Here is a 54,209-nt window from a genome sequence, read left to right as displayed (position 1 = left end):
CTCGGCGAATTTCTCCACGTCCCTCTGGATCGCGGCGAAGCCTTCGTCGCCCTCGTAGGCGGCGCCATAGACACCGGCCAGCGTCTTCACCTCGGCGCGGTGACGGCCGAACACCTTTTCCATAGCCATGCTGATTTCCCCAACGGTTGCACGGGCGCGCGCGGCCTCGACCGCAGCCTCCAGCAGATTGCCTCCCTCTTCGGCGCGCCGGGTCAGTTCGGCCAGCGCGGCGTCGCAGGCGGCCTGATCGCGGGTGGCGCGGATGCTGTCCAACCGGGCGATCTGGCTTTCGCGAACCTTGACGTTGTCGACGTCGAGGATGTCGATCGGGTCTTCCTTGTCCTTGCGGTACTTGTTGACCCCGACGATCACCTCTTCACCACGGTCGATCATCGCCTGACGGCGCGCGGCGGTTTCCTCGATCCTGAGCTTCGGCATGCCGGAGGCCACGGCCTTGGTCATGCCGCCCATCTCCTCGACCTCCTGGATCAGCTTCCAGGCCTCGTCGGCGAGCTGCGCAGTCAGGCTTTCGACGTAATAGGAGCCGGCCAGCGGATCGACCACATGGGTGATGCCGGTCTCTTCCTGCAGGATCAGCTGGGTGTTGCGCGCGATCCGGGCCGAGAAATCGGTCGGCAGGGCGATCGCCTCGTCGAGCGCGTTGGTGTGCAGCGACTGGGTGCCACCCAACACGGCCGAGAGCGCCTCGTAAGCGGTGCGGACCACGTTGTTATAGGGGTCCTGTTCCTGCAGCGACACGCCGGAGGTCTGGCAGTGGGTGCGCAGCATCTTCGAGCGTTCGTTCTTGGCGCCGAATTCGGTCATGATGCGGTGCCAGAGCAGCCGCGCGGCGCGCAGCTTGGCGGCCTCCATGAAGAAGTTCATGCCGATGGCGAAGAAGAACGACAGACGGCCGGCGAACTTGTCGACATCCATGCCGGCGTTCATCGCCGCGCGGACGTATTCGCGCCCGTCGGCCAGGGTATAGGCCAGCTCCTGCACCAGGTTCGCGCCGGCCTCCTGCATGTGATAGCCGGAGATCGAGATCGAGTTGAACTTGGGCATCTCGTTCGAGGTGTATTCGATGATGTCCGAGATGATCCGCATCGAGGGTTCGGGCGGATAGATATAGGTGTTGCGGACCATGAACTCCTTCAGAATGTCGTTCTGAATGGTGCCCGCCAGCAGCGCCTTGTCGTGGCCCTGCTCCTCGCCGGTGACGATGAAGTTTGCCAGGATCGGGATCACCGCGCCGTTCATCGTCATCGACACCGACACCTTGTCGAGCGGGATGCCGTCGAACAGGATCTTCATGTCCTCGACCGAGTCGATCGCGACGCCGGCCTTGCCGACGTCGCCGACAACGCGCGGGTGATCGCTGTCATAGCCGCGGTGGGTGGCCAGGTCGAAGGCGACCGAGACGCCCTGCTGACCGGCGGCCAGGTTGCGGCGATAGAAGGCGTTCGATTCCTCCGCGGTCGAGAAGCCCGCGTATTGCCGGATGGTCCAGGGACGGCCGGCGTACATGGTGGCCTTCACCCCGCGGGTGAAGGGCGCGAACCCCGGCAGCGTGCCCATATGCGGCAGGCTCGCGGTGTCCTCCTCGGTATAAAGCGGCTTGACCTCGATGCCTTCCAGCGTGGTCCAGTCCAGCGTCTCGACCGGCTTGCCGCGCAGCTCTTTCTCAGCCAGCGCCCGCCAGTCGTCCAATTTCTTCGTCATCGCGTCTTCCTCTTGTCAATTCCAGGGACGACGGGGGCACGCCCGACGCCCGTTTTCTGTCCGGATCCTCCGCCAGCCGGGCGAGCCCGCCAGCGCCGCCGGTGATCCACATCAGATCATCGGCATAAATTTCCCTGAGCGCCGCCGCCTGGCTTTCGCTGAACGGCTGCCAGCGTTCGTTCCCCGACGGCAGCAGCGCCGCCTCGGCCGGCGGCAGCCAGGCGCGCAGTTCGGCCATCCGGGGGGTGGCGTTCAGCCAGCCGCGCGCATGGGTGCGCGGCGCCGGCTCGCCGGTCAGCGCCTCGAGCTGCGCCTCGGGGCGGCCGCCGAAGGTTTCATAGGGCAATACGATCAGATCGGCGTCCGGCAGGGCACAGGCCACCTCCTCGATCACATCGCGCCAGCCACGCCGGTTGGCTGCCAGCCGCGCCAACATCCCCGCCGCCGGCAGGCCGGCCCCACGGGTGATCGCCTGCGACAGCGCCGCCGCCCAATAGGCGTCGAGCGCGCGGATGTTCAGCGCCAGGGTGATCTTGTAGCCGTCGAAGGCCGGCGCCAGCCGCGCCAGCCGTTCGCCCAAGCCGCAATAGAGATCGCCCATCCTGAGGTTGGCGCGCAGCGATCCCATGATCGCGGCGTCGCTGACGATCAGCCGAGTGGTGCCGGCCGCCTCGCACTGGGCCAGGTTCATGCGAATCCGCCCCACCCCGCGGTGGATCGCATCGGCGCTGGGGCGCCCACCGGCTCCCGGCAGCACGCCCCAGAACACCCCGGCCCGGGTGCGGCGCGGCCCCCAGACCTGCAGCGCATCTCGTTTCAAGCGGGCGGAATTACACCACATGTAGTCTTGAAATGTCGTCGTCGCGCAAAGATGCGCGCCAAGATGTAAAATAACGTCCATCGCCTTGATCCTTCGTCTGGCGGCCGCCCCAGCCGGCCGTCTTGCGGGAAATGGGATCACTGTCATGCCCAACCCCTGACGAAGCGATTAACGTTAAAATTTTTGCGGTTCGCGCGGCATTCGCCGGTCGCAATCCCCGGGAAGGCGTCTATATTCCCCCCGACAGGAGACCGCATGACCCGCATTCTTGCCTTTGTTCTTTCAGCACTAATTCCGTTTTCCGCCCTGGCGCAGGAGGCCGGAGCCACCGATGCGGCCGCCCCTGCCCTGATCCGGCCGGCGGCTGAAACAGCGCTGACCGAGTTCCTTTGGCTGAAACGGCCGGTGGTGATCTTCGCCGACACGCCGAACGATCCGCGGTACATCGACCAGATCGACATGCTGCGGGCCGAACTCGCCACCCTGGCAGAGCGCGACGTCGTGGTGCTGACCGACACCGACCCCAGCGGCCAGAGCCCGGCGCGGCAGAAGCTGCGCCCGCGCGGGTTCCAGGTGGTGCTGATCGACAAGGATGGCACGGTGGCGCTGCGTCGCCCCTCGCCGCAAAGCGTGCGCGAGATCACCCGCTCGATCGACAAGACGCCGCTGCGCCAGCGCGAGGTCGAGGAACGGCGCGGCCAACCCAGGGAATAGGCCCGGCAGGCACGGCCTGCCGCCCCGGCGCATCGCTGCGCCGGAGCCGAAAGCTGACGATCTGACGCCAGCCCCGTCATGGGTTATTCGAACTCCATGATCACTTCGTCCACCGCCAGGCTGTCGCCCGGGGCGGCGTTGATCTTGGCGACGATGCCCTTGCGCTCGGCGCGCAGGATGTTCTCCATCTTCATCGCCTCCACGGTGCAAAGCGCCTGACCTTCCTGCACCTCTTCGCCGACCTCGACGTTGACCTTCACGATCAGGCCGGGCATCGGGCAGAGCAGCAGTTTCGAAGTGTCGGGGGCCACCTTCTCAGGCATCAGCTTGACCAGCTCGGCCTGACGCGGGGTGCGCACATGCACCTTCAGATCGGCGCCACGGCTGCGGATGCGGAAGCCCTGGGTGATCTCGCCCACCTTCAGCACCAGCTTGCCGCCATCGACGTTGATCTCGGCCAGCTGATCGCCCGGGGTCCAGGCGCTGGAGACCCGATGCTCGGAGCCATCGGCAAAGGTCACGGTCGACCCCTGGTGATCCGCCGCGATCTTGACCGGAAAGTCCTCGCCCTGCAGGCTGACGACCCAATCCTCGCCGACATGGCGTTCGTGGTTGTCCATCCGGCCCGACACCCGGGTGCGGCGGATTTCGCCGACACGGTGCATAGCCGCGGCGCTGGCGGCGATCCGACGCAGCGCCAGTTCCGGCAGCGCCACCCCGTCGAAGCCTTCGGGATATTCTTCGGCGATGAAGGCGGTGGTCATCTCGCCGGCGACGAACTTCGGATGGTCCATCACCGCCGAGAGGAACGGCAGGTTGTGACCGATGCCTTCGACCTCGAAGGCGTCGAGCGCGTCACGCATCGCCTCGATCGCCTCGGCCCGGGTCGGCGCCCAAGTGCAGAGCTTGGCGATCATCGGGTCATAGTACATCGAGATCTCGCCGCCCTCGAAGACGCCGGTATCGTTGCGAACCGCGGTGGCTGCGGCGGGCGCATCCCCCTGCCATTTGCCGTTCTTCAGCAGCGGGCCGGCGGCATGCTCCAGCGGCGGACGATAGCGGGTCAGCCGACCGATCGACGGAAGGAAGTTGCGGTAGGGGTCTTCGGCGTAAAGCCGGTTCTCGATCGCCCAGCCGGTCAGCTTGACGTCGTCCTGGGTGAACGACAGCGGCTCGCCCCCCGCGATGCGGATCATCTGTTCCACCAGGTCGATGCCGGTGATCAGCTCGGTCACCGGATGTTCCACCTGCAGGCGGGTGTTCATTTCCAGGAAATAGAAGTTCTTCGCCCCGTCGACGATGAATTCCACCGTGCCGGCGCTGGCATAGCCCACGGCCTTGGCCAGGGCCACCGCCTGTTCGCCCATCGCCTTGCGGGTCGCCTCGTCCAGGAAGGGGCTCGGCGCCTCTTCGACCACCTTCTGGTTGCGGCGCTGGATCGAACATTCCCGCTCGCCCAGATAGACGCCATTGCCGTGCTGGTCGCACAGCACCTGGATTTCGATGTGGCGCGGCTGAGTCACGAATTTCTCGATGAAGATCCGGTCGTCGCCGAAGGAGTTCGCCGCCTCGTTCTTCGAGCTTTCAAAGCCTTCGCGGGCCTCCTGATCGTTCCAGGCGATCCGCATGCCCTTGCCGCCGCCGCCGGCCGAGGCCTTGATCATGACGGGATAGCCGATCTCGCCCGAGATCTTCACCGCCTCGTCGGCATCCGCGATCAGCCCCATGTAACCGGGGACGGTCGAAACGCCGGCTTCCTGCGCGATCTTCTTCGAGGTGATCTTGTCGCCCATCGCCTCGATCGACTTGACCGGGGGGCCGACGAAGACCACGCCCTCGGCCTCGAGCGCCTGGGCGAATTTCGGGTTCTCGGACAGGAATCCATAGCCCGGGTGCACCGCCTGGGCGCCGGTTTCCCGGATCGCGGCCATGATCTTGTCGATCACGATATAGGACTGGTTCGCCGGCGGCGGGCCGATGTGCACCGCCTCGTCCGCCATCTTCACATGCAGCGCATGCTTGTCGGCGTCGGAATAGACGGCCACCGTCTTGATCCCCATCTTGCGGGCGGTCTTGATGACCCGGCAGGCGATCTCGCCCCGGTTTGCGATCAGGATTTTATTGAACATTCCAGTCCCTTCCAGTGCGGGGCCGGCAGCCAAGCGGCCGGCCCGAAACAAAACAAAGGCCACCGGGGCGACGATGCGCCCCGATGGCCTCGGATAGCTGTCCGGCAGGCGTCGCCGCCCGCGGTGCATTCAGATCAGCAAAGACCGACGTCGTTGCACAGCGCACCACCCGCCGCGCCGATCGCAGCGCCGGTGAGTACGTTGTTGTGTGTCGCGCTGGCCGCGCCAGCGCCGATCGCGGCGCCCGCGATTGCCCGCTGCCCGTCATTTTGGAGACACCCTGCCAGCGCCAGAAGTGCGCAGGGCACGACGGCCAGTAACTTGAGTTTACGCATGCTGCTCTACCTGTCTTGTGGTTTTCGTGGCCAAGACTATCCGCCAGAGCGGAGGGGCAGGCAATTACCGGCAGTCGCGGCGCCGTGATCTCGGCAAACACCCGCCGAGATGCAACCTCAGGAAATGCGGACGAAAAAACGGACAGATCCCGGACAAAAGCCGGAGTCTGCCCGTGCATAGGTAAGGTTCGGAACAGATGAAACGGTACACAGTGGCGCACCGTCCCCGGCAGGCTGCCGCAAGCGCCGGGCAACGCCAAGAGCACGGCATCGCCCTGCCCGCTTTGGGCCGGTTCCTGCCGGTTTGCCCCTTGCGCCTGCGAAAAGCCGCCGATGGTCATCCGAAGATCTCCGGAAAGCTCTGCTCAGCCACATCGACGTCGATCCGCAGCAGCGCCTCGTAACTGACGGGATCGAAGGGATCTTCCGCGGCAACCACCTCGCGACCGAACAGCCAGCTCAGCCGGCCGGCGTCGAGATTGCCGCGTTCGAAAGGTTCATCGCCGAATTGATCCCACAGCGCCTGCATGAAGGCGGCGTCGGCGCGGCGGTCGCCCGGCCGGCGGTCGGGAAAACGCTCGCGCTGGGTCAACGGGGTGACCCCCTTGGGATTGGCGCGACGGATGACGAATTGATAATCGGTGCCGGGCAGTCGGCCCGGAAAGCCGCGATGCTTTAGCATGGCCGCTCCTCCTGAACGAGGCGCGCGGCCGGCAACGTCGGGACCGGCCGACGGGCCGGCCCCGCGCAAATCTCAGTATTTGCTCTTGAAAGTCGGCTCGACCGAAACCGGTGCGGGCTGGACCACGACATAGTCTTCTTCGGGTGCCTTGTTGCAGGCAGCCAGGCTGGCAACGAAGCCAACCATGGCGAGGAATAGGATGCTCTTCGACATCTGGTTCTCCTGTTTGCGGTCGTGAAACCGACAGAGCGGAACTGCCCTGCCCGCCACAGCCTCATAATGGCGGCCACTGTCCCGTGGCCCGCGCTGAGTCTATCGCAAAGCCGTGAGGAAGAACATCCATGCCCAAGCGTCCGAAGCCGCTGTGGCGGCAATGTCGCAGCCGGGAGGGAACCTGCGCTTTGACCCGCAATATCCTGTAGCATCGTCAAAATCCTTCCCAAATGCAGCGGATTTTCTCCGGCCTGTAGGCCTCGAAAACCTGGGTGGCGTCGGGGTCGCTTTCACCGAAGGGCACGACGCGGTCGGCCAGAGAAATCACCACCCGTTCCGGGGTGAGATCATGCGCCGCCAGATAAGGCAGGACAAAGTTCTCGCAGAGATCGTCGATATCCTCCGACACGGTTGCCGCCTTGCCAAGCTCGGGCGCCAGAAAGCGAAACCGCGCCCAGAGCGCACCGGGCGTGTCGTCCAGCCGGACCTCCTGCAACGAGACCTGCCGCCCGGAAGGCACCGCGATGCGAACGGCAGAAGGCTCCGCGCTGGCGGCGACGGCCAAGGGGAAAATACCGAAAAGGCTGATCAATGCGAATCCGCAGCCCCGACCCCGCCATTGCTGGCAAGCTCCTCCTGCCGGGGCTGCGTGCGCAACACGGAACCCCCGTCGCGCTGTCCGGTATCCGCTCAGCCAGATCATGACGTAGCTTCCCCCAGCTTGTCAAACGACGAAACTGCCCAGCACGAAATAAAATGTCTTTTGCCGGCCACCAGAAGACGAATCATTCCAACCCCACCGCCACCACTCTGGCCGGCGCGGGGCTTTGAAAGCAGGAATGTCGTCCCCGATTGGGTCATGTCTGATGTTTCCGGATTTGCGGATATCCCGCCGGAGGCCGATGTCCGGGCCTCCGGCGGGAATGGTTTCGATTGGAAAAGACGGCCGCTTAGAGCGGGATGTTGTCGTGCTTTTTCCAGGGGTTGCTGAGCTTCTTGTTGCGCAGCGAGGCAAAGGCGCGCGACACCCGGCGACGGGTCGACCGGGGCTGGATCACCTCGTCGATGAAGCCGCGTTCGGCCGCAACGAAGGGGTTGGCGAAGCGGTCCTCATAATCCTTGGTCCGCGCCGCGATCTTCTCGGCATCGCCCAGCTCCGAGCGATAGAGGATCTCGGTCGCCCCCTTGGCCCCCATCACCGCGATCTCGGCGGTGGGCCAGGCATAGTTGAAATCACCGCGCAGGTGTTTCGAGGCCATAACGTCATAGGCGCCGCCATAGGCCTTGCGGGTGATCACGGTGACCTTCGGAACGGTGGCCTCACCATAGGCGAACAGCAGCTTGGCGCCGTGCTTGATGACGCCGCCGTATTCCTGGCTGGTCCCCGGCAGGAAGCCCGGCACGTCGACGAAGGTCAGGATCGGGATTTCGAAGCAGTCGCAGAAGCGCACGAAACGCGCCGCCTTGCGGCTGGAGTCGATGTCGAGACAGCCGGCCAGCACCATCGGCTGGTTGGCCACCACACCCACGGTCTGGCCTTCCAGGCGGATGAAGCCGGTGATGATGTTCTTGGCGTAATCGGCCTGGATTTCATAGAAATCGCCCTCGTCCGCGACCTTCAGGATCAGCTCCTTCATGTCGTAGGGGGTATTGGCGTTTTCCGGCACCAGCGTGTCGAGGCTCATCTCCACCCGGCCCGGCTCGTCGAAGAAGGGGCGCACCGGCGGCTTTTCGCGGTTGTTGAGCGGCAGGAAATCGACCAGGCGGCGAATTTCGCTGAGCGCTTCGACGTCATTCTCGAAGGCGCCATCGGCGACCGAGGACTTCTTGGTATGGGTCGAGGCGCCGCCCAGCTCCTCGGCGGTGACGACTTCGTTGGTGACGGTCTTCACCACATCGGGGCCGGTCACGAACATATAGGAGGTGTCCTTCACCATGAAGATGAAGTCGGTCATCGCCGGGCTATAGACCGCGCCGCCGGCGCAGGGGCCCATGATGACCGAGATCTGCGGCACCACGCCCGAGGCCATGATATTGCGCTGGAACACATCGGCATAGCCGGCGAGCGAGGCGACGCCTTCCTGGATGCGGGCACCGCCAGAATCGTTGATGCCGATCACCGGGGCGCCGTTCTGCACCGCCATATCCATGATCTTGCAGATCTTCTGCGCATGGGTTTCCGACAGCGAACCGCCGAAGACGGTAAAGTCCTGGCTGAAGACATAGACCATGCGGCCGTTGATGGTGCCCCAGCCGGTGACCACGCCGTCGCCATAGGGGCGTTGTTCCTGCATGTCGAAATCGGTGCAGCGGTGCGACACGAACATGTCGAATTCTTCGAAGCTGCCGTCGTCCAGCAACAGGTCGATGCGTTCGCGCGCGGTCAGCTTGCCGCGCGCGTGCTGCGCGTCGATCCGCTTCTGCCCGCCGCCCAGCCGAGCGGCGGCACGGCGGTCTTCCAGCTCGGAAAGAATATCCTTCATGATGCGATCCCCTATAAGATTTCGTCGGACCATATAGCCGCCCGACCGGACACCAAAGCGAAATTGCGCAAATTTGCAAATGCCTGAAAATTTCGATCAGCTAACATGCAAATCCGCAAATTTTGCCTCCTATTCGGCTTTTCTTAGCGCAAAGACGCAGGATCTGTTAGATCTCTCCGCAACAAAATCTCAGTTCACACCGGGCTTGACGCAAGATGATTTCCAAGAGCGATATTCTGGCCGGGATGCAGTTTCCCCTGCTGAACCAGATGAACCCGATCAACACCACCGGTGCGGCGCGTCAGGTGATCACCTTTCAATACGCCGGCAACAGCCAGCCCGACGATCTCCCCACCGGCTCGACCTATACTGGCTGGACCGCCTTCACCGCCGGCGAGAAAGCCGCCTTCGAGGCGGCGCTGGCGCATATCGAGACCTTCCTGAACGTCGACTTCATCGAAGTCAGCGGCGCGGCCGACCCCGACATGAACGTGGGCAAGGTCACCCTGTCCGGCAGCACCACGGGTTATGGCGGCTACAGCGCCTCCTATGACCCGGTGGCGAAGGAGATCACCAGCTACGATAGCTATGTGGTCTATGACAACGCCCTGGACCTGAGCGATCAGGCCAATCTGCTGCTGCACGAGCTGGGCCACGCCCTGGGGCTGAAACACCCGTTTTCCGATCCGGTGCTGCCGGATGCCTACGACACCAACAAGTTCACGGTGATGTCCTATACCGACAACCCGGACAATGGCCTGCGCAGCGACGCGATGATGCTGTTCGACGTCTTCGCCGCGCAGGACATCTGGGGCGCAGCGCGGTACAACGCGGACAACACCCGCTATACCGGCCCGCGCACCGACACGGTGGATGTGATCTGGGACACCGCCGGACGCGACACGCTGGACGCCAGCGACCGCAGCACCCAGGTGGTGCTGACGCTCAAGCAGGGGGCCTTTTCCAGCTTTGATGCCACCGACGACGTGGTGATCGCCTTCGGCACCAGGATCGAGAACGCCATCGGCGGCAATGGCGACGATCTGATCCTCGGCAACAACGGGCGAAACACCCTCACCGGAGGCGGCGGCACCGACGTGCTGCGCGGCAATGGCGGCAATGATCTGCTGCGCGGCGGCACCGGGAGCGACACGCTGAAGGGCGGCGGCGGCGACGACAGCCTCAAGGGCGAGGCCGGGAAGGACAAGCTGTTCGGAGACAGCGGCAAGGACGTGCTCAGCGGCGGCTCCGGCAACGACAGCCTCAAGGGTGGCTCCGGCCGCGACACGCTGGACGGCGGGGGCGGCAATGATGCTCTGCTGGGTGGCGGCGGCGCCGACCGCTTCGTCTTCGCCGCAGGTGGCGACCGCGACCGGATCAAGGATTTCGCCGACGATCTCGACAGCCTCCGCCTGAAAGGCTTCGGCGACCTCGATACCGTGCTCGGCCACGCCAGCCAGATCGGCGCCGATGTGGTGTTCGATTTTGGTGGCGGCGATGTGCTGACTGTCCTAGACATGACAGTGGATGCGCTAGGCGACGATATAATCATCGCCTGACGCAGGCGAGGAACAATCAAGACGGCACTCCATGGCGCATTTGCAGGAGCCCGCCGGGCCCGGCACGCCCATGGCGGGGCCCCGCACTCCGCCTCATATCGGGACACTGATCCTGCTGTCGGGTCTTTCGGCCCTGGCGATGAACATCTTCCTGCCCAGCTTGCCGGGGATGACCGCCTATTTCGAAACCGATTACCGGCTGATGCAGCTTTCGGTGGCGCTCTACCTCGGGATCAACGCGGTGGTGCAGATCCTGATCGGCCCGATCGCCGACAACATCGGGCGGCGGCCGGTGATCCTCTGGGGGCTGGTGCTGTTCCTGATCGCCACCATCGGCTGCCTGTTCTCCCCCACCGCCGAGGTCTTCCTGCTGTTCCGCATGGGGCAAGCCGTGGTTGTCGTCGGCATGGTGCTGGGTCGCGCGGCGGTGCGCGACATCTATCCCTCCGATCAGGCGGCCAGCATGATCGGCTATGTCACCATGGGCATGGCGGTGGTTCCGATGCTGGGCCCGATCGCCGGCGGCTTTCTCGACGGGCTGTTCGGCTGGACCGCGAATTTCTGGCTGCTGGCGGTGCTGGGGCTGGCCACGCTGGTGCTGACCTATGTCGATTTCGGGGAAACCTCTCACAAGAGCGGCAAGACCCTGGTCGCACAGTTCCGCGAATATCCTGAGTTGCTGCGCTCCCCCCGGTTCTGGGGGTTCACGCTGGCGGCGTCGTTTTCGGCAGGCTGTTTCTATGCCTTTCTGGGCGGCGCGCCCTTCGTCGGAACCGAGGTTTACGGGCTGGAACCCTCGGTCCTCGGCATCTATTTCGGCGCCCCGGCGGTGGGCTATTTCCTGGGGAATTACCTCTCCGGTCGCTTTTCCGTGCGTGTCGGGCTGAACACCATGATCCTTTGGGGCGGCGTGATCTGCGCCACCGGGATCGGCGTGTCGATGGTGGTGATGGCCAGCGGTGCCGGCTCGGCGGAAAGCTTTTTCGGCTTCATGACCCTGGTGGGGCTGGGCAACGGCATGGTCCTGCCCAATGCCACCGCCGGCGCGCTGTCGGTGCGCCCGCATCTGGCCGCCACCGCCTCGGGCCTGAACGGGGCCACCATGCTGGCCGGCGGCGCCGGGCTGAGCGCGCTAGCCGGGGCGCTTCTGACGCCGGAAACCGGGGCCGGGCCATTGCTGATGATCATGTTCATCTGCGCCGTTCTCGGCATTGGCGCGATCCTTCTGGTGATCCTGCGGGAACGGCAACTGCGGCTTTGACACCCGCGCAAGCGCGCTTCCGGCGCCCTGGCGGGGCTTGCCCTCGACGCTTTGCAAACCTATCCTCTGCACAAAGCAAAGCCGCAAAGACCCACCCAGGGAGCCGCCATGGCCACGCAAAAGCTCTATGCTGGCGCCAAACTGCGCGAGATGCGCACGAGGCTCGGCCTGACCCAGAAGGATTTCGCCGGCAAGCTCGGCGTCTCCCTGCCCTATCTGAACCAGATGGAGAACAACAACCGCCCGGTCAGCACCACGGTGGTGCTGGCGCTGGCGCAGGAATTCGGGCTGGATGTCACCGAGCTGTCCACCGGCGACAGCGAACGGCTGGTCAGCGACATGCGCGAGGCGCTGGCCGACCCGGTCTTTGCCGATGTCGCCCCGCCGCTGGCCGATCTGCGGCTGACCGCCTCGAATGCGCCGGCGCTGGCCCGGGCGTTTCTGGCGCTGCACCGCAGCTATCGGCAGACGCATGAACGCCTGGCCTCGCTGGACGAGGCGCTGGGGCGCGAGGACGCGCGGATCGAGGCCAGCCCCTGGGAAGAGGTGCGCGATTTCTTCCACTATTGCGACAACTACATCGACGCGGTGGACCGCGCGGCCGAGAATTTCGCCCAGCAGGGCCGCGGCCCCGGCCATATGCGCGACACCGCGATGGCGGCGCTCGAAGGGATCGGCGTGCGGGTCGATCTGGCCGATATCGGGCCGATGCGCGACTATGACGCCGAGACCCGCGTACTGACCCTGTCGACCCGCGCCGCGCCGCAGACCCAGGCGTTCCAGATGCTGCTGCAACTGGCGCTGCTCCAGCAGGACAAGCTGCTGGAGGCGACATTGGATTTCGCCCGCTTCCGCAGCGAGGAGGCCCGCGCCATCGCCAAGATCGGCCTTGCCAATTATTTCGCCGGCGCCGCGCTGATGCCCTATGGCGCCTTCCTGAACGCCGCGCAGGAAACCCGCCACGATCTGGAGCTTCTGGGCGCCCGCTTCGGTGCCTCGATCGAACAGGTGGCGCATCGGCTTTCCACCCTGCAACGCCCCGGCGCCAAGGGCATTCCCTTCTTCTTCGCCCGGGTCGATCAGGCCGGCACCATCACCAAGCGGCACAGCGCCACCCGGCTGCAATTCGCCCGCTTCGGCGGCGCCTGCCCCCTGTGGAACGTGCATCGGGCGTTCGAGACGCCAAGCCGATTTTTGCTGCAACTGGCCGAAACGCCGGATGGGGTGCGCTATATCAACCTCGCTCGCGACGTATCCAAACCGGGCGGCAGCTTCGGCGCGCCAGTGCGCCGCTATGCCATCGCGCTGGGGTGCGAGCTGCGCCATGCCGACGCGCTGGTCTATGCCGACAAACTCGACGTGAACAACGCCAATGCCTTCGAACCGATCGGGATTTCCTGCCGGATCTGCGAACGCAAGACCTGCCACCAACGCTCGGTCCCGCCGCTGGAACGCCGGCTCAGCATCGACGCCAACCGCCGCGGCGTGCTGCCCTATGAGGTGAGGTAGGCCCGCCCAGAGCGGAGCTGCCAAAGAAAAACGCGCGACCCCAAGGCCGCGCGCTTTGTCAATTCACTGCATCGGGGCAGATCAGGCCGAGAGCATGTTCCAGATCTCGTCCTTGAGCGCGGCGCGCTGCTTGCGCATCTCGACCTCGGCCAGCTCTTCCACCGGCTCGACATTAGTCTCGGCGCGGTGCACGGCGCGGTTCACCTCGTGATATTCTTCCACCAACTTGGCGAAATGCGGATCGCTTTGCTTCAGTTCGGCGATCTTATCGGCTTGTTCGGGGAATTCCTCGGCCAGCTCGTGCGGCGTATGGGTCATCTGTTCGCTCCTTCCAACAGTCGGTGTCGCTATACCCTATGGATCGGCAAAGTCCATGACATTGACACCGATCAAGCCCGCGTCCGACCTTTAGGCCTCAGGCCTGCTTGCCCCGGCACAGCGTCTCAAGCACGGTCAGCGCCTGGCGCTCCGCCTGCGCCGGGCTGAGCCCGGGATCGAGCGCGGCGCGGATATACAGACCGTCGATCAGCGCCCCCAGCGTATCGGCGGCCGCCTCGGGCGCCGAACAGACCGGGCGCAGGGCATGAATCAGGTTCGACCGCAGCCGCAGATGATAAATCTGCCAGAGCCTGAGCGCCTGGGCATTGGTCTGGGCCATGACGTAAAAGCACATCCAAGCCCCGACCGCCTCGGGGGTGAAGCTTGACCCGGCGAAGCAGGCCCGCACGATCGCCTTGGCGCGTGCCTGCGGTCGAGCCACCCGCAATTCGCGTCGCACCTCGGCACCGAAATCGGTGAGAATCCGGCGCATCGCGGCCAGAAAGATCTGATCCTTGCCGCCGAAATAGTGGTGCGCCAGCGCGCTGGAGACCCCGGCACGACGGGCAATCTGGCTGACGGTCACATCCAGCGTCCCGGCGGCCCCCAATTCGGCGATGGTGGCACGCACCAGCGCCTCGCGGCGGATCGGTTCCATTCCCAGCTTCGGCACGGGTTCACCCTTTCTGACTTGGCCGACCGAGGCTAAGGCTTACCGACTGACCCGTCAATCAAGAAGGCCCGGCCAGGAGTGCAGCCCGGCCTTGCCAGATTGGCAGGTCAGACCTTGGTGGCAGGAGATGGCGGGGTGATGCCGCGCCGGCGCACCACGGCTTCGCGCCAGGTGATAAAGCTGATCGCCCCAAGGATCAGCCCGGCGCCGATCAATACCCACATGTCGACGCTTTCGTGAAACAGCAGATATCCCATCAGCGTTGCCCAGACCAATTGCAGGAACGTCACCGGCTGGGTCACCGTCAGCGGCGCCGCGCGCAGCGCAAACGTCATCATCAGATGGCCCGCGGTGGCGAAACAGGCAACACCGAACAGCATCGCCAGCTCATAAGGCGTCGGGCGCACCCAGACCGCTATGGCGAAGGGCGTCAACCCGATCGCCACCCAGACCGACAGCATCGACACCACCACCACCGGGCTCACCTCATCCGCCAACACCTTGGCCAGCAGGTAGGAGAAGCTGAAGATCGTCGCCGCCACCAGCATCGCGATATGCCCCGGCTCAAGTTCGCGGAACCCGGGGCGCAGGATCACCACGGCACCGATCAGCGCCACGCTGATCGCCGCGATCCGCCGGATCGCCAGATGCTCGCCCAGAAACAGCGCCGCACCGATGGTCACGAAGATCGGCGACAAATAGTTCAGCGCCGTCAGCTCGGCCAGCGGGATCCGTGTCATCGCGAAGAACCACAGCATCACGCCGGCGGCATGCAACATGCCGCGCAGGGCGAAAAGCCCGATCCGCCGCGCGGTGAAGCGGGTCTCAAGGATCGGCCGCAGCATCGGCAGCACGAAGACCAGCCCCATGACATAGCGCAGAAAGGCCGCCTGCTGCGCCGGGATGCGGTGCCCCAGCGATTTGACCAACGCGGTCATGACCACAAAGCTCAGACCGGCGGCAAGCATCCAGAGGACACCGGCCAGCGGATGGGCCGGCGAAGGAGCGACTTTAGGCTGTGTCATGCCTGAGGTTGAACACCCATTCGTGAGGCCAGACAAGACTTCACATGACAATTAGTCGCAGGGCGACAGCCCACATCACCAGGGCCAGACCGGCATCCAGCAGCCGCCAGGCACCGGGCCGTGCCAGCCAGGGGGCGATCAGCCGCGCGCCGAACCCCAGGGTGAAGAAAAAGGCAAAGCTCGCCGCCATCGCGCCCAGGGCAAATCCCAGCCGATCATCATATTGCGCCGAGACCGAGCCGATCAGCACCACGGTATCGAGATAGACATGCGGGTTGAGCCAGGTCAGCGCCAGGCAGGTCAGCAGCGCCGCCGCGCGCCCCTGCCCCGCCTGCCCCGCCGCCTGCATCGCCGCCCCGCCACGCGCTGCTGCCAACAGGTTGCGCGCGCCATAGGCGATCAGGAAGGCGGCCCCGCCATAGCGCATCGCCGGTTCGAACCAGGGCACCAGTGCGGCAAGCGTCCCCATTCCCGAGACGCCGGCCGCGATCAGCACCGCGTCCGACAGCGCACAGGTCAGCACCACCGCCAGGACATGGTCGCGCCGCAGCCCCTGACGCAGGACAAAGGCGTTCTGCGCCCCGATGGCAACGATCAGGCTGAGCCCTAGGGCAAAGCCCGGCAGGATGGCGGATGGCATCGGCTGTCTCTCCTTCAGTCAGGATTTGACTAGAGGCCTCACCGAACTTAATCCAGTTAAAGATACTTACTTCAGATTAGGAACTCTAATGCGGTTCGATGCCCCCCAGCTCGCCGCTCTCGCCGCCGTGCTGCGGCAGGGCAGCTTTGACGGTGCCGCTGCCGATCTGGGCGTCACCCCCTCGGCGGTGTCGCAACGGATCAAGGCGCTTGAGGACCGGGTGGGCGCCGCATTGGTTCAGCGCGGCAGCCCCTGCACCACCACGCCGACGGGTGCACGGATCGCCAAACATGCCGAGGATGTCGGGCTTCTCGAGGCGCAGCTGTCGCGCGATCTGGCGCTCGATCCCCGGCCCGGGGCGGCGCGACTGAAGCTCGCCGTCAATGCCGACAGCCTCGCCACCTGGTTCGTGCCGGCAATGGCCGCGGTTCCCGATCTGCTGTTCGACCTGGTGATCGACGATCAGGACCACAGCGCCGACTGGCTCAAGCGCGGCGCCGTCAGCGCAGCGGTTTCAGCGCATGACCAACCGGTGACGGGCTGCGATGCCCATCCGCTCGGATCGCTGCGCTATCTCGCCACCGCCAGCCCCGCCTTCATGGCCCGCTGGTTCAAGACCGGGGTCACGGCGGAGGCGCTGGCGCGCGCGCCCTGCATGATCTTCAACGCCAAGGACCGGCTGCAACGCCAATGGATCGAGGCCGTCACCCACCGCCGCCTGAGCCCGCCGGCGCATTATCTGCCCTCGACCACCGCCTTCGTCGATGCGGCGCTGGCCGGGCTCGGCTGGGGGATGAACCCGGCACCTCTGGTGGAAGAGCACTTGCGCCAGGGCCGTCTTGTGCCAGTCTTGCCCGACCGGCCGCTCGACGTGGGGCTCAGCTGGCAGGTCAGCCGGGTGATGGCCCCGGCGCTGTGCCCACTGACCCGCGCGGTGCGCACCGCCGCCGGCGCGGCGCTGATCCCGCCGGCAAAGAACAAGGGAGGACAGGAATGATTTCGAAAGACAGCCTCAGGTACGACGCGATCCCGCTGCCGGACCGCGCCCGGATGAAGGACGAAGAGATGTTGATGGCGGCAGAGGCCTTTTACGACCAGATGCGCCGCCGCCACACGGTGCGCGACTATTCCGACCGGCCGGTGCCGCGCGCGATCATCGAAAGCTGCCTCCGCACCGCCGGCACCGCCCCCTCGGGGGCCAACCACCAGCCCTGGCATTTCGCCGCCGTGGCCGATCCGGCGCTCAAGGCCCGCATCCGCGACGAGGCCGAGGAGGAGGAGCGCCACTTTTACGCCGGTGGTGCCGGCGACGAGTGGATCCGCGCGCTGGAGCCGATCGGCACCACGGCGGAAAAACCGCATCTGACCATCGCCCCCTGGCTGATCGTCGTCTTCGCCCAACGCTGGGGAGAGTTCGAGGACGGCAGCCGCTACAAGAACTATTACGTTCCCGAAAGCGTCAATATCGCCACTGGCTTCCTGCTGGCGGCGCTCCATACCGCCGGCCTCGCCACGCTGACCCATACGCCCAACCCGATGAAATTCCTCAACGCTGCGCTGGGGCGGCCGGCCTCGGAAAAACCCACGATGATCATCGCCGTGGGACATCCCGCGGCCAAGGCCACGGTGCCGGCCGTCGCCAAGATCAAGAAACCGCTGGCGGAGATCGCCAGTTTCTTCGACTGACCTCAGGCCGCGTCGCGGTCGGCGCGCGGCGGCACCCCGAACTTGCGGGCGTATTCCCGGCTGAACTGGGTCGGGCTTTCATAGCCGACCGCAAAGGCCACGCTCGAAACCGGATCACCGCCACTGCGCAGCCGCTGACGCGCCTCCAGCAGCCGCATGTCCTTGATGTACTGCACGGGCGTGGTGTTGGTCACCGCGCGGAAATGGTCGTGAAAGCTTGACGGGCTCATCCCCGCCAAGGCCGCCAATTCGGCAACCGTGAAGGCGGCAGAGCAATCGCCCCGGATCCAGGCCAGCACCCGATGGATGCGGCTGGCATGGCTGTCGCGCTGCGCCAGCCGCCGCAACATGCCGCCATGCGATGCGACCAGCAGGCGATAGTGGATCTCCCGCACGATCATCGGCTCTAGCACCGGCCGATCCTGCGGCGCCTCGACCAGCGCGAAGAGCCGGCGCATCGCATCCACCAGCGCCGCATCCACCGGGCCCGGTTCGATGGCGCGCGCCGGCGGTTCCGCCGCCTCGGGCACCGGCCCCAGTTCCATCGCCAGGCGGCGCACCAGATCGAGATCGAGCGCCAGCGCCAAAGCCACATAAGGCCTGAGCGGCGAGGCCTCGACCACCCGCGCCCGGGTCGGCAGATCGAGGCTGATGATCACCGCACTGCCGGCGGCGAATTCGACCCGCTCGCGGCCCAGATAGCTTTCCTTGCGCCCCTGCAACACCAGACAGACCAGCGGGTGATAGGCCTGCGCCACCAGCACCGTCGGCGCCCGCGTGCGCACCAGCGTCAGCCCCTCCACCCCGGTGGGAAAGCTGCGATGATCGGCGCCATGCCGGTCCGCGAAACCGATCACCTGCGCAGCCAGGGCGGGATCAGGCGGAGGATTGGACATCTTGGAAACCTCGGGGGAGTGCAGAAATTCCATCGTTTCTGGCCCCGACAATAGGCGCACGTCCCGCGCCGCGCCAGAGCTTCGGAGGATCGGGCAAGACTGGCGGAGGATGAGGCAGGCGGGGATCGCGATCCGCTGCCAGATTGACCGCATCGAACCACTGAGACGGAGTTTCCCCCATGACCGGTAAGATCGCCCTCATCACCGGCGGCAGCCGCGGGCTCGGCCGCAATGCCGCCCTTCACCTGGCCCGCGCCGGCCTGGGCATTGTGCTGACCTACAACAGCAATGCCGAGGCCGCCGACGCCGTTCTGGCCGAGATCGCCGCGGCGGGCGGCACCGCCGTGGCCCTGAGGCTAGACACCCGTGACACCGATGGTTTCGCGGATTTCGCCGACCGGCTGGCGGGCTGCCTGCAAACGACCTGGGGACGGCGCGATTTCGACGTGCTGATCAACAACGCAGGCACCGGCATCAACAAGCCCTTCGCCGAGACCACCCAGGACGATTTCGACCAAATGATGTCGATCCACCTGCGCGGCCCCTTCTTCCTGACCCAGCTTCTGCTGCCAATGATCACCGATGGCGGGCGCATTCTGAACGTCTCGTCGGGGTTGGCCCGCTTCGCTCTGCCGGGCTTCGCCGCCTATGCGGCGATGAAGGGCGGGATCGAGGTTCTGACCCGCTATCTCGCCCGTGAACTCGGCCCGCGTGGCGTCGCGGTGAACGCCATCGCCCCCGGGGCAATCGAGACCGATTTCGCCGGCGGCACGGTGCGCGACAACCCCGAGGCCAACCGCCATATCGCCCAGATGACGGCGATGGGCCGGGCCGGGGTGCCGGATGACATCGGCGGCGCGATGACCGCCCTGCTGACCGGCGATCTGCAGTGGATGACCGGGCAGCGGATCGAGGTCTCGGGCGGGCAATTGCTCTGACCCGGTCCTCTCTGCCGAAGCGCGGCGCGCGGCGCCCCTGAAACGGCAAACGCCCGGCTGATCGGCCGGGCGTTTCTAAGATGTCTTGGGCAGACGCGGCGATCAGAGCTGCGACATCACCTCGTCCGAGGCTTCGAAGTTGGTGGTGACGCGCTGCACGTCATCGTCGTCTTCCAGCGCATCGACCAGCTTCATCAGCTTCTGCATGCTCTCGAGGTCCATCTCGGTGGTGGTGGTCGGCTTCCACACCAGCTTGGTGCTCTCGCTTTCGCCCAGCGTCGCCTCGAGCGCGGCGGAGACCTCGGCCAGATCGGTATCGGCGCACCAGATCACATGTTCTTCGTCCGAGCTTTCCACATCCTCGGCGCCGGCCTCGATGGCGGCTTCCATCACCGCGTCGACGTCGCCCACCGAAGCGGGATAGGTAATCTCGCCCTTGCGTTCGAACATGAAGCCGACCGAACCGGTTTCACCCAGGTTGCCGCCGTTCTTGGTGAAGGTCGACCGCACGTTCGACGCGGTGCGGTTGCGGTTGTCGGTCATCGCCTCGACGATCACCGCCACGCCGTTCGGGCCATAGCCCTCATAGCGGATTTCTTCGTAATCGTCGCCCTCGCCACCGGTGGCCTTCTTGATCGCGCGTTCGATGTTGTCCTTGGGCATCGATTGGCTCTTGGCTTCCTTGATGGCAAGCCGCAGCCGCGGGTTCTTGTCGGGATCGGGGTCGCCCATCTTGGCGGCGACGGTGATCTCCTTGGAGAATTTCGAGAAGAGCTTCGCGCGAACCGCGTCCTGGCGGCCCTTGCGATGCTGAATATTGGCCCATTTGGAATGCCCGGCCATGTTGGGTGCGTCCTCGTCCTGATTTCTGGATTGGCGGTCATATAGCCGCTTGCCCCACCCCTGATCAACCCGCCCCGCAAAACACGGGGTTTCCGCCGATCACAACCCTGACAGTTGCCCTGAGCCGCCCAGCCGCTAAGCTTGCACAATGAGCACCGATCAGCTCCTTCTCTTCGTGATCTTCGCCCTGGTCTTCGCGTTGCTGCTCTGGGGCCGCATCCGCTATGACATCATCGCCTTCTCGGCGCTGCTGACGGCGGTGGTGCTGGGCGTGGTGCCGACCGAGGCCGCCTTCTCTGGCTTTGGCCACCCGGCGACGCTGGTGGTGGCGCTGGTGCTGATCGTCTCGGCCGGGCTGACCCGGTCGGGGGCGGTCTATCTGATCACCCGCACCTTGGTCGACGCGCGGCGCGGGCTTGGCACCCATATCGCCCTGATGGGCGGCATCGGCGCGCTGCTTTCGGCCTTCATGAACAATGTGGCGGCGCTGGCCCTGCTGATGCCGGTCGATATCCAGACCGCCCGCAAGGCCGGCCGCGCGGCCTCCTACACCCTGATGCCCTTGAGCTTCGCCACCATTCTCGGCGGCATGGTCACGCTGATCGGCACGCCGCCCAATATCGTCATCGCCACCATTCGCGAACAGACGCTTGGCAGCTCCTATCACATGTTCGATTTCGCCCCGGTCGGCGGTATCGCGGCGCTGGCAGGGCTGATCTTCGTGGCGACGCTGGGCTGGCGGCTGATCCCCGACCGCGGCGCTTCGGTCAGCGGCCCGGCCGAACTGGCCCCCTATATCGCCGAGCTGACGGTGCCCGAGGGCTCGCCCCAGATCGGCAAGCGCCTGGGCGAGCTGGACGAGACTGGCGAAAAGACCGATGTGGCGATCCTGGGGCTGATCCGCGGCGGCCAGCGCCGCTATGGCCGGGCGGCAAGCGCGCTGCTCGAGGCCGGCGACACGCTGGTGCTGGAGGCGGTGCCCGAGGCGCTGGACGAATTCCGCGCCGCGCTGAACCTCGCCTTCTCCGACGCCGACCGGCAGGAAAAGCTGACGGCGGCGGGCGAAGGGCTGGATCTGATCGAAGTGGTGGTGCCCGAAGCGGCCCGCATCGCCGGCAAGTCGGCGCAGGGCATCGGTCTCGCCCGCCGGCAGAACACCGTGTTGATGGGGATTTCCCGCAGTGGCGAGCGGATCACCCGCGAGGTGCGCAAGACCCCGGTGCGCCCCGGGGATATCCTGCTGCTGCTTTGCCCGCGCGACCGGGGGCCGGATGTCACCGACTGGCTGGGCTGCCTGACCCTGGCAGAACGCGGGCTCAGCGTGACGGCCAATGAAAAGGTCTGGCTGGCGATCGGCCTTTTCTCGGTGGCGGTTCTGGCGGCGAGCGTCGGGCTGATCTATCTGCCTGTCGCCCTCGGTATCGTGGTGATGGGCTACGCGCTGACCGGCATCCTGCCGCTGCGCGAGCTTTACGATCACGTCGAATGGCCGGTGGTGGTGCTGCTGGGGTCGATGATCCCGCTCGGCGCCGCGCTCGACAGTTCGGGCGGCACCAAGCTGATCGCCGACGGGCTGGTGACGCTGACGCGGGGCTGGCCGGCCTGGGCGGTGCTGACCGTGCTGATGGTGGTGACGATGACGCTGTCGGATGTGCTGAACAATACCGCCACCACGATCGTCGCGGCCCCGGTGGGCATCCAGATGGCGCAGACGCTGGGCGTTTCGCCCGATCCCTTCCTGATGGCGGTCGCGGTCGCCGCCTCCTCCGCCTTTCTCACGCCGATCGGGCACAAGAACAACACGTTGATCCTTGGCCCCGGCGGCTATCGCTTCGGGGATTACTGGCGCATGGGGCTGCCTCTCGAACTATTGGTGATCGCGGTGTCGATCCCGGCCCTGCTGATCTTCTGGCCGTTCTGATCCCGGCCCCGGCCCTTGCCTGCCCCAACGCGGACGGAATGGCCCGGACGAAACCGCGAATCGCGCACCGCTGCGGTTACCCCGCCGCCCCAGGCCGGAACCATCGAACCAGCAAGGCCGCCGCGACCGGAAAGACACCGGCATAGCCGAGGATGCCGATATTGCGCAGCCCCATGTCACCGGCGACAACTCCACTGAGCCCGGCGAGCGCCAGAACACCGCTGAGGATCAGCAGACCGCGGATCAGCCGCGCGTCTCCGCCCCCGCCGAAGGCGGGCGCCGCACAGAGAACCGACAGGGCGAAGAATAGATCCCATGCCAAGATGTCGATGGCATAGGCCAGCGAGGGCCATTGAAACGAGAAAAGACGAACAGCCCAAGGTTCCGCCGCAAAGGCGGGTGTCAGGCTGAGGGTGAGAATCGAGAAATGAACACTCATCGTCAGGGCCGTGGTCAGGCTCATGAAGATCACCGAGAGCAGGCTCAGCGCCTTGGTCCCTGCGGGCGCGGCGGCATGGATGGCGACCGTCAGGGCCAGCATGAAGGGCATCAGGGCGAGGATGAGAAGCTCCAGCACCCGGAACCACGGATCGCCGATCGGCTCCTCGGGCGTGGAAAGCGACAGAAAACCGAGGGTCAGGACCACCACATAGGCAAGGTTCAGGGCAAAGACCGCCGCCGCCGCGATCATGCCGAGCCGGCGCACGGCTGTGGTCGGGTGACGGCTCATGTCATCCCCCTCTACCAGCTCCCGCTCGCCCCGCCGCCCGAGGAGGATCCGCCGCCGAAAGACGACCGGCCGGAGCCGGAGGAGGACTCGGTCACCTTCGGGATCGTGCGAAGCTCGGTGTCGTGATAGCCGCAGTTCTTGCAATCATAGGTCAGCCGCTTCCGCCCGGTGCTGCTCTTGGTGGCGGCCACAAGCACCTCGGTCGTGGTGCTCAGCGTGTGATACTGGCACGTCGGGCAGGCGCCATAGCTTGAAAACCAGTTGCGATAGCGGCGGATATCCATATGGCCGCAGCCGTCGCAGAGCCAGACATCGTAATCGACCGACTGGAGGAATTCCTCCAGCCGCTGACCGCCGTCGAGATGGGCGTCGTCGGCCACCTCTCCCAGGCGGCGCATCATCTGGCCGCAGGCCGGACAGGGCCGAGGGCGCAGCCGCAGATAGCGCCGCAGCCCTAGGCCCGCCCCGGCCAGAGGCACCGCAATCACCGCCCAGAGCCAGCCGCCCAGAGCGGAGAGCTGCCAGAGGATCCAGCCCCAACCCTGGCGGAGCGTGCTGTCGTCATAGGTGCCGGGGAAATGCCCGGTGAGGGTGCGGATGATCTCGCCCACCCCGGTCACGATCCCCTGCTGATAGAGCCCGTCGCGAAAATAGGGCAGAAAACCCGTGTCGATCACCCGCTGCATCCGCCCGTCCCAGGAGGCGGCGTAACCGGCGCCGATCTCGATCCGCATGACCCGGTCGTCGCGCGCCACCAGCACCAGAACCCCATCGTTGCGCGCGGCATTGCCGATGCCCCAGGCGTTGAACAGCGCGGTGGCGAAGGGTTCGATCGCCCCATCATGCTCATAATCCCCGAGGCTTGGGATCGTCAGCACGGTCATTTCGATGCCGGTTCGGTCGTAAAGTTCGATCAGATCGTCACGGATGCGCGTGACGGCCTCCGCGTCCAGCAGCCCGGCATAATCGTTGACATAGACATCACGATATCCCGGCAGGCTGCCGCCGTCGGGATTGACCAGCCGCTGGGCCTCGGGTGCGGTGAAGGCCGCCGGGCCCCCGGCCGGGGCACCGGGCAAGGCGCGCCCGCCACCGACCAGCAGCCCCACGCCATAGCCCAGCGCCAGCCCCAGAACGATCACCACCACGGCGATCAGCCCGGCGATCTTCAGATCATGGCGTGTCATCTTCGGCGATCTCCCCCCAGAGCACGGCGATCAGATTACCGGACCGGCCCCCATGTCGCAGGGGAAAATCCCCCCAGCCGCCTCACAATGGCCAGAGCAGCGGGATCAGGACCGAGGCCAGCACCCCCACCGACAGGTTCAGCGGGATGCCGACGCGCATAAAGTCGGTGAACTTGTACCCGCCGGGCCCGTAGACCAGCATATTGGTCTGATAGCCGATCGGCGTGGCGAAAGAGGCCGAGGCCGCGATCATCACCGCCACCACCAGAGGGCGCGGGTCCACCTGCATCGCATGGGCCAGCCCGATGGCGATGGGGGTGACCACGACGGCCACAGCATTGTTCGACACCAGTTCGGTCAGGATCGAGGTCAGCAGATAGATCGCCCAGACCACCATGAAAGGCGGCAGCATGCGCAAGGCCGGCGATACCGCCTCGACCACCAGGCGGACGGCGCCGGAATGCTCCAGCGCCGCACCGATCGCCAGCATCGAGAAGATCAGGGCCAGGAGCCGCCCGTCGACGAAGGAAAACGCCTCATCCGCGTCGATGCAGCGGGTCAGCAGCACGGTGGCCACCGCCAGCACCGACAGGAACAGGATCGGGGCGACCCCGAAGGCGGCAAGCGCCACGATCCCGATCAGCGCGCCGATGGCGATCGGCGCATGGCCGCGCCGGAAGGCTCGCGCCGAGGGGTGCGAGACATCGACCATCTCCATATCGGTGGCCAGGCGCTGGATATCGCCGGGCGCCCCTTCGAGCAGCAGGGTGTCCCCCACCCGTACCACCAGATCGTCAAGCTGCCGGCCGATGTTCTGGTTGCGCCGGTGCGCCGCCAGCACATAGACGCCATAGCGACGGCGCAGCCGCATCGCCCCCAGGCTGCGCCCGACCATCTTGCAGCCGGGCGAGATCAGCACCTCGACCGTCGAGGTCTCCACCGCGGAAATCTGGTCGACCCGCTTCAGTTCCTTGTTGCGTTGCAGGCTGAGGAGTTCGGTCATCCGGGTGCGCAGAACCACCCGGTCGCCGACCTGCAGCGTCACCCCCTGCAGATCGCGCCGCAGCGATCTGTCGCCGCGGATCACGTCGATCAGCCGCACGCCCTCGCGCTGGAACAGCTGAACCCCCAGAACCTCGCGGCCGATCAGGTTGCTTTCCGGCGGGATGACCGCCTCGGTGAAAAATTTCATCCGCGACTTGTCGCTCAGCAGGCTGGCCATGCTGATCCGGTCGGGCAGCAGGCGCGGCCCGAAAAAGCGCAGATAGAGCATCCCATAGGCGACCAGCACCAGACCCAGCGGCGTGACCTCGAAGATCGAGAAGGGCTGCAACCCGGCGCTGCGCGCGACGCCATCCACCAACAGGTTGGTCGAGGTGCCGATCAGCGTCAGCGTGCCGCCAAGGATCGCGGCATAACTCAGCGGGATCAAAAGCTTGCTGGGCGCGATATCGAGCGTGCGGGCGATCTGGATGAACACCGGGATCATCACCACCACCACCGGCGTATTCGACACCACCGCCGAGGCCAGCACCACAAAGCCCATCAGCAGGGCGACGGCGATCTTCGGCCGGGTCTGCGCCTGGGCGCGCGCCTGATTGGTGAAGGCGTCGAGCGCGCCGGTGCGGACCAGCGCCCCCATGATGATGAACATCGCCGCGATGGTCCAGGGTGCCGGGTTCGACAGCACTTTGAGCGCCGCATCATAGGGAAGCACCCCGGAGATCAACATGACCGAAACGCCGGCCAGCGCCACAACTTCGGTCGGATAGCTTTCGCGCAGGAACATCAGGAACATGCCTGCGACGATGACCAGCGTGAGAATGGCGCTGCCCGTTTCAGTCAATTGGAAAAGCTGCATGTTTTTGGTTCAAAGGCCTCGATAAATCTGGCCGCCCGGGACCGGCGCCCAGTTTCCCCGATTGCCCCTTTCGGAGCAAGCGGTTCCTGCCCCGGAGCCCCCCGGAAATACGAGGGTGCATCCGGATGCGGCTTTGGGTCGCGACGGCTCAGGGGGCCGCCTGCTCCAGCCGGCCGCCCTGACGGATCATCCTGACCCGCTTGGCCAGCCCGGTGCGGTCGTCGGTCTCGACATAGACGCCGGACAGCGTCGCCTCGCCCAAGGCGGGGGTGAAGCGCGATTTCGCCATGCCGGTGATGAAGCGGCGCATCGGCTCGGCCTTGTCCATGCCGATGACCGAATTGTAATCGCCGCACATGCCGGCATCGGTCTGAAAGGCGGTGCCGCCCGGCAGAATCTGCGCGTCGCCGGTGGGCACATGGGTATGGGTGCCGACCACCAGGCTGGCGCGCCCATCGCAGAAATGGCCCACCGCCATCTTCTCCGAGGTCGCCTCGCAATGGATATCGACAACCACCGCCTGCGCCAGACCGCCCAGCGGATGCGATTTCAGCACCGGCTCAAGCGCCGAGAAGGGATCGTCGAAGGCGCGCTTCATGAACACCTGGCCCAGAACCTGCGTCACCAGCACCTTGCGGCCGCCGGGCGCATTGAACAGCCGATAGCCGCGCCCCGGCGCCGCCTTGGCGAAGTTGAGCGGGCGGACGATGCGGCTGTCCTGCTCGATCGCCTGCATCATGTCCTTCTGGTCGAAGGCATGATCGCCCAGCGTCACGCAATCGGCGCCGGCGTCGAAGATCAGCTTGGCATGCTCGCCGCTCAGCCCCATGCCGTTCGAGGCGTTCTCGCCATTGACGATCACGAAATCGAGCCGCCAGTCGCGGCGCAGGCGCGGAAGGTGCTCAGATATCGCCGTGCGGCCCGCGCGGCCCATCACGTCACCGAGATAAAGAAGTTTCATGGCTGCTTCGTAGGCTCCGGGACGGCCGAGGGCAAGAGGCGGGTGCAGCCGACAATTCCCCCCACCCCGCGGCATTGTTGCGGCAGGCCAGCCAATTTCCCCATGGAAAACGGCGCTCTCGTGAAAAAGATTGAATTTTAGCGGCCTCCCCCGACAGACTTGCCCATCCCCGGCCCGCCCGGTCCGACGTTACGATTTCAACGAGAGGTATTCCCATGTCCGAACCGGTCCTCGCCCTCGACCCCGAGACGCTGCTGCTGAAGACCGCCATCGCCCGGGCCGCCGCCCAGCCGCTGGCCGAGACCTATCAGTCGCGGCAGCCCTTCCATTATGGCGGCTACGACAATTTCCTGCCGCCCGAGATCCTGGATCGCGTGCGCGAGGAGCTGAGCACCCTGCCCGCCGCCGAGACCAGCTTTGACCGGCCGCAGGAAAAGCTGAAGACCAGCTATCTGCCCGAACGGCTGCCGCCCTATACCCGGCGGCTGTTCTATGCGCTGAACTCGCGCCCGGTGCTGGCCTTTCTGGAGGAGCTGACCGGCATCAAAGGGCTGATCCCCGATCCCTATTTCGCCGGCGGTGGCGTGCATATGGTGGCCAATGGCGGCCATCTGGATATCCACGCCGATTTCAACCACCACGCCGCGCTGAACCTGGAACGCCGGGTCAACCTGCTGATCTATCTGAACAAGGACTGGAAGAAGGACTACGGCGGCTCCTTCGAGGTCTGGAACGATGACATGTCGGCCCAAGTCGCCGCCTTCGAGCCGATCTTCAACCGCATGTGCATCTTCTCGACCAGTTCGACAAGCTGGCATGGCAACCCCGAGCCGGTGAACCACCCGGCAGGCGAGCCGCGGATGTCGATCGCGCTCTATTACTACACCGCCACCTGGGACAGCACGCGCAAGTCCCATACCACGCTGTTCCGGCCCCGCCCCGACACGGTGGACCTGCGCGACCGGCAGGTCGCCCGGCGCGAGATGCTGCGCGACATCCTGCCCCCCGCGCTCCATCGCAAGGTCGCCTGGCGGCTGGAAAAGCTGGGGTTCTGATCCAGACCCCTCGGGCCTCGGCGCGATTTCCCGATCGGTCCGAGATGCGTGATCTCGACCCCCTCGGCGGATTTTAGCCCATAGCCCAGCATGCGGTCGGCGCCCGCATGCGCCAGCCAGAGCGCCCCCAGCGCGGGGAGACGCGGCGCGGGGAGGATCAGGCCGAAGGTGATGAAGAGCGCGCCGAAACCATGGATGTGCAAGGCATTGTAGACTATGGCGCCAACCTTCGGCACCAGCAGATAGCCCAGAAAACCGAGGTCCGGCGCGAAGAACAGCAAGACTGCGCCCCACCCCGGCAGGGTGTCACGCCCCTGCCAGGGTGGGGCCGACCGCGAAAAGGATAGCCCCCTCAAGGCGCAAGCCCCTTGCCGGATGTGTTGCAGAGGACGGGAAACCGCGCCGTGAAACTGGCCCCTCGAAGCAACCGGGGGGTCGCGGAAATCTGCGAGGGCCTTGTCCTGTCGGACGACAGCTATGCGGGACGAAGCCGCCGTTAGATTTAGTGGCCGTTGCGCTGCTAGCATGCTATGAATGTGGATTGTACTAAATACTTTAGAAGCTGAGGACTATGTCAGTTGAGCTATGATCTTTTTGTGTTCGATCCCAATATTGCGCCCCGAGACCGTGACCAGTTTATTATTTGGTACAAACAGCTTACGAAGTGGGAAGAGCCCCGCGATTATAATTCCACAGAGGGCACAACGGGAAATCTGAGCGCGTTCTTTGACCGACTTAGCCGCCACTACCCTCCAATGAACGGACCCAACGCCTATCAACCGGAGATACACTCGAAGAATGATGGTGGAGCCTTAAGGTTCTGGGAAAGGATTTTCGGCGTACGAAAGCGGGCCCCAAGCCTAGAGCCGAAGCTCAATGAAGCATTCATCACTGACTACTCTATTGCAGAGAACGGCATTTACATGGCGTTTGCTTGGTCAATCAATGCTGAAGCATACAGTGACGTGGTCTCGGCTGCGATAGCCACTGGTGTTGGCTTCTTTGATGTGAGTGGGGGGAATGGCGTTTTTATACATGACCGTGACCAGCTAAAAGAGCTTCCGATTCTATAGTTATAATTTTGGCGAAGTTGCAGCGCTTACAGACCTTCGCTGCGCTGCAACAATCTGGTAATCTGGGCTCAAACCGGACCTTGCAAGAGAGCTTGGTCGGCCCCCTGCACACAACACATCTGGTAAGGGGCTTGCTCAAGGCGTTGCCACCTGATGGCCTGGATCATGACCGGCCCCCGCCCGGTTCAGCCCTGCGGGCCGTCCGGCGCAGGATCGGCCAAACCGCCCCGCGTCGCCAGAACCGCGCGCCATTCGCCTTCGTCCACCGCCCGCAGCCGCGCCAGCGCCGCTTCGGCATTGGCGCGCAACTCGGCCTTGCTCTCTTTCTTCACCGCCTCGACACCGGCGATCAGCTCGTCGATCTCGGGCACCGGCGTCGCGGTCGCCTCCGACAGCAGCTTCACCGCCTCCAGCAACTTGCCGAGCTGCCTGCCATAGCTTGCCACCTCGGTCTGGACCCGATCCTCGATCTCGGGCACGCCCTTGATGTCGGGAGAGAGGACGCGCGGCGCGATCTCCTGCGTCACATCACCGGAAAACGGCGCCCGGATGATCGGGGCCCAGATGTCGAACGGGGATAGCATGAAACCCTCCTCAGGGACTGGATACGAACCGCCCCCAGTATCGCGGCGACAGGGCAAATCCCCAAGTCAATCCGACCCGGCGGGTAAACGGCCCGCCCCCACCGCGCAAACTGCGGGCAGAAGGCGGCCGTGGAACCGCAAGGACGAAGGCTAGAGCCTGCGCCGCGTATGCCAGGCGCCCCAGAACAGACTGGAGAAGAACATCTGCGGCGGGGAGAAGCCGGCCCCGACAAGCAGCGCGGCAACCGCCGCCTCGGACTCCGGGGGCACCGCACCGGCCTGGATACGCGCCAGCTTGGCGTTCACCTCCTCCTCCGAAGCGCCGGACAGACGCCAGCGGTTCGCCCAGGCGGCCAGAAGCAGCGGTTCGCTGTCATAGGCCCTGACGTTCCCGGCCAGGACAAGCGAGCCGCCCGACAGCAGCCGGCAGGAGACATCTTGCAAGAGCCGTGCCTTTTCCCGGTCTTCGGGGATATGGTGCAAGACGCCGATCATCAGGGCGGCGTCGAATGTCGGCTCTGACGCAAGGGCGGATACCTCATCGCAGACGAAGGCGACGCGATCGCCGATCCCCGCCTGGTCGACTTGCGACTGCGCGATCTCCAGCATCGGTTTCGAAGGGTCGACGGCCACGAACCTCCATCCCTCTTCAAGACGCGCCGCCGCCGTGATCTCGCCTGCGGTACCGCCGGCCCCGACCACGAGCACCCGCGCATCTTTCCGGCGATCCAGCGCCGCCGACAGGATACAGGCCGAGAGTTCGTGACAAGCGTCATAACCGGCCAAGGCGATCCGGGCCTGTTCGGCGTATTCCCCTGCCCGGGCCGGATCGAACTTGGCATGTGAGGGGGATGTCATCGGGCTGAACCTCGTGCAATCTGGAAGGGGTTTTACGGTTTCGGGCTGCAGGATATGCCGGGCAGAGCAAAAGATCTGGGAAAACTCATGATCCAAAATTCCAGACCCGCCCGAAAACATGACCGGCTGTTCGCCTTCATGTCCGCCTTTCCGCTCGACGCCCGGCCAAGTGACAGCCTCGCCGGGTCCAATCTGCTGATTGTCGCGCGGGAGGTGGGCGACGTGCCGAGCCATGTGCATTATCGGGCGCGCGCAGGCGGGTCTCCTCCCCTCGGCAGGGTGCTGGCGCAGTCGAGGCTCGACTTCGGTGGCGCATACAATCCGCTGGTCGGCGCATTGCCCCAGGAGATCGTCTTCGATCTGTCTCAGGACGCCACGCTGCGGGCGCTCGCCGATCTGATCTTGGCGGAGGCGCATCATTCGCGATGCGGCAGTTCCTTTGTCAGCAAGCGGCTCAGCGAGATGATCGTCGTTCATGCCATTCGCGGCGCCATCGCCCAGGGGGCCGTTCATGCGGGGCTGCTGGCGGGCCTTGCCCATCCCGATCTGCACCCCTGCCTGGTCGCCATGCATGACGACCCGGCGCGAGCCTGGCGGATCGGCGATCTTGCCGATCTCTCGGGCATGAGCCGCAGCCGCTTCATCCGGAGCTTCGGGGAAACCGTCGGGCAAAGCCCGGTGGCCTATCTGAACGGCTGGCGGCTGTCTCTCGCCCGCGCGCTCCTGACCGAAGGCAGTCACATCAAGACCGTCGCCGCCCGCGTGGGCTTCGGCAGCGCGGCAGCCTTCTCGCGGGCCTTTTCCAGAAAATTCGGCAGCGCCCCGAGTGAAATCGCGCGGCAGCACCTGAGGCAACCACTTGATCCGGACCGTCCCTGAGCCAGCGCTATCCGGACAGGTCGCTGAGGTCGATCACCCGCCGTTCCGTCACGATCAGATCCAGCGGCTGGTCGGTTGGCTCGAGCGGCAGGCTGCCCGCCTCCTGCGCGTCATAGGCGAAGCCGATGGCGAGCGTGGCGCGGCGGGCGCGCAGCTGCGCCAGGGTGCGGTCATAAAAGCCACCGCCATAGCCCAGCCGATTGCCGGCGGCGTCAAAGGCCACCAAAGGCACGATCAGGATTTCCGGCTCGATATATTCCAGCACCGCCGGGATCCGGGCGCCGAAGGGGCCCGCGACCATCTCCGCCCCGGGCTCCCAGAGGGCAAAGCGCAGCGGCTGGCCCGAGGCCTCGATCACCGGCACGGCGACGGGGCCATGGGCTGCGGCCTCGGCCATCGCCGGGCGCGGGTCAATCTCGGTCCGGATCGGCATGTAACCGGCCAGGGGCACGCCGCGATAGCCCGCCAGGACCGAGCTGAGCAGCCCGGCCCGCCCGGCGCCGCCGAGCTCATGCGCGATCTGCCGGCGGGCGAAGGCGGCCTTGCGCGCCTCGACCTTGCGCGCGGCCAGATCGGTCACAGCAGCACCACCGTGGCCAGTCCGAGAAAGGCGAAGAAGCCCACCACGTCGGTCACCGTGGTCACGAAGACGCCGGAGGCCAGCGCCGGATCGACGCCGATCTTGTCCAGCAGGATCGGCACCGCCACCCCGGATAGCGCCGCGACGAAGAGGTTGATGATCAGCGCCGCGCCGATCACCGCCCCCAACAGCGGCGTGCCGAAGATCAGCCCCGTCATCACCCCCAGCGGGATCGCCAGCGTCAGCCCGTTCATCAGCCCCACCAGCATCTCGCGCCGGATCACCCGCCAGGCGTTGGCCCGCGTCAGGTCGCGGGTGGCGATCGCCCGCACCGCCACGGTCAGCGATTGGGTGCCGGCATTGCCGCCCATCGAGGCGACGATCGGCATCAACACCGCCAGCGCCACCAGCACGGCGATGGTATGTTCGAACTGGGCGATCACCAGGGCTGCCAGCGCCGCCGTGCCCAGGTTCACCACCAGCCAGGGAATCCGCCGCTTGGTGGTGTCGATCACCCGGTCCGAGAGCGAGCTTTCCTCGCCAACCCCGGCGAGGCGCAGGATGTCCTCCTCGTTCTCCTCATCCAGAACGATCATCGCGTCGTCGATGGTGATGACCCCGACCAGCCGGCCATCCCCGTCCACCACCGGGGCGGAAATCAGGTGGTACTGGTTGAAGGCATAGGCGACATCAGCCTCGTCCTGATCGGCCGGAATGACCTGGAACATCTCCTCGGCGATATCCTTCAGCGCCACCTCGCGGCGCGATCCCATCAGCTTGCCCAGCGTCACATTGGCGACGGGCCGCATCCGCGGGTCGACCAGCACGATGTGATAGAACTGCTCCGGCAGCTCTTCTGACCCGCGCAGAAAATCGATCGCCTGCCCGACGTTCCAATGTTCGGGGGCAAAGACCACCTCGCGCTGCATCAGACGGCCGGCGGAATTCTCGGGATAGGTCAGCGCCTGCTGCACCGCCAATCGGTCCGAGGCCTCCAGCGCGCCCAGGATCGCCTCCTGCTGCGGCCCCTCCAGATCCTCGACCAGATCGACCACATCGTCGCTGTCGAGCTCGCGCACCGCCTCGGCCAGAACCTGCGGATGCAGCAGGTGAATGACCTCTTCCCGCACCCCTTCTTCCAGTTCCGACAGGATCTCGCCGTCGAATTCCTGGCCATAGAGCCGGATCAGTCGCGCCCGGTCATAGGCGTTGATCTGTTCCAGGAGGTCGGCGATGTCGGCCGCATGCAGCGGCTCCATCAGCTCGATCAGCTTGTCGCGATCGTCGATGTCGACGGCATAGAGAATCGCGGCAATGGCCCGCCGGTCGAGCGCATAGGCGCGCTCGTTCCCGCCGTCCTCTTGCGGGGTGCCGGTTTCGGCCTGATCGTCGGCTGTGCTCATGCTCACCCCTTGCTTCGGATTGGCCGCAAAATAGAAGAAGCTTCTACCGGAAAACAATGACAATGGCGTAATTTACCCGGAAGGAAAGCCTCACTACTCTGATAGCGGCAAGAGAGTGGCGGAAACGGAACAGAGATGACGCAGGAAATTCTACTCACCGGACGCGTTTTGTCCTTCACGAGCACGCCCTTCGAAGCCGCGCCGGAGGCGGCCGCGCGGCTGGACGAGGCGCTGGTGATCCGCGACGGGCGGATCGCCGCCCTGGGAACCGCCTCGGATCTGGCCGCGGCCCATCCGCAGGCGCTGCGCCACGACCACGGCGCCCGGGTGATTCTGGCGGGTTTCATCGACCCGCATGTGCATTTCCCGCAGACCGCAATGATCGCAAGCTGGGGCAAGCGGCTGATCGACTGGCTGAATTCCTATACCTTCCCAGAGGAGATGCGCTTTGCCGATCCGGCCTATGCCGCCCGGATCGCGGCCCGCTACCTCGACCTGACCACGGCGGCGGGCACCACCACCATGTGCTCCTTCTGCACCATCCACCCCGCCAGCGTCGAGGCCTTCTTCGCCGAGGCGCAAGCGCGCGGCCAGCGGGTGGTGGCGGGCAAGACCTGCATGGACCGCAACGCGCCCGAGCGGCTGCGCGACACCGCGCAATCGGCCTATGACGACAGCAAGGCTCTGCTGGAAAAATGGCACGCGGTGGACCGGATTTCCTATGCCATCACGCCGCGCTTCTCCCCCACCTCCAGCCCCGAACAGCTCGAGGCGATGGGAGCGCTCTGGGCCGAGCATCCCGATTGCCTGATGCAGACCCACCTGAGCGAGCAGACCGACGAAATCGCCTGGGTGAAGGAGCTGTTTCCGCAGGCGCGCGACTATCTCGACACCTATGAGCAATTCGGCCTGCTGGGGCAGAACGGGCTCTATGGGCACGCCATCCACCTCGAGCCGCGAGAGCGCGACCGCCTGCGCGAGGTCGGTGCCGCCCTGGTGCATTGCCCGACCTCGAACACCTTCATCGGCTCCGGCCTCTTCGACATGGCCGGGCTGATGGCCGAGGGGCAGCGGATCGGGCTGGCCACCGACACCGGCGGCGGATCGAGCTTCTCGATGCTCCGGACCATGGCCGCGGCCTATGAGATCGGCCAGCTCCGCCACACCCCGCTGCACCCGGCGCAACTCATCTGGCTGGCGACCGTGGGATCGGCGCAGGCTTTGCGGATGGAGGATCGGATCGGCAATATCGCCCCCGGCATGGAAGCCGACCTGGTGCTGCTCGACCTCGCCTCGACCCCCGCCATCGCCCAGCGCGAGGCGGAAGCCGAGGATCTCTGGGAGGCGATCTTTCCCACCATCATGATGGGCGACGATCGCGCCGTGGCCGAGGTCTGGATCGGCGGGCGGCGGGTCAAATCCTGAGCCTGAAGCGGGGGCTCTGCCCCCGCACCCCCGGGATATTTGCAGCTAGAAAAAGGCGGCATCCGATTACCGCGGGGATCAAGCGCCCTCGATCAGGCCATGATGCCCCCCTTCGATCTGGCAGAAATATCCCGGGGGAGGCCGCAGGCCGGGGGCGGAGCCCCCTCTGCCTCAGCCCCTGAGCGCCGCGGCAAGCCTGTTCTGCCGCTCGATCACCCGCGGCAGATCGAGCGTCGCGACATGGCCATCGCGCACCACCTGACGGCCCTCGACCAGCAGATGTTTCACTCGCACCGGCCCCGCCAGGAGCAGCGCGGCCGGGTCCCAGCTTCCGGCGCTGTCGATGCCGGTCACATCCCAGAGCGCGATATCGGCGCGCTTGCCCGGCACCAGCCGGCCGCAGTCGGGCCGACCCAGCACATCGGCACCGCCGCGGGTGGCGATCTCGAGCGCCTCGCGGGCGCTCATCGCGTCGGCACCACGCGCGACCCGCTGCAGCAGCATCGCCTGACGCGCTTCGAGGATCAGGTTGCCGCTGTCGTTCGAGGCTGATCCATCGACCCCGAGACCGACGCGCAGCCCGGCGTCGCGCATGGCACGGATCGGCGCGATGCCCGAGCCGAGGCGGCAATTCGAACAGGGGCAATGCGCCACGCCAGTCCGGGTTCTGGCAAAAAGATCAATCTCTTGCGCATCGAGCTTGACGCAATGGGCGTGCCAGACATCGGCACCGGTCCAGCCCAGGTCTTCGGCATATTGGCCGGGGCGGCAGCCGAAGCTGGCGAGGCTATAGGCGACATCCTCGTCATTCTCGGCCAGATGGGTATGCAGCATCACCCGCTTGTCACGCGCCAGCAGCGCGGCGTCGCGCATCAGCTCTCGGCTGACCGAGAAGGGCGAACAGGGGGCGATGCCGACGCGCACCATGGCGCCCTCGCTGGCGTCATGGTGCGCGTCGATCACCCGGATGGCATCATTCAGGATATCCGCCTCGCGTTCGACCAGGCTGTCGGGTGGCAGGCCGCCGACGCTTTCGCCGATGCTCATGGCGCCGCGGGTGGGCTGGAAACGCAGCCCGATCTCCTGCGCGGCGGCGATGGTATCGTCGAGCCGGGCGCCGTTCGGATAGAGATAGAGGTGATCCGAGGTCAGCGTGCAGCCCGAGAGCGCCAGTTCCGCCAACCCGGTGAGGGCGGAGGTATAGACCTCCTCCGGGCCGAAGCGCGCCCAGATCGGATAGAGCGTCTTCAGCCAGCCGAACAGCAGCGCGTCCTGGCCGCCGGGCACCGCGCGGGTGAGGGTCTGGTAGAGGTGATGGTGGGTATTCACCAACCCCGGGGTGACGACGCAGCCCGAGGCCTCGATCACCTCGGCCCCCTCGGCACTCAGACCCCGGCCGAGGGCGGCGATCACGCCGTCGCGGATCAGGATATCCTCGCCGGCGAGCTCGCGGCGGGCGTCATCCATGGTGAGGATGGCAAGGGCATTGCGGATCAGGATCTCGGTCATAAGCACACTCCGGTCTGGCCCGTTTCGGTGACGAAGTGTGACAAAGGCGCCGACAGAAGACGGGCGAAGGACTCGGCGCGGCGATTTGGTAACCGTGGCAACGATTCGCCACAAGACCGGGATCAGGCCTGGCGCAGGATCTCCAGCGCCTGGGCGTGCAGCACCGGGTTGGCGGCGGCGAGCAGCCGGCCGCCCTGGTCGGCCCTGCCGCCCTGCCAGTCGGTCACGACGCCGCCGGCGGCTTCGATCACCGCGATGGGCCCCTGCACGTCATAGGGGTTCAGCCCGGCCTCGATCACCAGGTCGATATGGCCGGCGGCGAGAAGGGCATAGGCATAGCAATCCATGCCGTAGCGGGTGAGCTTCACCTGGCGTGACACCGCCTCGAACGCCGCGCGCTCTGCCGGGCTGCCGACCTCGGGGAAGGTGGTGAAAAGGATCGCCTCCTCCAACCGGGCGGTCTGGCGGGTGCGCAGGCTGCGGCGCCCGTGCGGTCCGATCAGCTCGGCCCCCTGCGGGCCCCCGACGAAGCGCTCGCCGGTATAGGGCTGGTCGATGATCCCCAGGACGGGCCCAGCCCCTTCGGAGAGGGCGATCAGCACCCCCCAGGTCGGCGTGCCGCTGAGAAAGCCGCGGGTGCCGTCGATCGGGTCGAGCACCCAGGTACGGCCATTGCGGCCCGCCTGGCTGCCGAATTCCTCGCCCAGAATGCCATCCTCCGGCCGCAGCTCTGCCAGCAGCGCGCGCATCGCCCGCTCGGCGGCGCGGTCGGCCTCGGTCACCGGGTCGAAGCCAGCGGCGAGCTTGTTGTCGGCGGTCAGATCGAGGCGTCGGAAATAGGGCAGGATCACCGCGCGGGCGGTGTCGGCCAGCCTGTGGGCGACATCGAGATCACTGAGGGCGGAGGGCAGTTGATCGGTCATGACGGCTCAGGTGCCACGGCGACCGGGCGGATGCAAGTCGGCGCAAGAATCAAAGACCGGTCCCCCGCAACGGGGCACCGGTCGGGCACATGCGCGGATGGGGCGGTGTCAGGCGACGTCGCTCAGCACGCGGGCCAGTTCGAACAGGCGCCGGCGCTGGTTTTCCGGGATCGCGTAATAGGAGCGGATCAGATCCAGCGCCTCTTTATCGCCCATCAGATCGGCCGGAACGCTGGTCTTGCTGTCGACGGCCTTCTCGGCCTCGTCCAGACCTTCGAAGAAGAAGCTCACCGGAACCTCCAAGGCATCGGCGATATCCCACAGTCGGGAGGCGCTGATTCGGTTCGCACCGGTTTCGTATTTCTGGATCTGCTGGAACTTGATGCCGACCTTTTCCGCCAGCTGCTGCTGGGTCATCCCCACCAGCCAACGGCGGTGCCGGACCCGTTTGCCCACATGAACGTCAACGGGATGGGTCATGGGTTCTCCTTACGTGTTACTTATTACGAGCCGAACAGACGCGAACACGCCTTTCCGCTCCCCCTGTTGCTTTGCGGCGTTTCGTGCGGTTCCCCTCCCCACTGCACGCCTTTCGGCACCCGCATTTAGAATTGTACGGGCTTTTCCGAGGAGCGCAAGACAGTTGATTTAGTGCTAACACACCTTTCGCTGTGGTTGTGTTCCCCGGCACCCGCCGCTGTGGTGCGGCCTATCGATGTCAAAGCCGGAGGTTTGACATGGATTTCGTTATCACCATTTATGGCGACCATCAGAGGGGAATTTTCCATGCGCGCGTATCACCTGACCGCCACCGGCGCCGAGGCGCGGCTGACCGACCTGCCCGAGCCGATCGCGGGCCCCGGGCAGATCGGTGTCGCGATCCGCGCCTGCGGGCTGAACTTCGCGGATCTGCTGATGCTGAAGGGCACCTATCAGGATACGCCGCCGGCCCCCTTTATCCCGGGCATGGAGATCGCCGGGGAGGTGATCTCGCTCGGAGAAGGCGTCACCCGCTTTGCCATCGGAGATCGGGTGGCGGTTTACAGCGGACAGGGGGGATTGGCCGAAACGGGCGTCTTTGCGGCGTCTCGGGCGGTAAAACTGCCCGATGAGATGCCTTATGAGCACGCCGCCGCCTTCCAGATCGCCTATGGCACCAGCCATATGGCGCTAGATTATCGCGCCCGGCTGCAACCCGGAGAGACGCTGCTGGTCACCGGCGCGGCCGGCGGTGTCGGGCTGACGGCGGTGGAGATCGGCAAGCTGATGGGGGCCCGGGTGATCGCCCAGGCGCGGGGGGACGACAAGCTGGCCGTGGCCAAGGCCGCCGGAGCCGACCACCTGATCGGAGCGGATGAGGATCTGCGCGCCCGGGTGCTGGAACTGGGCGGCGCCGATGTGGTCTATGACGCGGTGGGGGGCGATCTGTGGAAGGCGGCGTTTCGCGCCTGCAACCCCGAGGCGCGGCTGCTGCCGATCGGCTTTGCCAGCGGGGACGTGCCGCAAATTCCCGCCAATCACCTTTTGGTGAAGAACCTCACGGTGATCGGCTTTTATATCGGCGGCTACCTGAAATTCCGCCCCGAGGCGGTGACGCAGAGCCTGACCACCCTGATCGGCTGGTATCTGGAGGGTCGACTGAAGCCGCATGTCAGCCATGTGCTGCCGCTCGACCGGGTCGAGGAAGGCCTTGCGCTGCTGCGCGACCGGCGGTCGACCGGCAAGGTGGTGATCACCCCCTGACCCCGGGCCAAGCCAGCCCCCTAGCCCACCGCGCGCAGCGGGGCCCCGGCATAGCCCTGAATGGTCGAGCGGATCAGATCGGCCAGTTCCGCCACCAGCGGATCGGCGGCGCGATCGCGCATGTAGAGGTTGATCCGATGCGCCGGCAGCAACGGCAGGGCGCCGCCCGCGTCGATTCGCTCCAGATGCGGCGGTTCTGAGCCTTCGAGCATCGCCGTGATCGCCAGATCGGCGCTCACCGTCGCCTCGATGGTGCGATCCGATTCGGATTCCACTGCCAGCTCCCAGTCGATGCCGGCCCGGTTCAACGCCTCGATCGCCTCGGGGCGGAATATGCAGTGCCGACCGAAGGCCAGCCGCAACGGCCGTTGCCGCCAACTGGAACCGCCGTGCGCGCCCATCCAGTTCAGCGGCAGCTCGGCAACGGTCTCGGCCCCCTCGGCTCCGCGCGGCTCGGTGGTCAGGATCAGATCGCATTCGCCGCGGCTGAAGGCATGTTTCAACTGCACGCTGTAGGAAGAAATGAGCTGCACCTTGACGCGGGGAAAGGCGACGTTGAACCGCTGCAGCACCCGCGGGATCGCCGGATAGACAATATCATGTGGCACCCCGAGGACGATCTCCCCCTCGAAGGCCTGATCGGTCAGCCGTGCGATCACCTCGTCATTCAGCGCCACCATGCGGCGGGCATAGGTCAAGAGCTGCTCTCCCGCCGCGGTCAATGCGATGCTGCGCCCCGAGCGGTCGAGAAGCTCGAGTCCCAGCAGGTCCTCCAACCGCTTGAGCTGCATCGAGACCGCCGATTGAGTCAGGTGCAGAAAGCCCGCGGCCTTCGTCACACCGCCGTAATCGGCAACCGCTACGAAGGAGCGGAGCGTGGTCAGGTCGAGATTTCGCATGATCACAAACCTTGATGCCAGAGATCAAAAACATTCGCTTTCAAAATGAACCACGGCAGACCATATGGATCAAGAATTTTGATACGATCCGAAGACACATCACAAACATGGAAAGGAGATGTGACATGACCTTCATCACCGCTTCCGCCGGCCGCGGCAGGCCGCGCACCGCGTTGATTTCCCGCCTGGCGCATATGCTTGCCGTCCGCCGGCAACGTCGCGCCCTGCTGAAGCTTGACGACCGGGCACTGGAAGACATCGGCATCAGCCGCACCGAGGCCCGCGCCGAAGCCAACCGCCCGTTCTGGGACGCTCCGGAAAGCTGGCGCTGCTGATGCCGCAGCCCGCCTGGGGCCGGTTCCCTCCCCGGACCGATCACTGCCCCGCCCGTCCCGCAACCGACCGGGACTGACAGGCCGCCACCATCAAGGTGCGCGGTCTGTTCATTTGCCCCCTCTCCCTTTGCCAGCCCCCAAGCGGCCGCCGCCTTTGGCCGCCTCTCCCCGCCCCTGCGGTCGCGGCGCGGAACTTGTGGAAATTGCGCCCTAAATCCTTGAAAAGCCGCTCTGCGTCTCCAATATTGGAGGCAATTGCCGTTCCTTCCGCCGGGACGGTTCCAACAGGCTTTTACTTGGAGACCATCAATGGCTGAATTCGACACGATCAGGACGTCTGCCGGCGCACGCAGCGCCCAGATTGACGAGGGCCTCCGCGCTCACATGAACAAGGTCTACGGCACCATGTCCGTGGGCATGCTGCTGACCTTCCTGGTGGCCTGGGCCGTGGGCACCAGCCCCGACCTGCTCGGCGTCTTCCGCGATCCGATCACCCTGCGCCCGAATATCCTGGGCTGGGTGGTGATGTTTGCGCCGCTGATCATGGTCTTCGCCTTTGGCGCCGCGCTGAACCGGCTGTCGGCCGCTGGCGCGCAGCTGTTCTTCTATGCCTTCGCCGCAGTGATGGGTCTGAGCCTGAGCTGGATTTTCGTGGCCTTCACCGGCTTCTCGATCGCCCAGGTCTTCCTGGTGACCTCGATCGCCTTCGCTGGCATGTCGCTGTTCGGTTATGTCACCAAGAAAGACCTGTCGGGCATGGGCACCTTCCTGATGATGGGTGTGATCGGCCTGATCGTGGCCTCGATCATCAACATCTTCCTGGGCTCCCCGGCGATCATGTTTGCGATCTCCTTCATCGGCGTGCTGATCTTCGCCGGCCTCACCGCCTATGACACCCAGAACATCAAGGGTGTCTATCTGCAGCACGCCCATTCGGGCGACCGCGAATGGCTGGGCAAGGCCGCGATCATGGGGGCGCTGAACCTCTATCTCGACTTCATCAACATGTTCATGTTCCTGCTGCAACTGCTGGGCAACCGCGAATAAGCCGCAGGGAACATCCCAAAGCCGAAGGGCCGGTCACTGGACCGGCCCTTTTCTTTTGTCTCAGAGCCGCGTCAGCAGATAGAGGCGGGAGACATAGGGGAAGACCACCGTCTCGGCCCGATCGAGCCCGGCCTCGGCCAGAATCGCGGCGGTGCGCCGGCGCAGCTCCTGTTTCTCCGCCTCCGGCAGACCGGCGATATAGCTGACCGACAGCACCCGTTCGGCCACGGCGGCGGGCGACATCGGAAAGGGGTGATCCACGGCCACCTCGCGTTCGAGGCGAAAGCGCGGATCGTCGAGGATCCATCGCCAATGGCCGCTCTGGTGGCGTGGGGTCTGGCCGGCATGGGCGTCGATCATCTGCGACAGGGCGGCGACCCAGGGGCTGCGCGCATCGCGGATGTTCCAGATCAGCGCCAAGCTCCCGCCCGGGCGCAGCAGGCGGGCGATCTCGGCCACAGAGGCGGCATCGTCGAACCAGTGGAAGGCCTGGGCGCAGACCAGCAGGTCGGCGCACCCCTGCGGCAGGCCGGTGGCATCGGCGCGGGCGCAAACCGCTTCGACCTCCGGCAGGTCGGAAAGCGCCGCGAGCATCGCCGCCACCGGCTCGACCGCGATCAGCCGCGCCTCCGGCACCAGATGCGGCCGAAGCTGGCGGGTGAACTTGCCGCTGCCAGCCCCCAGTTCAACAACGCTATGCGCCTGCGCCAGCGGCAGAGCGGCGATCAGCGCCTCGGGATAGCCCGGGCGGCCGGTCTCATAGGCGCCGACGGCCTTGGAATAATTCATCGCGGTGGGATTGAGCGGCATGGTGACCTCCCCGTCTCTGGCCCATCTCAGGAGTCTCGCCGCCGTCATAGCCGCATCGCGCCCCTGGAACAGCCCGTCTCAGCGGCAATCGAGCGGCACCGCGGCGCCGATCTGGCGCGGGCGATTCTGCAGCGTCGCCGGCCCGGCGGCCAGACAGCCTGTCATCATCGGCACCGCCGTCACAAAGCGCGCGGCCGCACCGGCAGGCAGGTCGCCGCGCCGCCCCTCGGGCCGGCGCAGGACCGCATAGGGGCGCCCGTCGACCTCGACCAGGCTCAGCATCAGGGGGCTGCCCAGCAGCTCGACCGGCAGGGCGGTGGCAGGGCTGCGTCCACCGTTGTCGATCGCCTCCGCCGCGGCCGTGGCGGCCCCGGGCGCACTCACGGCACGCGGCGGCAGGGCGGCAAGCGCCTCGATCGGGCCCAGGGGCTGCGAGACGCCGCCCCCTGCCCCGGCCCAAGGCCCCGAAGGCTCGCCATCAATGCCGGTGAAGCCCACGCCGCGCGTCCCGCTTCCCGCGCTGCAGGCGCATAGCGCCACAAACAAGCTGCCGGCCATCAGGGTGAAACGGATCATCGCGGCTTTCTTCCCTCGCGCGGGATTGCTCCCGCCAGATTAGCGACTCGCCCCGGGGTGTGGCAAGCCGGACCCGCAGCAAGCAAAAAGGCCGCGCTTGCGCACGGCCCCTGCTTCCGGTCGATCCGGGATAGTCAGGCGATCTTACTTGATCTTGCCTTCCTTGTACTCGACATGCTTGCGCACAACCGGGTCGTATTTCCGCACCGCCATTTTCTCGGTCATGGTGCGGGCGTTCTTCTTGGTCACATAGAAGTGGCCGGTGCCTGCGGTCGAGTTCAGGCGGATTTTGATGGTGGTCGGCTTCGCCATTTGGTCTCTCCTGCGCCGGGCACAGCCGCGCCCGTAAAATTCTCATGAGGCCTGCCTTTTACTCAGCTATGGCCCCGAGTCAACCGCGATTTCGCGGATTTCACAACATCCCGGCCAGGTCTGGCGCAAAACCCTGCGGCACCGATCGCCCGAAGCCCGAAGCGGGCCGGAATCCCTGGCGGACTCCGCCCGTTCCGGAGAAAGCCCATGCGCGGAGGGCCTATAAGCCGGATTTTGTTCAGGGGTTGCCCCCGTCGACGACCATTCATCTGGGACGCGACTCACGCCGCGCCTCCTGCTGCCAACCCGACCCCTCTCGGCTGAAGCGGGCCTAGCGGCGGTTTCCCTTTCGGGGACCTGACCGCGCGGGGGTCCTATTCGGCATTGCTCCCGGTGGGGCTTGCCATGCCGCCCCTGTTGCCAGGGGCGCGGTGGGCTCTTACCCCACCGTTTCACCTTTTCCGCCCCGGAGGGCGGTAGTCTGTTCTCTGTGGCGCTTTCCGTCGGGTTGCCCCGCCCGGGCGTTACCCGGCACCGTTGCTTCAGGGAGTCCGGACTTTCCTCGACGGCACGAGACCGCCGCGGCCATCCAGCCCTCCGCGCGAGGGGCAGATAAGGGCGGTCGGGGGGGCGCGTCAATGGGGGCTGTGGGGAACGCCGCAGCAAGGCCAGCATCGCGCCCTCCCCGGACAGAGCCCCAGCCCTCGCAGAGGGCGCATCCAGCCCCGGCTGGAGCGCCGGCTCAGACCACTGCGGCCTGTGCCGCCACGAGCCCCGCCAGGGCGTCCATATCCGCCTGAGCCAGCGCGCCATGGCCCCAGGGGCGCAGCCGGTGGCGCACCGCCTCCAGCAGGTCGTCCAGCTCGCCGTCGCCGGGATAGCCTGCGGCCATAGCCAGCGCCCGGAACCCTTCGGGGGTCGTCCCCCCACCCGGCCCAGGCCGATGCGGCAGCGCCAGCCCCTGCGCCGCCAGCCGCGCCCAGTCGAACCGCGCCCCCGGATCGCACTTGCGCCCCGGGGCCATGTCGGAATGGCCGATCACCCCGGCCGGACCAATGCCCCAGCGCGCCATGATTCCGGGCAACAGCGCCTCGAGCGCGGCCATCAGCGGTTCGGAAAACGGGTGGTCACCACGATTGTCCAGCTCGATGCCGATCGAGCGGGAGTTCACATCACCCTGCCCGGCCCAGGTCCCTGCCCCGGCGTGCCAGGCGCGGGCGGCCTCATCGACCATCTGCCAGAGGGTGCCATCGGCGCCGATCAGATAATGCGCCGACACTTCCGCCGTCGGATCGCAGAGCCGCTCCAGCGCCGCCGCCGCAGTCTCCATCGCGGTATAGTGCAAAACGATCAGGGACGGGCTCAGCCCGCCCCGACGCGCCCCGAAATTGGGGGAAGGATGCCAGATCGGCAGCACTCAGTTGCTCGAGAGCGCCGCCTGCCGGAAGGGCGCCGGATCCCAGTTGCAGGCAAAGCCATCACCATCGGGATCAAGCCCCAGCCAGTCGCGCTCAGGTCCGCCCTTTTCCAGGAAGGCCATCTGCGCCAGATCGGCAGAGCCATATCTGGCACAGCTGCGCGCGGCGCGGCCCGGCACCTGCAGGGGGGAGCGGGAATAAAGCTTCATGCCGCGCGGGTTGGTCGTCCTCAGGGCGTATTGAACGATGTTCGGGCCGGTGCTGCCGGTGCGTGTCGGCAGGGCGGTGGGCTGTACCTGCTGATATTGCTCCCGGTTACGCGCCATCCGCTCGGCATCGCTCTGGATGCTTTCGCGACTGGCGACCGCCTTGAAGTCGTTTTCGTCGGAAATGCCCGAATTGCTGATCGCGGTGGGCACCGGATTGCTCGGGCTGGCCTGCAGCGGCGCGACCGGGGTGGCGACGACAGGGACTTCGCCCAGCGCCGCGGCGGCCTCGCGGGCGATCTCGGCGGCGCTGTCCTCGCCTGCGGCCATCTGCATCGACGATGCGCCGAGGGGGGCCTGCGTCGGCAATGTGCCCGCCGCCGCCAAGGGTGCCGAGGAAACCGCCGTCGGCGGCGCCATCAAAGAGGCCGTGGCGCCGGCAAGCTCCGCATCGCGGGTCCGCTGCGCATCCAGGGAACTGTTAAAGCCGGCCCCGCTGTCCGGAACCGCCGGGGCGCAGGCGCTCAATCCACCCAGAATGAGCGCCGCATAGAGATATCTCATGGCTGCCGTCCTGCCGTTCTTGCTTTTGCAAAACCGGGTCTTACCACCATTTCGCCGGTTTGGCCACAAAGCCCGCCGATTGTTCCAGTGCATAGGCGGTGTTCAGCAGATCACCCTCCTCCCACGGCCGGCCGATCAGTTGCAGCCCCAGCGGCAGACCCTGCGCGTCGATGCCCGTCGGCACCGCGACGCCCGGCAGACCGGCGAGGTTCACCGTCACCGTGAAGACGTCGTTGAGGTACATCTTGACCGGATCGGTATCCGCCATCTCGCCCAGACCGAAGGCGGCCGAGGGGGTGGCCGGCGTCAGGATGGCGTCGACGCCCTTGGCGAAGGCCGCCTCAAAATCCTGCTTGATCAAGGTGCGAACCTTGCGGGCGCGGTTGTAATAGGCGTCGTAGAAGCCGGCGGAGAGCACATAGGTGCCGATCATCACCCGACGCTGCACCTCGGCGCCGAAGCCTTCGGCGCGGGTCTTCTCGTACATCTCGGTGATGCCGTCGCCGGCGGCGAGCTTGGCGCGATGGCCATAGCGCACCCCGTCATAGCGGGCGAGGTTCGACGAGGCTTCGGCCGGGGCGATCACATAATAGGCGGGCAGCGCGTATTTGGTGTGCGGCAGCGAGATATCGACGATCTCGGCGCCGGCATCCTTCAGCATCGCGGCACCATCGGCCCAGAGCTTTTCGATCTCGGCCGGCATGCCGTCCATGCGGTATTCTTGCGGGATACCGATCTTCTTGCCGCGGATGTCGCCGGTCAGCATCGCCTCGAAATCCGGCACCTGGATATCGGCCGAGGTCGAATCCTTCGGGTCGTGCCCGGCCATGGCGCCCAGCATGATGGCGGCATCGCGCACCGATTTGGTCATCGGCCCGGCCTGATCGAGCGAGGAAGCGAAGGCGACGATGCCCCAGCGCGAGCAGCGCCCGTAGGTCGGCTTGATGCCCACGGTGCCGGTGAAGGCCGCCGGCTGGCGGATCGAGCCGCCGGTATCGGTGCCGGTGGCCGCCAGGCAGAGATCGGCCGCCACGGCAGCGGCAGAGCCACCGGAGGAGCCACCGGGCGTCAGCGCGGTTTCGTCATTGCCACGCCGCCAGGGGCTGATCACATTGCCATAGGCCGAGGTCTCGTTCGACGAGCCCATGGCGAATTCGTCCATGTTGAGCTTGCCCAGCATCACCGCGCCGGCATCGGCGAGGTTCTGCGACACGGTCGATTCATAGGGCGGCAGGAAGCCTTCGAGAATGCGGCTGGCGGCCTGGCTCGGCACCCCCTTGGTGCAGAACAGATCCTTGATGCCGATCGGCAGGCCGCACATGGCGGGCGCCTCTTCGCTGCCCTTCAGGCGCTGATCGGCGGCCTTGGCGCGCTCCAGCGCGATTTCGGGGGTCTTGTGCACGAAGGCGTTCAGGGCATCCGCCCCTTCGATCGCCTTCAGGCAGGCCTCGGTCAGTTCGACCGAGGTGACATCGCCCTTGCGCAGCGCGTCGCGCGCCTCGGCCAGGCCCAGCTTGTTCAGATCGCTCATGTCTTACTCCACCACCTTGGGCACCGCGAAAAACCCCTCGCGCGCGTCGGGGGCGTTGGCCAGCACCTTGTCCTGCTGGTTGCCGTCGGTCACCGCATCCTGTCGCCGTTTCAGCCGCATCGGCGTGACCGAGGTCATCGGCTCCACCCCTGCGACATCCACTTCGTTGAGCTGCTCGATGAACCCGAGGATGGTGTTGAATTCCGCAGCCAGTGCAGGCAGCGCATCCTCCTCGACCCGGATCCGGGCGAGCTTCGCCACGCGGGCGGCGGTGCTTTCGTCGATCGACATGAAGAACCCCTTGCTTTTCCAGCTCGGCGTTTACCCGTCTGACGCGCCGCCTTCAAGTCTGAGCACAATCCAAAGCCCCGCTTTGGCAGAGCTAACGATTGGTCAACCCTAAGGCTGCATGGTGGAGCAAAGGTGATTCTCCTGGTGTTGCATGGCTCAGTTGCCGAAGGTGTTGCAGGGTATGACAAGTTTTCTGGTGGATTTCGTATGGCCTCCACTCGATCCGGAGGATCGGCTCGGCACCGCGCGACGGCGCTTCGTGACCTGGGTTTCCCTTCTGGCGGTCTGCGCCAACCTGTTCGACAGCGTCGCCGCCTATGACATCCTGTATTCCGTCTCCCCCCTGCGGGCGCAGTGGAGCCTGTGGAGCACCCTGGCTTTCCTCTTCCCGCCGATCATGATCGCGCGGGGGCGCAACACCCGGCTGGCAACATGGTTCCTGCTTGCCATGGTCTTCTTCACCGTCAACCTCCAGGCTCTGTCGCCCGAGGGGCACCTGTGGGCCGCGGCGATCTATCTCTCGGCCATGCCGGCGCTGATCACCCTGCTGTTCGGCACCCGCATGGGGGCGCTGCTGTGCACGCTGGCGATCGTCAATGTCCTTGTCCTCGGCACGCTGACGGTGCCCCACTGGATCGCCTTGATCCTGACCAACGTCATGGCGGTGACCAGCGCCGGCACCTATCTTTTCATGAAGGAAATCGAGAAGACCACCGAACACCTCGAAAAACTCAGGCAGGAGGCGCAAGCCGCCAACAGGGCCAAATCGTTTTTCCTGGCCAATGTCAGCCACGAGATCCGCACCCCCCTGAACGGGATCATCGGCGCCGTGCAACTGCTGGCCGATCACCCGCAGAACGAGGAACAGCGCGAACTGCTGCACACTGCCGAGAAATCCGGCCAGACGCTGCTGCGCATCGTCAATGACATCCTCGACTTCTCGCGCATCATCGAACACGGGCTGACGCTGGAGAAACGGGTGTTCCGGCGCGAGGATCTGGTGACCAATGTGTTCTCCGCCCTCTCCTCCCAGGCCGATGAGAAGGGCATCAAGCTGGTGGCGAGCTATGGCGAGGATGTGCCGCGCTATCTGGTGGGCGATCCCAACCGGCTGGCGCAGATCGTGATGAACTACGTGGGCAATGCGGTGAAATTCTCGGATCACGGCAAGGTGGAGGTAAGGATGACCCGCCTGCCCGGAACCCAGATGCTGAAGGTGGCGGTGATCGACGAAGGCATCGGGCTGACCCACGAGGCCGCGCAACGCGTCTTCAACCAATTCGAGCAGGCGGAGAATTCGACCGCGCGGCTCTATGGCGGCACCGGGCTTGGGCTCTCCATCGCCCGCCAACTCGCCACGCTCCACGGCGGGGAAACCGGGGTGAGCAGCCAGCTCGGCCATGGCAGCACCTTCTGGTTCACCTTCCCGCTGATCGAGGGCGAGCGTCCGATCGAACAGGTGCAGGTGTCGGCCTCCCGCTCGGGGGCGCGGTTCGATCATGCCCGCGTGCTGCTGGTGGAAGACAACAAGACCAATCAGTTCATCGCCCGCAAGTTCCTGGCGCGACTCGGCGTGACCCCTGAGGTGGTGGCCGACGGGGTCGAGGCCATCACCTCCGCCGCGCGCGAGGAATTCGACCTGATCTTCATGGACATCCAGATGCCGCGCAAGACCGGGATTGAGGCGGCCGAGGAAATCCGCGCCGGCTCCGGACCGAACAAGCACACGCCGATCGTGGCGCTCTCGGCCAATGTGATGGCCGATCAGAAGGACAGCTATGCTCGCGCCGGTATGGATGGCTGTGTCGAAAAACCCTGCAAATTCGATGACATCGCCAGTTGCCTGCAGCGTTTCGTGCCGGATCGGGCGAACCAGGCCGCAGCCTCGTGACCCCCCGGGGCGCCGCCCCCGGACCCCGGCCGGCCCACCCCCTTCCGATCGCGGCACCACATCCGTCACGGCGCGCGCCCGCCCGCACCATGCCGCAATGCCGCACCCGGCTTGACTTGGCCCCTCGCCCCTGCCACATCAACGCCACACCAAATAACCCGCAACCGGGCGTTCCGTGGGCGCCAAACCGACGAGGAGCTGCCAGATCATGGCCCAGATTTCTCTCACTTTCCCCGATGGCAACCAACGATCCTATGACGCAGGCATCACGCCGGCAGAGGTCGCAGCCGATATCTCAACCTCGCTCGCCAAGAAGGCGATCAGCGCCATGGTCGATGGCAAGCACTGGGATCTGCAGTGGCCGCTGGATCGCGATGCCGACATCGCCATCAACACGATGAAGGACGAGGCCCCGGCGCTGGAGCTGATCCGTCACGACCTGGCCCATATCATGGCCCGCGCCGTGCAGGAGATCTGGCCCGCCACCAAGGTCACCATCGGCCCGGTGATCGACAACGGCTGGTATTATGACTTTGATCGCGCCGAACCCTTCACCCCCGAAGATCTCGGCCAGATCGAAAAGAAGATGAAAGAGATCATCAACCGCCGCGACCCGGTGACGACCGAGATCTGGGAACGCGCCCGCGCGATCGAATATTATCAGGCCAATAACGAGCCCTATAAGGTCGAGCTGGTGGAGGCGATCCCCGGCAATGAGCCGCTGCGCATGTACTGGCACGGCCATTGGCAGGATCTCTGCCGCGGCCCGCACCTGCAGAACACCGGCCAGGTGCCGGGCGATGCCTTCAAGCTGACCCATGTGGCCGGCGCCTATTGGCGTGGCGACAGCAACCGGCCGATGCTGCAGCGCATCTATGGCGTGGCCTTCCAGAACAAGGAAAAGCTCAAGGCTTACCTGACCATGCTGGAGGAGGCCGCCAAGCGCGACCACCGCAAGCTGGGCCGCGAGATGGACCTGTTCCACATGCAGGAAGAGGCGCCGGGCCAGGTGTTCTGGCATCCGAACGGCTGGAAGATCTACACCACGCTGCAGGATTACATGCGCCGCCAGCAGGAACGCGACGGCTATGTCGAGGTGAACACGCCGCAGGTGGTGAACCGCAAGCTCTGGGAGGCCTCGGGCCACTGGGAGAACTATCAGGAGAACATGTTCATCGTCGAAGTCGACGAGGACCACGCGCGCGAGAAGACCATCAACGCGCTGAAGCCGATGAACTGCCCCTGCCACGTGCAGGTGTTCAACCAGGGCCTGAAATCCTATCGCGACCTGCCGCTCAGGATCGCCGAGTTCGGGTCGTGCAACCGCTATGAGCCCTCGGGCGCGCTGCACGGGATCATGCGGGTGCGTGGCTTTACCCAGGACGACGCGCATATCTTCTGCGAAGAGAAGGATATCGAGGGCGAAACGAAGAAATTCATCGAATTTCTCGCCGGTATCTATGCGCACCTCGGCTTCCACGACTGGAGCATCAAGCTGTCGACCCGCCCCGAAAAGCGGATCGGCACCGAGGAAAGCTGGGATCACGCCGAGGAATCGCTGGGCAACGCCTGCAAGAAGGCCGGCTATGATTACGAGATCCAGGAGGGTGAAGGCGCCTTCTATGGTCCGAAGCTGGAATTCGTGCTGACCGATGCGATCGGACGGCAATGGCAATGCGGCACCCTGCAGGTCGACCCCAACCTGCCGGAACGGCTGGATGCGAATTACATCGGTCAGGACGGCGCCAAGCACCGCCCGATCATGCTGCACCGGGCGGTCCTGGGCTCGTTCGAACGCTTTATCGGCATCCTGATCGAGGAACACGCCGGCAAGCTGCCGTTCTGGCTGGCGCCGCGTCAGGTGGTGGTCGCCTCGATCACCTCGGAGGCCGACGATTACGTGCGCGAGGTTGTGGCCCTGCTGAAGGCCGGCGGGATCCGCGCCGAGGCGGATATCCGCAACGAGAAGATCAACTACAAGGTCCGCGAACATTCGCTGGGCAAGGTGCCGGTGATTCTCGCCGTTGGCGCCCGCGAGGTCGAGGATCGCACCGTCTCGGTCCGTCGGCTGGGCGAAAAGGAGACCAGCATGGCAACCCTGGTCGAGATCGCGGCTGAGCTGTCGAAGGCGGCAACGCCGCCCGATCTGCTGTAACCGCAAGCATTCCCGCTCTCTGCATCGGCCCGAAAGGGCCGGTGCCTTGGGAGAGGGCGCAAAATCCCCCCTATTCCCCGCGACAGCCGCCGATTTTCCTGCGACACTCGCGATAAATCATCCAAACGGAGGAAAACCGCATGTCCCAAGCCGTCAAATCGCTGGCCATCGCTGGCGCCCTCAGCGCGGCACTCAGCGCAACTCTTGGGTCCGATGCGCAGGCCCAAACCAAAGAGAAATGCTTTGGCGTCTCGCTGGCCGGGCAGAATGATTGCGCCGCCGGTCCCGGCACCACCTGCGCCGGCAGTTCGACCGTGGATTATCAGGGCAATGCCTGGAAACTCGTCAACGTCGGCACCTGCAAGGACATCTCGCTGCCGCCGATGGCGGACGGCACCCCGCGTCAGGGTGCGCTGAAGCCGCTGAATCGCGATATGCCTTCCTGATGACCGGCGCCGTGGCCGCGCTCTGCCTGCCCGATGCGGCGGGGGTGGGGTTCAAGCCGCAGCATTTCGCCGATCTCTGCGCCGCCCCGGGGGCGGTGCGCTGGCTTGAGATCCACGCCGAGAACTACATGGGCGCCGGCGGCCGGCCACTGGCGCAATTGCGCCATCTGGCGGAACGCTTCCCCATCTCGGTGCACGGGGTCGGGGCCAGTCTGGGCGGCGCCGCCCCGCTCGATCCCGACCATCTGGCCCGGCTGAAACATCTCTGCGACTGGCTGACCCCCGCCAGCTTTTCCGAACATCTCGCCTGGTCCAGCCATGCGGGCGCCTTTCTGAACGATCTCCTGCCGCTGGCCTATACCGATGCGACCCTGGCCCGGCTGGTCGAGCATATCGACCAGATGCAAGAGACGCTGGGGCGGCGGATGTTGCTGGAAAACCCCTCAAGCTATGTCAGTTTCGTTGAAAGCACCTGGGAAGAACCGGATTTTCTGGCCGAGCTTTGCCGCCGCACGGGCTGCGGGTTGCTGCTCGATATCAACAATGTCTTCGTCTCGGCCTGGAACCTCGGATTCTCGCCGCAGGCCTATGTCGATGCCCTGCCGCTGGAGCGGGTGGGAGAGATTCACCTTGGCGGCCATGAGGCGCAGCAGGACGATCAAGGCGCCCCGGTGTTGATCGACGATCACGGGTCGCCGGTCGCCGATCCGGTCTGGGCGCTGCTCGATTATACGCTCGCCCACAGCGGCCCGCGCCCGGTGTTGATCGAATGGGACAATGATATCCCCGACTGGCCGGTGCTCGCGGCCGAAGCGGCCCGCGCCGCACGCGCCCTGGAAAGCCTGCCGCGATGAGCGCCCGCGACGAGCGGCTCGCCCGCGCCCTGCTCGATCCAACCTCGCCGCTGCCCGAGGGGCTGTTCGACCGCCCCGGCCGCTTCGCCATCCATCGCAACACCGTCACCGTCGGCCTGATCGACGCGCTCCGCAGCGGGTTTCCGGTGATCACCCGCCTGCTCGGGGACGACAACATGAACGGGCTCGCCCGCCGCTTCCTGCGCGCCTGCCCGCCGGTGTCGCCGCTGCTGATGCTCTACGGCGAGGGCTTTCCCGAATTTCTTGAGCAGCAGCCGCAGCTTGCCGATCTGGGCTATCTCGGCGACGTGGCCCGGCTGGAGCTGGCGCTGCGCCGCGCCTATCACGCCGCCGATGCCACGCCCCTGCCGGTGGAGCAACTCGCCGCCCTGCCGCCCGAACGATTGGCCGAGGCGCGCCTCGACCTTGCCCCGGCGCTGCAACTCCTGCGCTCGCCCTGGCCGATCCTCGACATCTGGCGTTTCAATACCGAGGCGGACGCCCCTGCCCCGGCGGCCGTGGCACAGGATGTGCTGATCACCCGCCCCACCTATGACCCGCTCCCCCAGCTCTTGCCGCCGGGCGGCGCGGGCTTCGTCGCGGCGCTGCTGCAGGGGGCCCCGCTGGGCGCGGCAGAGGAGCGCGCGCGGGCAGAGGTGGAAAACTTCGACCTCACCGCCCTCTTCACCCTGCTGTTGCAGGGCGGCGCGATCATCGGGGCCGAGTTGCCCTAGAAATGCGCCTTCGGCTCGTCCGGCTTACCGGCGGCCAGCGCCAGCACCCCGCCCAAGCCGATGAAGGCGATCGGGAACATGGTGAAGACGTTGAAACCGAAGGCGTAATACATGCCCCCGGCCGAAATCAGCATCAGCAGACCGCCCAGCAACGCCCGGGCCCGAGCCATGGCGCCGCCGGCGATCGCCAGCAGCGGCGACAACAGCGAGGCGGTGCGGATCACGTCCACATTCGCCACCTGTTCGAAAAACCCGTCGACTTGGCCGAAGTGGTCGATCGCCACGGTATAGCCATAGCTGAAAAAGCCCACGATCATCCCGACGATCCCGCCGATCAGACCCAGTACCAGGGCAGCATTGCGCATTGTCTTGGTCTCCTTGACGATTGGCAGATAGGTATCGGCTCAGGCGGCGCCAAGGGCCGCGCGGGTTTCCGCCGTCCAGCCCAGGTGCATCTGCCCGTCGCCGTCGACGACCAGCGGCCGTTTCATCAGCGTCGGGTGGGCGCGCAGAAGGTCGAGCGGGGCGCGCGTGCGCTCCGCCTCGGACAGCTCCCGCCAGGTGGTCGAGCGGGTATTGACCAGCGCCGCGCCGAACTGCGCCAGCGCCGTCTCCAGCACCTCGGCCGGCATGCCGTCGGCGCGGACATCGACGAACTCCGCTCCCGGCAGGGATTTCAGCGCCTTTCGGCAGGTGTCGCAGGTCTTTAGCCCGTAAAGGATCATCTCTGTCTCCGTTGCCCGATGAACGCCTCTTGCGCAAATATCCGGCATCCTGGGCCGCTGCATCCCCTTTTCCTTGATTTTTATGGGTTCCATGCGATCCTTTTTCTGCGTTGCCGCTGATCAGACGCCGCCTTCGACGATCTTGAGCCGGTCATCTGTGCAATCGGTCACGCCCCCGCGCCTGCGAGGATGCGCGGGGCCAAGAGCAAGTCAGAAGGAGACACGGGAGATGCCGACTGGCACCGTGAAATGGTTCAATACCACCAAAGGCTATGGC

At 65.8% G+C, this 54,209-nt stretch carries 56 protein-coding genes, 1 other RNA gene and 1 pseudogene (2 of these 58 running past the window's edge); 21 read left to right on the top strand and 37 right to left on the bottom strand.

Annotated features, from left to right (window positions below; translation table 11 throughout):
* Together scpA and ACN0V4_RS14715 are read right to left on the bottom strand one after the other, a co-directional pair.
* Positions 1–1,722 carry the 5' portion of a methylmalonyl-CoA mutase gene (gene scpA, locus ACN0V4_RS14720; RefSeq protein WP_417677387.1) on the bottom strand. It extends 408 nt beyond the left edge of the window, so 1,722 of the gene's 2,130 nt are visible here — the first part of the coding sequence; the start codon lies at positions 1,720–1,722; the stop codon falls past the left edge of the window.
* Positions 1,685–2,542, bottom strand: coding sequence for a hypothetical protein (locus ACN0V4_RS14715; protein WP_417677385.1), 858 nt, complete (start codon positions 2,540–2,542; stop codon positions 1,685–1,687). Before ACN0V4_RS14715 ends, scpA begins: the two co-directional genes overlap by 38 nt.
* Before the next feature lie 255 nt (positions 2,543–2,797).
* On the opposite strand from ACN0V4_RS14715, the gene ACN0V4_RS14710 reads away from it, so the two are divergent.
* Positions 2,798–3,256, top strand: a complete 459-nt coding sequence (locus ACN0V4_RS14710) for a DUF4174 domain-containing protein (protein ID WP_417677384.1) — start codon at positions 2,798–2,800, stop codon at positions 3,254–3,256.
* Between the two features lie 83 nt (positions 3,257–3,339).
* Here ACN0V4_RS14710 and ACN0V4_RS14705 read toward each other — a convergent pair whose 3' ends face one another.
* The 6 genes from ACN0V4_RS14705 to ACN0V4_RS14680 form a co-directional block, all read right to left on the bottom strand.
* The gene (locus tag ACN0V4_RS14705) at positions 3,340–5,385 is read right to left on the bottom strand and encodes an acetyl-CoA carboxylase biotin carboxylase subunit (protein ID WP_417677382.1); all 2,046 of its coding nucleotides are present in this window, start codon (positions 5,383–5,385) and stop codon (positions 3,340–3,342) included.
* Between the two features lie 134 nt (positions 5,386–5,519).
* Positions 5,520–5,720, bottom strand: a complete 201-nt coding sequence (locus ACN0V4_RS14700; protein ID WP_417677380.1) for a hypothetical protein — start codon at positions 5,718–5,720, stop codon at positions 5,520–5,522.
* A gap of 337 nt (positions 5,721–6,057) precedes the next feature.
* Positions 6,058–6,402, bottom strand: a complete 345-nt coding sequence (locus tag ACN0V4_RS14695) for a hypothetical protein (RefSeq protein WP_417677378.1) — start codon at positions 6,400–6,402, stop codon at positions 6,058–6,060.
* 72 nt (positions 6,403–6,474) lie between these two features.
* A complete protein-coding gene (locus ACN0V4_RS14690) occupies positions 6,475–6,615 on the bottom strand; it encodes a hypothetical protein (RefSeq protein ID WP_417677376.1) in 141 nt (46 codons plus the stop codon).
* A 214-nt stretch (positions 6,616–6,829) separates the two neighbouring features.
* The gene (locus ACN0V4_RS14685) at positions 6,830–7,318 is read right to left on the bottom strand and encodes a DUF6497 family protein (RefSeq protein WP_417677374.1); all 489 of its coding nucleotides are present in this window, start codon (positions 7,316–7,318) and stop codon (positions 6,830–6,832) included.
* A gap of 247 nt (positions 7,319–7,565) precedes the next feature.
* A complete protein-coding gene (locus tag ACN0V4_RS14680) occupies positions 7,566–9,098 on the bottom strand; it encodes an acyl-CoA carboxylase subunit beta (protein WP_417677372.1) in 1,533 nt (510 codons plus the stop codon).
* 215 nt (positions 9,099–9,313) lie between these two features.
* On the opposite strand from ACN0V4_RS14680, the gene ACN0V4_RS14675 reads away from it, so the two are divergent.
* The 3 genes from ACN0V4_RS14675 to ACN0V4_RS14665 all read left to right on the top strand — a co-directional run bounded on the left by ACN0V4_RS14675 (position 9,314) and on the right by ACN0V4_RS14665 (position 13,427).
* The gene (locus ACN0V4_RS14675; protein ID WP_417677370.1) at positions 9,314–10,657 is read left to right on the top strand and encodes a M10 family metallopeptidase C-terminal domain-containing protein; all 1,344 of its coding nucleotides are present in this window, start codon (positions 9,314–9,316) and stop codon (positions 10,655–10,657) included.
* A gap of 31 nt (positions 10,658–10,688) precedes the next feature.
* A complete protein-coding gene (locus ACN0V4_RS14670) occupies positions 10,689–11,918 on the top strand; it encodes a multidrug effflux MFS transporter (RefSeq protein WP_417677368.1) in 1,230 nt (409 codons plus the stop codon).
* A 108-nt stretch (positions 11,919–12,026) separates the two neighbouring features.
* Positions 12,027–13,427 carry a helix-turn-helix domain-containing protein gene (locus ACN0V4_RS14665; RefSeq protein WP_417677366.1) on the top strand — a complete coding sequence of 467 codons (1,401 nt, stop codon included), beginning with the start codon at positions 12,027–12,029 and terminating at the stop codon, positions 13,425–13,427.
* An 81-nt stretch (positions 13,428–13,508) separates the two neighbouring features.
* On the opposite strand, the gene ACN0V4_RS14660 is transcribed toward ACN0V4_RS14665, so the two are convergent.
* The 4 genes from ACN0V4_RS14660 to ACN0V4_RS14645 all read right to left on the bottom strand — a co-directional run bounded on the left by ACN0V4_RS14660 (position 13,509) and on the right by ACN0V4_RS14645 (position 16,083).
* Positions 13,509–13,745 (bottom strand): YdcH family protein, encoded by a 237-nt coding sequence (locus ACN0V4_RS14660; protein WP_417677364.1) that lies wholly within the window; start codon positions 13,743–13,745, stop codon positions 13,509–13,511.
* A gap of 97 nt (positions 13,746–13,842) precedes the next feature.
* Positions 13,843–14,418: a choline-responsive transcriptional repressor BetI gene (gene betI, locus ACN0V4_RS14655; RefSeq protein ID WP_417677363.1), complete on the bottom strand. Its 576-nt coding sequence runs from the start codon at positions 14,416–14,418 to the stop codon at positions 13,843–13,845.
* A 107-nt stretch (positions 14,419–14,525) separates the two neighbouring features.
* Positions 14,526–15,443: a DMT family transporter gene (locus ACN0V4_RS14650; RefSeq protein ID WP_417677361.1), complete on the bottom strand. Its 918-nt coding sequence runs from the start codon at positions 15,441–15,443 to the stop codon at positions 14,526–14,528.
* A gap of 40 nt (positions 15,444–15,483) precedes the next feature.
* On the bottom strand, positions 15,484–16,083 hold the full coding sequence (locus tag ACN0V4_RS14645) for a LysE/ArgO family amino acid transporter (protein WP_417677359.1): 600 nt from the start codon (positions 16,081–16,083) through the stop codon (positions 15,484–15,486).
* Between the two features lie 88 nt (positions 16,084–16,171).
* Between ACN0V4_RS14645 and ACN0V4_RS14640 the strand changes: the two genes are divergently transcribed.
* Both ACN0V4_RS14640 and ACN0V4_RS14635 read left to right on the top strand, forming a co-directional pair.
* Positions 16,172–17,080 (top strand): LysR family transcriptional regulator ArgP, encoded by a 909-nt coding sequence (locus ACN0V4_RS14640; protein ID WP_417677357.1) that lies wholly within the window; start codon positions 16,172–16,174, stop codon positions 17,078–17,080.
* Entirely contained in the window at positions 17,077–17,769 is a 693-nt protein-coding gene (locus ACN0V4_RS14635) for a nitroreductase family protein (RefSeq protein WP_417677355.1), read from the top strand. The genes ACN0V4_RS14640 and ACN0V4_RS14635 overlap by 4 nt, the downstream gene beginning before the upstream one ends.
* Positions 17,770–17,771: 2 nt before the next feature.
* Here the strand turns inward: ACN0V4_RS14635 and ACN0V4_RS14630 are convergent, their stop codons facing one another.
* Positions 17,772–18,665, bottom strand: coding sequence for an AraC family transcriptional regulator N-terminal domain-containing protein (locus ACN0V4_RS14630; protein WP_417677353.1), 894 nt, complete (start codon positions 18,663–18,665; stop codon positions 17,772–17,774).
* 179 nt (positions 18,666–18,844) lie between these two features.
* On the opposite strand from ACN0V4_RS14630, the gene ACN0V4_RS14625 reads away from it, so the two are divergent.
* Positions 18,845–19,603: an SDR family NAD(P)-dependent oxidoreductase gene (locus ACN0V4_RS14625; RefSeq protein WP_417677351.1), complete on the top strand. Its 759-nt coding sequence runs from the start codon at positions 18,845–18,847 to the stop codon at positions 19,601–19,603.
* Positions 19,604–19,705: 102 nt separating this feature from the next.
* Here ACN0V4_RS14625 and ACN0V4_RS14620 read toward each other — a convergent pair whose 3' ends face one another.
* On the bottom strand, positions 19,706–20,446 hold the full coding sequence (locus ACN0V4_RS14620) for a YebC/PmpR family DNA-binding transcriptional regulator (protein ID WP_417677349.1): 741 nt from the start codon (positions 20,444–20,446) through the stop codon (positions 19,706–19,708).
* A gap of 148 nt (positions 20,447–20,594) precedes the next feature.
* On the opposite strand from ACN0V4_RS14620, the gene ACN0V4_RS14615 reads away from it, so the two are divergent.
* Positions 20,595–22,367, top strand: coding sequence for an SLC13 family permease (locus tag ACN0V4_RS14615; protein WP_417677347.1), 1,773 nt, complete (start codon positions 20,595–20,597; stop codon positions 22,365–22,367).
* Between the two features lie 76 nt (positions 22,368–22,443).
* Here ACN0V4_RS14615 and ACN0V4_RS14610 read toward each other — a convergent pair whose 3' ends face one another.
* The 4 genes from ACN0V4_RS14610 to ACN0V4_RS14595 all read right to left on the bottom strand — a co-directional run bounded on the left by ACN0V4_RS14610 (position 22,444) and on the right by ACN0V4_RS14595 (position 27,106).
* Positions 22,444–23,097, bottom strand: coding sequence for a hypothetical protein (locus tag ACN0V4_RS14610; protein ID WP_417677345.1), 654 nt, complete (start codon positions 23,095–23,097; stop codon positions 22,444–22,446).
* An 11-nt stretch (positions 23,098–23,108) separates the two neighbouring features.
* On the bottom strand, positions 23,109–24,284 hold the full coding sequence (locus tag ACN0V4_RS14605) for a TPM domain-containing protein (protein WP_417677343.1): 1,176 nt from the start codon (positions 24,282–24,284) through the stop codon (positions 23,109–23,111).
* A gap of 82 nt (positions 24,285–24,366) precedes the next feature.
* Positions 24,367–26,145, bottom strand: a complete 1,779-nt coding sequence (locus ACN0V4_RS14600; protein WP_417677341.1) for an SLC13 family permease — start codon at positions 26,143–26,145, stop codon at positions 24,367–24,369.
* A gap of 148 nt (positions 26,146–26,293) precedes the next feature.
* Positions 26,294–27,106 carry a TIGR00282 family metallophosphoesterase gene (locus tag ACN0V4_RS14595; protein WP_417677339.1) on the bottom strand — a complete coding sequence of 271 codons (813 nt, stop codon included), beginning with the start codon at positions 27,104–27,106 and terminating at the stop codon, positions 26,294–26,296.
* Between the two features lie 215 nt (positions 27,107–27,321).
* Between ACN0V4_RS14595 and ACN0V4_RS14590 the strand changes: the two genes are divergently transcribed.
* On the top strand, positions 27,322–28,161 hold the full coding sequence (locus tag ACN0V4_RS14590) for a 2OG-Fe(II) oxygenase (RefSeq protein ID WP_417677337.1): 840 nt from the start codon (positions 27,322–27,324) through the stop codon (positions 28,159–28,161).
* A 92-nt stretch (positions 28,162–28,253) separates the two neighbouring features.
* Here the strand turns inward: ACN0V4_RS14590 and ACN0V4_RS14585 are convergent.
* Positions 28,254–28,688: pseudogene (locus tag ACN0V4_RS14585) on the bottom strand (DUF4260 family protein); the annotation flags it as partial.
* A gap of 51 nt (positions 28,689–28,739) precedes the next feature.
* Here ACN0V4_RS14585 and ACN0V4_RS14580 point away from each other — a divergent pair.
* Positions 28,740–29,234, top strand: a complete 495-nt coding sequence (locus tag ACN0V4_RS14580; protein WP_417677335.1) for a hypothetical protein — start codon at positions 28,740–28,742, stop codon at positions 29,232–29,234.
* Between the two features lie 185 nt (positions 29,235–29,419).
* On the opposite strand, the gene ACN0V4_RS14575 is transcribed toward ACN0V4_RS14580, so the two are convergent.
* Together ACN0V4_RS14575 and ACN0V4_RS14570 are read right to left on the bottom strand one after the other, a co-directional pair.
* Positions 29,420–29,818, bottom strand: coding sequence for a hypothetical protein (locus ACN0V4_RS14575; protein WP_417677333.1), 399 nt, complete (start codon positions 29,816–29,818; stop codon positions 29,420–29,422).
* A gap of 150 nt (positions 29,819–29,968) precedes the next feature.
* Positions 29,969–30,676 (bottom strand): SAM-dependent methyltransferase, encoded by a 708-nt coding sequence (locus tag ACN0V4_RS14570; RefSeq protein ID WP_417677331.1) that lies wholly within the window; start codon positions 30,674–30,676, stop codon positions 29,969–29,971.
* Positions 30,677–30,763: 87 nt separating this feature from the next.
* Between ACN0V4_RS14570 and ACN0V4_RS14565 the strand changes: the two genes are divergently transcribed.
* On the top strand, positions 30,764–31,555 hold the full coding sequence (locus ACN0V4_RS14565; protein ID WP_417677329.1) for a helix-turn-helix domain-containing protein: 792 nt from the start codon (positions 30,764–30,766) through the stop codon (positions 31,553–31,555).
* Positions 31,556–31,562: 7 nt separating this feature from the next.
* Here the strand turns inward: ACN0V4_RS14565 and ACN0V4_RS14560 are convergent, their stop codons facing one another.
* Both ACN0V4_RS14560 and mgtE read right to left on the bottom strand, forming a co-directional pair.
* Positions 31,563–32,135: a 5-formyltetrahydrofolate cyclo-ligase gene (locus tag ACN0V4_RS14560; protein WP_417677327.1), complete on the bottom strand. Its 573-nt coding sequence runs from the start codon at positions 32,133–32,135 to the stop codon at positions 31,563–31,565.
* Positions 32,132–33,538 carry a magnesium transporter gene (mgtE, locus tag ACN0V4_RS14555; RefSeq protein ID WP_417677325.1) on the bottom strand — a complete coding sequence of 469 codons (1,407 nt, stop codon included), beginning with the start codon at positions 33,536–33,538 and terminating at the stop codon, positions 32,132–32,134. Before mgtE ends, ACN0V4_RS14560 begins: the two co-directional genes overlap by 4 nt.
* Before the next feature lie 135 nt (positions 33,539–33,673).
* On the opposite strand from mgtE, the gene guaD reads away from it, so the two are divergent.
* Positions 33,674–34,963, top strand: a complete 1,290-nt coding sequence (gene guaD, locus ACN0V4_RS14550) for a guanine deaminase (protein WP_417677323.1) — start codon at positions 33,674–33,676, stop codon at positions 34,961–34,963.
* Between the two features lie 171 nt (positions 34,964–35,134).
* On the opposite strand, the gene ACN0V4_RS14545 is transcribed toward guaD, so the two are convergent.
* The 3 genes from ACN0V4_RS14545 to ACN0V4_RS14535 form a co-directional block, all read right to left on the bottom strand.
* The gene (locus ACN0V4_RS14545; protein WP_417677321.1) at positions 35,135–36,472 is read right to left on the bottom strand and encodes an 8-oxoguanine deaminase; all 1,338 of its coding nucleotides are present in this window, start codon (positions 36,470–36,472) and stop codon (positions 35,135–35,137) included.
* Between the two features lie 122 nt (positions 36,473–36,594).
* Positions 36,595–37,395: a histidinol-phosphatase gene (hisN, locus tag ACN0V4_RS14540; protein ID WP_417677319.1), complete on the bottom strand. Its 801-nt coding sequence runs from the start codon at positions 37,393–37,395 to the stop codon at positions 36,595–36,597.
* Between the two features lie 108 nt (positions 37,396–37,503).
* A complete protein-coding gene (locus ACN0V4_RS14535) occupies positions 37,504–37,875 on the bottom strand; it encodes a helix-turn-helix domain-containing protein (RefSeq protein WP_417677317.1) in 372 nt (123 codons plus the stop codon).
* A 306-nt stretch (positions 37,876–38,181) separates the two neighbouring features.
* Here ACN0V4_RS14535 and ACN0V4_RS14530 point away from each other — a divergent pair, with 306 nt between their 5' ends.
* Positions 38,182–39,138, top strand: coding sequence for an NADPH:quinone oxidoreductase family protein (locus ACN0V4_RS14530; RefSeq protein WP_417677315.1), 957 nt, complete (start codon positions 38,182–38,184; stop codon positions 39,136–39,138).
* Between the two features lie 20 nt (positions 39,139–39,158).
* On the opposite strand, the gene ACN0V4_RS14525 is transcribed toward ACN0V4_RS14530, so the two are convergent.
* On the bottom strand, positions 39,159–40,037 hold the full coding sequence (locus ACN0V4_RS14525) for a LysR family transcriptional regulator (protein WP_417677313.1): 879 nt from the start codon (positions 40,035–40,037) through the stop codon (positions 39,159–39,161).
* Between the two features lie 125 nt (positions 40,038–40,162).
* Between ACN0V4_RS14525 and ACN0V4_RS14520 the strand changes: the two genes are divergently transcribed.
* Together ACN0V4_RS14520 and ACN0V4_RS14515 are read left to right on the top strand one after the other, a co-directional pair.
* Positions 40,163–40,372 (top strand): DUF1127 domain-containing protein, encoded by a 210-nt coding sequence (locus ACN0V4_RS14520; protein WP_417677311.1) that lies wholly within the window; start codon positions 40,163–40,165, stop codon positions 40,370–40,372.
* A gap of 309 nt (positions 40,373–40,681) precedes the next feature.
* Positions 40,682–41,419 (top strand): Bax inhibitor-1 family protein, encoded by a 738-nt coding sequence (locus ACN0V4_RS14515; RefSeq protein ID WP_417677309.1) that lies wholly within the window; start codon positions 40,682–40,684, stop codon positions 41,417–41,419.
* A gap of 60 nt (positions 41,420–41,479) precedes the next feature.
* Here the strand turns inward: ACN0V4_RS14515 and ACN0V4_RS14510 are convergent, their stop codons facing one another.
* From ACN0V4_RS14510 to gatC, 8 genes are all read right to left on the bottom strand, one after another.
* On the bottom strand, positions 41,480–42,229 hold the full coding sequence (locus tag ACN0V4_RS14510; protein WP_417677307.1) for a class I SAM-dependent methyltransferase: 750 nt from the start codon (positions 42,227–42,229) through the stop codon (positions 41,480–41,482).
* Positions 42,230–42,307: 78 nt separating this feature from the next.
* Positions 42,308–42,805, bottom strand: coding sequence for a hypothetical protein (locus tag ACN0V4_RS14505; RefSeq protein ID WP_417677305.1), 498 nt, complete (start codon positions 42,803–42,805; stop codon positions 42,308–42,310).
* Positions 42,806–42,949: 144 nt separating this feature from the next.
* A complete protein-coding gene (rpmG, locus tag ACN0V4_RS14500) occupies positions 42,950–43,117 on the bottom strand; it encodes a 50S ribosomal protein L33 (protein WP_084353547.1) in 168 nt (55 codons plus the stop codon).
* 207 nt (positions 43,118–43,324) lie between these two features.
* Positions 43,325–43,718: RNase P RNA component class A (gene rnpB / locus ACN0V4_RS14495), an RNA gene on the bottom strand.
* A 141-nt stretch (positions 43,719–43,859) separates the two neighbouring features.
* The gene (locus ACN0V4_RS14490; protein ID WP_417677303.1) at positions 43,860–44,534 is read right to left on the bottom strand and encodes an N-acetylmuramoyl-L-alanine amidase; all 675 of its coding nucleotides are present in this window, start codon (positions 44,532–44,534) and stop codon (positions 43,860–43,862) included.
* Positions 44,535–45,305, bottom strand: a complete 771-nt coding sequence (locus tag ACN0V4_RS14485) for a hypothetical protein (protein WP_417677301.1) — start codon at positions 45,303–45,305, stop codon at positions 44,535–44,537.
* A gap of 40 nt (positions 45,306–45,345) precedes the next feature.
* Positions 45,346–46,836 carry an Asp-tRNA(Asn)/Glu-tRNA(Gln) amidotransferase subunit GatA gene (gatA, locus tag ACN0V4_RS14480; protein WP_417677299.1) on the bottom strand — a complete coding sequence of 497 codons (1,491 nt, stop codon included), beginning with the start codon at positions 46,834–46,836 and terminating at the stop codon, positions 45,346–45,348.
* A 3-nt stretch (positions 46,837–46,839) separates the two neighbouring features.
* The gene (gene gatC / locus ACN0V4_RS14475) at positions 46,840–47,127 is read right to left on the bottom strand and encodes an Asp-tRNA(Asn)/Glu-tRNA(Gln) amidotransferase subunit GatC (protein ID WP_417677297.1); all 288 of its coding nucleotides are present in this window, start codon (positions 47,125–47,127) and stop codon (positions 46,840–46,842) included.
* A 181-nt stretch (positions 47,128–47,308) separates the two neighbouring features.
* Between gatC and ACN0V4_RS14470 the strand changes: the two genes are divergently transcribed.
* The 5 genes from ACN0V4_RS14470 to ACN0V4_RS14450 all read left to right on the top strand — a co-directional run bounded on the left by ACN0V4_RS14470 (position 47,309) and on the right by ACN0V4_RS14450 (position 53,207).
* On the top strand, positions 47,309–49,018 hold the full coding sequence (locus ACN0V4_RS14470; RefSeq protein ID WP_417677295.1) for an ATP-binding protein: 1,710 nt from the start codon (positions 47,309–47,311) through the stop codon (positions 49,016–49,018).
* 208 nt (positions 49,019–49,226) lie between these two features.
* Positions 49,227–51,173, top strand: a complete 1,947-nt coding sequence (gene thrS / locus ACN0V4_RS14465; protein ID WP_417677293.1) for a threonine--tRNA ligase — start codon at positions 49,227–49,229, stop codon at positions 51,171–51,173.
* Between the two features lie 140 nt (positions 51,174–51,313).
* Entirely contained in the window at positions 51,314–51,619 is a 306-nt protein-coding gene (locus tag ACN0V4_RS14460) for a DUF2282 domain-containing protein (protein WP_417677291.1), read from the top strand.
* Positions 51,619–52,473 (top strand): DUF692 domain-containing protein, encoded by an 855-nt coding sequence (locus ACN0V4_RS14455; protein WP_417677289.1) that lies wholly within the window; start codon positions 51,619–51,621, stop codon positions 52,471–52,473. The genes ACN0V4_RS14460 and ACN0V4_RS14455 overlap by 1 nt, the downstream gene beginning before the upstream one ends.
* Positions 52,470–53,207, top strand: a complete 738-nt coding sequence (locus tag ACN0V4_RS14450; protein ID WP_417677287.1) for a putative DNA-binding domain-containing protein — start codon at positions 52,470–52,472, stop codon at positions 53,205–53,207. The genes ACN0V4_RS14455 and ACN0V4_RS14450 overlap by 4 nt, the downstream gene beginning before the upstream one ends.
* Here ACN0V4_RS14450 and ACN0V4_RS14445 read toward each other — a convergent pair.
* Both ACN0V4_RS14445 and ACN0V4_RS14440 read right to left on the bottom strand, forming a co-directional pair.
* Positions 53,204–53,572, bottom strand: a complete 369-nt coding sequence (locus ACN0V4_RS14445; protein WP_417677285.1) for a hypothetical protein — start codon at positions 53,570–53,572, stop codon at positions 53,204–53,206. The two genes, ACN0V4_RS14450 and ACN0V4_RS14445, sit on opposite strands and share 4 nt — an antisense overlap.
* Positions 53,573–53,611: 39 nt before the next feature.
* Positions 53,612–53,932 carry an arsenate reductase family protein gene (locus tag ACN0V4_RS14440; RefSeq protein ID WP_417677283.1) on the bottom strand — a complete coding sequence of 107 codons (321 nt, stop codon included), beginning with the start codon at positions 53,930–53,932 and terminating at the stop codon, positions 53,612–53,614.
* Positions 53,933–54,161: 229 nt separating this feature from the next.
* Here ACN0V4_RS14440 and ACN0V4_RS14435 point away from each other — a divergent pair, with 229 nt between their 5' ends.
* A protein-coding gene (locus tag ACN0V4_RS14435; protein WP_417677281.1) for a cold-shock protein crosses the window boundary here: on the top strand, positions 54,162–54,209 show its beginning. The gene runs 159 nt beyond the window's last position; the window shows 48 of its 207 coding nt (coding positions 1–48); its start codon is at positions 54,162–54,164; its stop codon lies off the right edge, out of view.

Origin of the sequence: Pseudodonghicola sp. (assembly GCF_048268305.1) — a bacterium.
Lineage (GTDB): Bacteria > Pseudomonadota > Alphaproteobacteria > Rhodobacterales > Rhodobacteraceae > Pseudodonghicola.
Note: the sequence above shows the minus strand (reverse complement) of the source record. Positions and strands in the feature narration are given on the sequence as shown.

Excerpts from the sequence above, each read along its gene's own strand:
- gatC (WP_417677297.1), bottom strand. The coding sequence starts at position 47,127 with ATGTCGATCGACGAAAGCACCGCCGCCCGCGTGGCGAAGCTCGCCCGG.
- ACN0V4_RS14675 (WP_417677370.1), top strand. The coding sequence starts at position 9,314 with ATGATTTCCAAGAGCGATATTCTGGCCGGGATGCAGTTTCCCCTGCTG.
- ACN0V4_RS14670 (WP_417677368.1), top strand. The coding sequence starts at position 10,689 with ATGGCGCATTTGCAGGAGCCCGCCGGGCCCGGCACGCCCATGGCGGGG.
- hisN (WP_417677319.1), bottom strand. The coding sequence starts at position 37,395 with ATGACCGATCAACTGCCCTCCGCCCTCAGTGATCTCGATGTCGCCCAC.
- ACN0V4_RS14505 (WP_417677305.1), bottom strand. The coding sequence starts at position 42,805 with ATGATCCGTTTCACCCTGATGGCCGGCAGCTTGTTTGTGGCGCTATGC.
- ACN0V4_RS14515 (WP_417677309.1), top strand. The coding sequence starts at position 40,682 with ATGGCTGAATTCGACACGATCAGGACGTCTGCCGGCGCACGCAGCGCC.
- ACN0V4_RS14605 (WP_417677343.1), bottom strand. The coding sequence starts at position 24,284 with ATGACACGCCATGATCTGAAGATCGCCGGGCTGATCGCCGTGGTGGTG.
- ACN0V4_RS14650 (WP_417677361.1), bottom strand. The coding sequence starts at position 15,443 with ATGACACAGCCTAAAGTCGCTCCTTCGCCGGCCCATCCGCTGGCCGGT.
- ACN0V4_RS14510 (WP_417677307.1), bottom strand. The coding sequence starts at position 42,229 with ATGCCGCTCAATCCCACCGCGATGAATTATTCCAAGGCCGTCGGCGCC.
- ACN0V4_RS14630 (WP_417677353.1), bottom strand. The coding sequence starts at position 18,665 with ATGTCCAATCCTCCGCCTGATCCCGCCCTGGCTGCGCAGGTGATCGGT.
- ACN0V4_RS14695 (WP_417677378.1), bottom strand. The coding sequence starts at position 6,402 with ATGCTAAAGCATCGCGGCTTTCCGGGCCGACTGCCCGGCACCGATTAT.
- ACN0V4_RS14615 (WP_417677347.1), top strand. The coding sequence starts at position 20,595 with ATGAGCACCGATCAGCTCCTTCTCTTCGTGATCTTCGCCCTGGTCTTC.
- ACN0V4_RS14705 (WP_417677382.1), bottom strand. The coding sequence starts at position 5,385 with ATGTTCAATAAAATCCTGATCGCAAACCGGGGCGAGATCGCCTGCCGG.
- ACN0V4_RS14595 (WP_417677339.1), bottom strand. The coding sequence starts at position 27,106 with ATGAAACTTCTTTATCTCGGTGACGTGATGGGCCGCGCGGGCCGCACG.
- ACN0V4_RS14575 (WP_417677333.1), bottom strand. The coding sequence starts at position 29,818 with ATGCTATCCCCGTTCGACATCTGGGCCCCGATCATCCGGGCGCCGTTT.
- ACN0V4_RS14660 (WP_417677364.1), bottom strand. The coding sequence starts at position 13,745 with ATGACCCATACGCCGCACGAGCTGGCCGAGGAATTCCCCGAACAAGCC.
- rpmG (WP_084353547.1), bottom strand. The coding sequence starts at position 43,117 with ATGGCGAAGCCGACCACCATCAAAATCCGCCTGAACTCGACCGCAGGC.
- ACN0V4_RS14450 (WP_417677287.1), top strand. The coding sequence starts at position 52,470 with ATGAGCGCCCGCGACGAGCGGCTCGCCCGCGCCCTGCTCGATCCAACC.
- ACN0V4_RS14665 (WP_417677366.1), top strand. The coding sequence starts at position 12,027 with ATGGCCACGCAAAAGCTCTATGCTGGCGCCAAACTGCGCGAGATGCGC.
- ACN0V4_RS14610 (WP_417677345.1), bottom strand. The coding sequence starts at position 23,097 with ATGAGCCGTCACCCGACCACAGCCGTGCGCCGGCTCGGCATGATCGCG.
- ACN0V4_RS14680 (WP_417677372.1), bottom strand. The coding sequence starts at position 9,098 with ATGAAGGATATTCTTTCCGAGCTGGAAGACCGCCGTGCCGCCGCTCGG.
- ACN0V4_RS14445 (WP_417677285.1), bottom strand. The coding sequence starts at position 53,572 with ATGCGCAATGCTGCCCTGGTACTGGGTCTGATCGGCGGGATCGTCGGG.
- guaD (WP_417677323.1), top strand. The coding sequence starts at position 33,674 with ATGACGCAGGAAATTCTACTCACCGGACGCGTTTTGTCCTTCACGAGC.
- ACN0V4_RS14545 (WP_417677321.1), bottom strand. The coding sequence starts at position 36,472 with ATGACCGAGATCCTGATCCGCAATGCCCTTGCCATCCTCACCATGGAT.
- gatA (WP_417677299.1), bottom strand. The coding sequence starts at position 46,836 with ATGAGCGATCTGAACAAGCTGGGCCTGGCCGAGGCGCGCGACGCGCTG.
- mgtE (WP_417677325.1), bottom strand. The coding sequence starts at position 33,538 with ATGAGCACAGCCGACGATCAGGCCGAAACCGGCACCCCGCAAGAGGAC.
- ACN0V4_RS14460 (WP_417677291.1), top strand. The coding sequence starts at position 51,314 with ATGTCCCAAGCCGTCAAATCGCTGGCCATCGCTGGCGCCCTCAGCGCG.
- ACN0V4_RS14690 (WP_417677376.1), bottom strand. The coding sequence starts at position 6,615 with ATGTCGAAGAGCATCCTATTCCTCGCCATGGTTGGCTTCGTTGCCAGC.
- ACN0V4_RS14685 (WP_417677374.1), bottom strand. The coding sequence starts at position 7,318 with ATGATCTGGCTGAGCGGATACCGGACAGCGCGACGGGGGTTCCGTGTT.
- ACN0V4_RS14645 (WP_417677359.1), bottom strand. The coding sequence starts at position 16,083 with ATGCCATCCGCCATCCTGCCGGGCTTTGCCCTAGGGCTCAGCCTGATC.
- ACN0V4_RS14700 (WP_417677380.1), bottom strand. The coding sequence starts at position 5,720 with ATGCGTAAACTCAAGTTACTGGCCGTCGTGCCCTGCGCACTTCTGGCG.
- ACN0V4_RS14590 (WP_417677337.1), top strand. The coding sequence starts at position 27,322 with ATGTCCGAACCGGTCCTCGCCCTCGACCCCGAGACGCTGCTGCTGAAG.
- ACN0V4_RS14565 (WP_417677329.1), top strand. The coding sequence starts at position 30,764 with ATGATCCAAAATTCCAGACCCGCCCGAAAACATGACCGGCTGTTCGCC.
- ACN0V4_RS14640 (WP_417677357.1), top strand. The coding sequence starts at position 16,172 with ATGCGGTTCGATGCCCCCCAGCTCGCCGCTCTCGCCGCCGTGCTGCGG.
- ACN0V4_RS14635 (WP_417677355.1), top strand. The coding sequence starts at position 17,077 with ATGATTTCGAAAGACAGCCTCAGGTACGACGCGATCCCGCTGCCGGAC.
- ACN0V4_RS14620 (WP_417677349.1), bottom strand. The coding sequence starts at position 20,446 with ATGGCCGGGCATTCCAAATGGGCCAATATTCAGCATCGCAAGGGCCGC.
- ACN0V4_RS14600 (WP_417677341.1), bottom strand. The coding sequence starts at position 26,145 with ATGCAGCTTTTCCAATTGACTGAAACGGGCAGCGCCATTCTCACGCTG.
- ACN0V4_RS14570 (WP_417677331.1), bottom strand. The coding sequence starts at position 30,676 with ATGACATCCCCCTCACATGCCAAGTTCGATCCGGCCCGGGCAGGGGAA.
- ACN0V4_RS14525 (WP_417677313.1), bottom strand. The coding sequence starts at position 40,037 with ATGCGAAATCTCGACCTGACCACGCTCCGCTCCTTCGTAGCGGTTGCC.
- ACN0V4_RS14535 (WP_417677317.1), bottom strand. The coding sequence starts at position 37,875 with ATGACCCATCCCGTTGACGTTCATGTGGGCAAACGGGTCCGGCACCGC.
- ACN0V4_RS14625 (WP_417677351.1), top strand. The coding sequence starts at position 18,845 with ATGACCGGTAAGATCGCCCTCATCACCGGCGGCAGCCGCGGGCTCGGC.
- ACN0V4_RS14530 (WP_417677315.1), top strand. The coding sequence starts at position 38,182 with ATGCGCGCGTATCACCTGACCGCCACCGGCGCCGAGGCGCGGCTGACC.
- ACN0V4_RS14520 (WP_417677311.1), top strand. The coding sequence starts at position 40,163 with ATGACCTTCATCACCGCTTCCGCCGGCCGCGGCAGGCCGCGCACCGCG.
- ACN0V4_RS14710 (WP_417677384.1), top strand. The coding sequence starts at position 2,798 with ATGACCCGCATTCTTGCCTTTGTTCTTTCAGCACTAATTCCGTTTTCC.
- ACN0V4_RS14470 (WP_417677295.1), top strand. The coding sequence starts at position 47,309 with ATGACAAGTTTTCTGGTGGATTTCGTATGGCCTCCACTCGATCCGGAG.
- thrS (WP_417677293.1), top strand. The coding sequence starts at position 49,227 with ATGGCCCAGATTTCTCTCACTTTCCCCGATGGCAACCAACGATCCTAT.
- ACN0V4_RS14440 (WP_417677283.1), bottom strand. The coding sequence starts at position 53,932 with ATGATCCTTTACGGGCTAAAGACCTGCGACACCTGCCGAAAGGCGCTG.
- ACN0V4_RS14455 (WP_417677289.1), top strand. The coding sequence starts at position 51,619 with ATGACCGGCGCCGTGGCCGCGCTCTGCCTGCCCGATGCGGCGGGGGTG.
- ACN0V4_RS14485 (WP_417677301.1), bottom strand. The coding sequence starts at position 45,305 with ATGAGATATCTCTATGCGGCGCTCATTCTGGGTGGATTGAGCGCCTGC.